A 42,912-nucleotide genomic window follows, 5' to 3' on the forward strand; every position below is an offset into this window, starting at 1 on the left:
TGAGCATGTTGTTGGTTGCCTATATTCCCGGGCGGTTCGTCGCAGGGTCGCTTGCAGAGCGGTTCGGTTACATTCCACTGACCTTTGGCCTGGGAAACCTTTGTTTGCTCTCTGCCGTATATACGTTCGTAGTGGCGTCAGGGCTCACCGTACTGGGCGGCGTCTTCTGTCTCGGACTCTCACTCTCTGGGCTGTATCCCACATTAATGGCGTACGCGACGGAGAGCACACCTGAACATAGTGCCCCAGTCAACGCCATCGGTCTCGTCGTCTCCTCGTGTGGCATCGCCGGCGTTCCCGCGGCGATGGGGTTCGTTATGGGCGACATCGGTGTCGCTTGGACCATGCGACTCCTGTTCATCCCCCTCACTGGCTTACTGGTCGTCACCGCCATAGCGTGGTTGCATAGTGGAGAGATCGTTCACGTGCATGCGTAACCGAAAATCACTACTACTCGAAATCGCGTTCGATCCTTAGAACGCTGACTAGCGGAAAATATAAATTTAATTAACTTATGTAAGATAGACTAGTATAATAAAAATTGATAATAAGTTAGTATAGTAGTTTGATTAATCGGAAACAAAATAGTTACACAGTTAGTAGCACCGGAACGGTCGGCTTGTCCGGATTTGTCGCCTCATTCATATTCTATCAATTATTTGTTTAGTCTGGGAATGAAAAAGGGGAAATCGAGTTAGTCTTTCCAGCATTGGTCGGCGGAACACTCTTTAGTGTGGCTCTCAGCGACTCTGTATGCGTCAGAACGTTCTTTCCATCCTGTTCGCACTCGACTCCACACTCTTGGTACTCTTACTCATCTCCTTTCAGTTCGTTCAAACCGGAACGAGCGAGTACGCGATTCTACAGGTGTCACTCGCTGTTATTTTCATCACGTTCGTTGGCCTTATCATCGCGGCTCGCCGCGGATTGACGCTGTTCGAACCCTGACTCCACGGATTCGTGACTCGTTCCCGCAGGTGCAGTAAATCATTCTCACTGGTTGTATTATTTGTCATCCAAATTATTTATTGACCTCCTACACCATAATTATCATGAAAAATACATATGTATAGGGAGGGGCATTGACAATCCATGCCCAACCAAGACACGGGCCGCAGACAGAGAGACCGACGAAACACGCGCCGACGCTTCCTCCAATCGGTAGGAGCGGCGGGAACCGTCGCCGTCGCCGGTTGTGCGGGGTCGAACAAGGATGCCGCAAACGACGGACAGAATTCCGCGGACTCCGATGACGGAGCCACAGGCAAAGACGGTGATTCGAAACAGGTCGAGATGACCAACCGGACGTTCGTGACGTCGACGACGAACGTCCCAAAGGACATGCAGTTCAACCCGTACGGCCAGAAGTACCCCGACCGGGCGGCGCTTGCACTGTTCGAGAACCTCATCTACGTCAACGAGGCGACGAGTAAGTTCATGCCGGGCGTCCTCGAGTCGTGGGACATCGCCGACAAGTCAGTGACGCTCTCCGTGCGCGATGGATTTCACTGGCACAGCGGCGACGCCGTCACCGCCGAGGACGTCTCGTTCAAACTCAAACTCGAGATTCACAACGGGGCCGCGGTCGGCAACATCGTCGCTCCCGAGGACGTCAACGTCGTCGACGACTTGACGGTCGAACTTGGACTCCAACGACCCGTCGCAAACGAGGTGTTCCTCTACTCGTTGAAACCTATCGCCCTCGACACGCCGCGCGCGGAGTTCCAGGAGTTCCTTGACGCGTACGAGGCTGATGGTGAGGCCCCTGGGCTCGCAGAGAAGACGCTCAATGAACCGAACGGAACGGGACCGTTCAAGTTCGTCCACGCGCGGAACCAGGAACTCGTCGCGGAACGGTTCGCGGATCATCCCGACGCGGATAAAATCAACTTCCAGCAATTTCGGTGGGACTACCTCCAATCGAATCAGAAGCAGTGGCAGGCACTGAGTACCGACAGCGTCGATGGCCTCGACAACATCTTCACACCGAAGAACATCTCCCAGTCCTACGGTGACCACATTCGCGAGATTCAGATGCCCGCCAACTGGGGGATGGGCATCATGTTCAACCACGAGCACGAACACTACGGCCAGCAGAAAGTCAAACAGGCCATCCAGTACGTCATCGACCGCGAGCAACTTGCTCAAACCGCAGGCGAAAAAATGCACGTCCCGGTCGAGATACCGTGTGGCCTCCCGGGCAACTTCGACGGCAGTTACAAGGAGTGGCTCGGTGACTCGCTGTCGGGGTTCAACGCCTACGAAACGAACACTAACAAAGCCGCCAAACTCCTCAAAGAAGCGGGCTTTTCGAAACAGGGAGGAACATGGGTCGACGGCAGTGGCAAGACGCTGAAGTTCCCGTACAAGATCCCGGCCGGATGGAACGACTGGACGGCGGGCGGGCAGTCCATCGTGCAGGATCTGAACGACTTCGGTATCAAGGCGTCGCTCAATCCGAGCCAGTCCTACTGGGACGACATCTACGGCAATCAAAAGTATACCGTCGCCGGGCTCGGCTGGGCCGACGGGAAACTCTACCCGTATTTCTCGCTCAACAAGCTGCTCAACGGCACCCGCTCGCGGGACATCCTGAAGTTTCCGCGCTCCGCCGACGTACCGCCGATCGGTAAGCCGAACGGCGAGACCCGAACTGTCGACTTCGAAGCCGAATTGCAGGAACTCGCCGGATTGACCGGTGAGGAGGCGAAACAGAAGACCCAGGAACTCGCGTGGGTCGTCAACCAACATCTCCCGATGGCGCCGCTGATGGAGAAGATCGACCAATCGTGGGTCACGACCGACGACTGGAACACCGTCACGCAGGACGACGAGGACGCTATCGTCGACTACCCGCAGTACTACTTGCCCCGAGAGGGCAAGCTGACAGCCAAGTCGGAGTAATCGTCCATGTACGAGTATTTCGTCAAGCGAACGGGGCAGGCACTCTTTACGGCGTTCGTCGTGGTGACGCTCTCGTTTGCACTGGTCAGACTGATGCCGGGAAACCCTGCTGACCAGCTTCGTGGCCAGCTCATCCGTAACAACCCGGACCTCTCCCAGCAGGAGATCAACCGCCGGGTTGCCAACTATATCAACATCGACCTCACCAAACCGCTTCACGAGCAGTATTTCTCGTACATCACGGGTATCCTGCATGGCGACCTCGGTCGATCTATCAGTCAGAACGCACCGGTCTCGAAGATTCTAGGCGAGGCACTGCCGTGGACGGTCTTTGCGTTCTCGGTCGCCATCCTGCTCATGTTCGTCGCCGGTATCGCCCTCGGGTCGCTCATGGCCTACTGGGAGGGGAGCCGCTTCGACGTGGGAACGACGGGAATCGGCATTCTGCTCAACTCGACGCCGAACTACGTGACTGCGCTGTTGTTCCTCTACGTATTCGGGTTCACGCTGGGTTGGTTCCCAACGAGCGGTCACATCTCGTCGGACATCATTCCCATCATCGACCCCCTACGGCCGGTCGCAACCTTCCAGTTCGTCGCTGATGCGGTCTACCATGCTAGCCTGCTCATCGCCGCTGTCGTCATCACCGGCTTCGGTGGGGTTGCACTTGCGATGCGTGGAAACAGCATCCAAGTGCTGGGTGAGGACTACCTCCGTGTCGCTCGCCTCCGTGGGCTCTCCGATTCCCGAATCGCACTTCGATACGTGGCCCGTAACGCGATTCTTCCGATGTACACGGGGCTCTTGCTCGCGTTCGGCGGCGTCATCGGGGGTTCGGCCATCCTCGAACAGGTATTCACCTACCCTGGACTGGGATACTACATCGTCGCCGCTGTCGAGTCGCGCGACTATCCGTTGATGATGGGTGGATTCGTCCTCATCACGCTCGCGGTGGTCCTCGGTGCATTCATCGCTGATCTGACCTACGGACTCGTCGACCCACGGGTCTCCACAGGAGGCGATTCCTCATGAGCCGTGAGAACCCGGTCAACAGTTTCCCTGATGACTACGGCGGATTCGACACCGTTGCGAATTCATCGCTCACCCGCACCGAGCGAACCCATCGGTTACTCGACCTCTGGCTCATAGCCCCCATGCGGGTCGTCTGGAACGACGTGCGCGCCCGTATCGGTGCAACGCTCGTCATCGGCTTCGTCCTCATGGGCGTTGTCGGGCCAACGTTCGTGGCAGCGCCCCGAGTCGGCCAAGCACCGCTACTCGTCGGCCCCTTCCAAGGCGGCATCATCGGTGGAAGCTGGTACGAACTCGCGAACACGTCGCTGTTCGGCGTCTCGGTTCCGTGGGTGGTGTTCCACTGGCCGCTCGGCACCGATAACGTCGGTCGTGGTATCTTAGAGCAAGTCGTCCACGCGACTCCCCGAATGCTCACGATGATTACGAGCGCGGGCGTGTTCGTCACGGTCCTCGGAACGAGCGTGGGCGCGCTCGCTGGCTACAGCGGTGGGCGCGTCGACCAGGTGCTCTCGACGGCCGTCGACATCGTGATGACGCTGCCCGGGCTTCCCCTCTTGCTCATCCTCGTCGCACTGCTCGAACCGAAGAATCCCATCGTACTCGGTCTCGTTCTCTCACTGCAGGCCTGGGCCGGCATGGCCCGTGCCATTCGCTCACAGGTGCTGACAATTCGATCGACCTCATACGTCGAGGCGGCCCGAGCGATGGGACTGTCGACGCCGACCATCGTGGCGAAAGAAGTCGTCCCCAACATCATGCCGTTCGTGATGATCAACATGGTCAACGCGATGCGTGGGGTCATCTTCGCCTCCGTCGGTCTGTACTTCCTCGGTCTGCTCCCGTTCTCGGAGGTCGTTAACTGGGGCGTCATGCTCCAGCTCGCCTACTCGAACGGCGGAATGCTCACGCTGGACGCTGCTCACTGGCTTCTCGTTCCGATGGTTGCTATCGTTCTCCTGTCGATGGCGCTCATCCTCTTCGCACAGGGGATGGACCGCGTGTTCAACCCGCGTGTTAGGGCACGACACGCGGAGACGACGTTGGGGGCCGATGACTTGGAAACCACCGAGACGGCAAAGCGGATTGCACCGGTCGGAGGTGACCCATGAACGAGTCAGCGCAGACAACCCCTGTTGTGTCTGATGCGACAGGGTCCGGTGACGAGGATATCGTCCTCGAATGCCGGAACCTCTCGGTTGCGTTCGACATGGACCGCGGGACCTCCCGCGTTCTTCACGACGTCGACATCGACATCCGTCGCGGCGAGATTATCGGAATCGTCGGTGAGAGTGGCTCTGGCAAGTCGATGTTCGCTTCGGCGCTCCTGAACGCGGTGGTCGATCCCGGCCGAACCGATGGCCGAATCACGTACCACCCACGCGAAGGTAATCCGGTCGACGTACTTGGTCTGGAAAAGGGTCCGCTACGGAGCCTCCGCTGGGAGGACGTCTCGATGGTGTTCCAGGGAGCAATGAGTTCGTTCAATCCGACGATGGACTTCCGCGAGCATTTCGTCGAGACGCTCGATGCCCACGACTACGACGTCCCAACGGGCATTGAACGGGCCGAAGAACTCCTCGCTGACCTCTATCTCGACCCCGAACGCGTGCTGGATTCGTATCCCCATGAACTCTCGGGTGGAATGAAACAGCGAGCGCTCATCGCGCTCGCGCTCGTGCTCGAACCGGAAGTACTCGTCATGGACGAACCGACGGCAGCACTGGACCTGCTCATGCAGCGCTCCATCATCAGCCTGCTGTCCGACCTTCGCGATAAGTACGACCTCACGATGGTCTTCATCACGCACGACCTCCCACTCGTGACGAAACTCGCGGACCGCATCGGCGTACTCTACGCATTCGAGTTCGCAGAGGTCGGAGACACGGCGGAGATGGTCCGTAATCCACGACATCCGTACACCCGTGCCCTGCTCAATGCGACACCGAATCTCGACGCACCGCTCACCGAGATGCGCCCCATCGCGGGTTCGGCACCCGACCCGGTCGCTGTCCCGGCGGGGTGTCCCTACCACGGACGGTGTCCGATGGCGACCGAGGAGTGCACGGACGTGAAGCCACCGATGGAAGCGGTGTCGGCTACCCACGAGGTGGCCTGTCATCACTGGCTCCGGACCGACGAGGAGATTCCGCTCTCAACGGGGGTGGAACGATGAGTACCGATCAACCGGTCCTCTCGCTCTCGGACGTCGACGTCCACTTCGAGAAAGACGGTGGAGGGCTGAATCCCTTCGCCGACCGGCCAACGGTTCGGGCCGTCGACGGCGTCAGCCTCGACGTCGGCAGCAACGACGTCGTCGCCATCGTCGGCGAATCAGGGAGTGGGAAGACGACGCTCGGGAAGACCGCGATCGGCCTGCAACAGCCCACCGGAGGCACCATCGAGTATCGCGGCCAGGATATCTGGCAGGCAAAAAAATGGCGGTCGGATCCATCGATTCCCTTCGACGAGATTCGACGCTCACTTCAGATCATCCATCAGGACCCCGGTGCGTCGCTGAACCCGAACCGAACGGTCCTGTCGTCGCTCGCGGCACCGTTGAAACGCTGGCAACCCGAACTCGGTCCGGAGGACCGTGAGGCTCGTATTCTCCACTTCATTGAACGGGTCGGGATGTCGCCGCCGGAGGATTACGCCCATCGCTACCCGCACCAGCTTTCCGGTGGCGAGAAACAGCGCGTCGCCCTCGTGCGGGCGCTCCTCATGAACCCGGACGTCATCCTCGCCGACGAAGCGGTGAGTGCGCTCGACGTGAGCCTCCGCGTCGAGATGATGGACCTGATGCTCGAACTGCAGTCGCAGTTCGACACATCGTTCCTCTTCATCAGCCACGACCTCTCGAACGCCCGGTACATCGCCGAACACGCCGGCGGCCGGCTCGGAGTGATGTATCTCGGCGAACTGGTCGAACTCGGTCCCGCTGACGAGGTCCTCCAGAACCCACAGCACCCCTACACGAAGGTGCTGAAGTGGGCGACGCCGGAACTCGGCGTCGAAGAGGAAGCAACCGAACCTCCAGTCCGCGATATCGACATCCCGGACCCCGTGAATCCGCCGTCCGGCTGCCGGTTCCACACCCGCTGTCCGAACGCGACCGAGCAGTGTCGCACTGCCGCACCGCGAGCAGCAGTTGTCGACAGACGACACCACGTCGCCTGCTACCGTTCGACCAACGATACCGCCTACTGGGACAGTGACCCGCTCGACGGAGCAACACTCGCAACTGACGAGAGGACGCAGAATGACTGACGAACACTCGACGGACGACACGAACCGTATCCTTTCCCGCCGCCGATACCTCACCGGGGTCTGTATGCTCGGGACCGCCGGACTCGGCGGCTGCACGGGCAATACCCGCACGAATGGAGTGCGAGCCAGTCGACCATCAGATGACGCCGAAAGCCAAGCCGTACAGGCCACCTCGGGCGTAGTCAACGTCGGCGCTGGCAGTTACACTACCACGCTCCCCACCGGAGAAGAGACGCCGCCCAAGCAAGTCTACGCCACGACCGACCTCTCTGCGCCGTATCCAACGAACGACTGGTGGAGTAGCATTCTCTTTGACCAGTATGGCTCACCCCTGTGGGCACACCCACTCGTTGGGACGCCGACGAGCGAGGGGCTCGACCTCTCACACCCCACCGAGTGGACGTTCTCGAACGTCGCGGGTGACAAAAACCGCGACAACATCGCGGAGATGGACGACACGACCGACCTCACACTGTCGACGACGGGCGGATCGTTTCTCGACACGCGGTGTGCGGGCTACGGTGACTGGCACACCGACGTCCGCTGGGGTGCAGGTGACACTTCCACCCCCACACTCGACGTGACGCTTACACAGGGGTCGCCCTTCGTCTTCGCTGAGATTGCAGATGCGGACGCCGAACTCTCGTTCGCGTCGACGCCGACAGTGTGGGCCAACCACGGAAACGTTCTCGGTCTCACGGTTAACGGCCACCACTACGGTCTCTTCGCGCCGAGCGGGGGCACATGGAGCGGTCTCGGGTCGGCCACGTTCACGAGTGCTCTCAACGGGAGCAATTACCTGACGGTCGCTATCCTTCCGGAACCGACGACAACGGCGCTCTCGCGCTACGAGTCGTACGCCTACAACCCCATCACCGGGACGACCGTCTCGTGGACCTACGACGAGACAGCCAGCGAGGTGCGGACGACCTTCACGTTCGAGACGACCGCTCGCGCCGAGTCGACGGCGACTGGGACCATCACCGCACTCTACCCCCACCAGCACAAACACACCACCGCCACACTGGACGGCGACACATTCGTCTCCCCACGTGGAACGATGCAGACAACGACGGGCACGTCGTTCGAGTCGGTGCTTGACCTGCCGCCGATATTGCCGTACATGCCCGATGTCGGCAGTGTCGACCAGACCCGACTCGCCGGCTACGTCGATAACGTGGAGGCCGAGTCACCACTGGTTCGCACCGGGCCGGACGCTCCGGGCGACGGCACCTACTGGACGGGGAAGAACTACGAGCGGCTCGCCCAGTTGCGACCGATAGCCGAACAGGTCGGGGACGCAGTCGCTGCCGACTCGTTCCTCGCGGCACTCCGCGACGACTTGGAGACATGGCTCGACGCAACTGTCTCCGGCGCTAGCGACTCCGAGGACGTCTTTTACTACGACGATATGTGGGGGACGCTCATCGGTTACAACGACTCCTTTGGCTCCGGTGCGGACCTCAACGACCACCATTTCCACTATGGTTACTACGTCAAGGGGGCCGCTGAAATCGCACGGACCGACCCGACGTGGGCTGACGGGATCAACTGGGGAGGGATGGTAGACCACGTCATTCGGGACTTCGCCAACCCGTCGCACTCCGATTCGATGTACCCGTTCTTACGCAACTTCAGTCCCTATGCGGGTCACTCGTGGGCCTCCGGGAATGCGGGGTTCGACCTCGGTAACAACCAAGAGTCCTCGTCGGAAGCCGTCAACGCATATGCCGCTATTCTGCTCTACGGCGAATACACCGACAAAACCGAACTCCGTGACCTCGGGGCATATCTCGTTGCCCACGAGACGGCGGCCGTAGATGAGTACTGGTACGATGTCGACGAGGAAAATCATCCCGCGTCGTGGGACTACAGCTACGCCGCGATGGTCTGGGGTGCTGGCTACAAATACGACACCTGGTGGACCGACGACGTGGAGGCGATCCACGGCATCAACGTCCTCCCGGTCGGCGGCCACTCACTCTCGCTTGGGCGCAATCGCACAGCCGCGGCGTCGACCTACGACGAACTCGTCACCGCCAACGGTGGCGACTACTTCGACTACTGGCCCGACGTCCTCTGGATGTACCGCTCGTTCAGCGACCCGGTCGACGCTCTCAGCCTGTTCGAGGGTAGAGCGTCGAGTTACGCCGTCGAGTTCGGCGAGTCGAAGGCCCACACCTACCGCTGGCTGACGGCGATGGACGGTCTCGGTACAGTCGACGCTAATGTCTCGGCCGACACGCCGCTCGCCGCCGTCTTCGACGACGGGACCGCAAAGACCTACATCGCCTACAACGCCGGCGACGCCGAGACGACCGTGAACTTCTCGGACGGAACGTCGCTCTCGGTCCCCGCGAACTCGCTGGCGACGACGGGCGGGAGCGACTCCGGGTCAGGTGGTTCCGACGGGTCGAGTGCACCCACCATCGACTCGATGTCGGCGACGGCTTACTCCAGCGGAGCGTGGAACAACGCCACCGTCGACTGGGCTGTCTCCGACGCTGACGCTGACCTCCAGTCCGTGACCATCGAACTGTTCGACGGTTCTGGCACAGTGCTAGACACGCGGACAATCTCCGTCTCCGGCGGTTCCGCTTCGGGGTCGACAAACGTTCGGTCAAAGAGCAGTCCGTCGTCAGTCTCCCTGACCGTGACCGACGACGCGAACAACGCGACCACCAAAACTACAACGCTATGACTATTCAGAAAAAACAGATGACGCAGATAGAAGACGATATAGAGACCCTCCTCGAGGAGATGACGCTCCATGAGAAGGCCGCCCAACTCGCCGGCACCTACGTCGGGACGATGGACGAAACCCGGACTGTCGACGACGCCGAAGAGATGGTCCGCGAGCACGGTATCGGGTTCGTCACCCCGTTCGGGTATGGTGCATCACCACATCGAGACTCAGCGCGAGTCGTTGAAATCGCAAACGAACTCCAACGAGTCGCCCGCGAGGAGACCCGGCTGGGAATCCCGATTCTCATTCCTGTCGATGCCATCCACGGCCACGCCTACGTCGAGGACACCACCGTATTCCCGCATAATATGGCCATCGCGGCCGCCCGTGACCGTGGTCTCGCAGAACAGGTCGGAACCGTCACCGCGACCGAAGTCGCGGCCACCGGGTCGAGTCTCACCTACGGCCCTACCTGCGACGTCGCCCGCGACCCTCGTTGGGGACGGACGTTCGAGACCTTCGGTGAGTCACCGTATCTCACCGGCGAACTCGCGTCGGCGAAAGCCCGTGGTATCCACGACGCACCAGTGGATGTCGCCGCCATGGCGAAGCACTTCCCGGCCTACGGCGAACCGGAACGCGGCGAGGACGCGTCCCCGGTTGATAAATCGGTCTCATCGCTGTACCGCGACTTCCTCCCCCCGTTCGAGCGGGTGCTTTCCGAAGGCGTCGAAGGGGTCATGCCGAGCTACAACTCCATCAACGGCGAGCCCTCACACGGGTCTCACTACTGGCTCTCGGAGGTTCTCCGCGACGAACTCGGTTTCGAGGGCTACGTCGCTTCCGACTGGAACGGCATCAACATGCTCCACCAGAACCACGGCGTCGCCGAAAACCAGAAGGGCTCCGTCGAACGGTCGTTCACCGCCGGCGTCGACGTCCACTCACTCGGCGAGGTCGGCCATATCGACCACCTCGTCTCGCTCGTAGAGTCAGGTGCAGTCGACGAGTCAGCCGTTGACGAGTCCGTCCGGCGCGTCCTCCAACTCAAGTCCGACCTCGGACTGTTCGAGGACCCCTTCGTCGACACCGAAGCGTCCGCAGAGACGCTCAACAGCGATACTCACCGCAGAGTCGCCCTCGATGCGGCTCAGAAGTCGATGACGCTTCTGAAGAACGACGGTGACTGCTTGCCGTTCGACCCGGATATCGATGAGGTACTCATCACCGGTCCGAACGCCGACAGCCTCGTCAATCAGGTCGGTGGCTGGAGCCTCAAGGAGGAGCACGAACTCGACGGCACGACCGTCCGTGAGGGAATCGAAGGATTCGTCTCTGCCGGGACGACTGTGACCTACGAGCGTGGGTCGGGTATCGACGAACCCGACGACATCGACGCGGCGGTCGCCGCCGCTAGGGACGCCGACGGAGCCGTAGTTGTCCTCGGCGAAAACTGGTATCTCCACGAGTTCGGCCCGCAGGACGTGAACGGCCCGACCGAGCGGTTTCCCAACCGAGCGCAACTCTCCCTGCCAGACGCCCAGCGCGAGTTGCTCGAAGCCGTCTTGGAAACTGGGACGCCGACAGCGCTCGTGCTCGTCACCGGCCGCCCGCTCGCGATTTCGTGGGCAGCCGAACACGTCGATGCCATCCTCCAGGCATACTATCCCGGTGCTGAGGGCGGAAAAGCCGTCGCCGAGACGCTTTTCGGCGAGCACAACCCCAGTGGGAAACTCCCCATTTCGGTTCCGCGTTCGGAGGGCCAACTGCCAGTCCGTCACAACTACCTCCCGCACCCGTATCCCATCGGCCCCGACGAACACCTGCCGTCGTACGACCCGCTGTTCGCGTTCGGCCACGGGCTGAGTTATACCGGCTTCGAGTATCGTGACCTCTCGGTCGCCAACGAAACGCTCCGCGAAGACTCCTCGGTGCGCGTCTCGGTGACGCTCGCCAACACCGGTGGTCGTGCAGGAGAGGAGGTCGTCCAACTGTTCGGCGGTCGAGATTACTCCTCGGTGGTCACGCCGGTCGAGGAACTCGTCGGGTTCCAGCGCGTCGCGCTCGACGAAGGCGAGGAGACGACCGTAGAGTTCGAGGTCTCGGCTGACGTCTTCGACGTCGTCCATCCGGACGGGACCAGTCGCTTCGAGGCGGGCGCGATTTCGCTTCGGTGTGAGTCGCTGGAGACGTCGCTTGTTGCGGTCAACGGCGACTGAGCACTCCGTACACTTTTTTCGAGCGGTCACTCGATGGGCGGCGTCTCCCCCGTCTGGAGACCGACCAATGAGGCCGTTCGTAACTCGACATCCTCGAAGACGGCACCCCAGCCACCGACGACGACGGTTTCCTCGCCCGTATCGAGCGTGACGGTTGCGTGCGACCCGAGGTCAGAGAGCGTTAGTCGCGTCGGCTGTCGCTCGTCACCGAGAAACGAGATATCCGTCACGGTTCCTTCGAGCGTCGTCTCTAACTCCGTCCCGAGATCGACTCCCTCGACGACCACCTGCAGGTCGTAGCCGTCCTCGTACAGCCGATAACAGTCGCGAATGAACTCTTCGATGGTGACGTAGGTGAACTGCTCCGATTCGTCGATGTAGACCCGGTGATAGGGATTCCAGAGACAGGTGAGGTAATACCAGTGAAAGACGAACGGGAGAATACGATCGTTGACGAGGACGCCATACGCCTCGTCGGACCGCGTATTTGGCGCGAAACAAGTTCGGTGGCGGTCGATGACGACGAGAAACGGTCCGGGGATAGAACAAACCCGAAGTTCAGAGAGCGCGTCGGTCGGGTCGAAATTCTCCGGTGGCGTCTGTCCATCGTGGACGTAGGCGACAGCACGGACGACAACGCCGCGGTCGCGAGCCGCTTGAAATGTCGGAAGGAGTTGCTGTAGTTGTTCGTAGGTTCCCGCGACTTCAACGACAGTGTCGGCATCGTCGATAAGTATCTGGGCGTTCTCGACGGCAGTCTCCACGCGTTTCGTGACACCGATTCGAGCATCGACGCGTTCAGGCTGACGATATCGCTCACGTATCCCTTCGGCAGCATCGTGAAGGAGTTCGCCTCTGGCCTCCAAATCCGTCATCGACACGTCGGGGTCACAGGGGCGGATATAGAGCTTCTCACGTTCGATCGTTTCGACGTACCCCTTCGACTCGAGGTCACGGAGGACTTCGTAGACCTGAGAGACAGGAACGCTACTCTCACGGCCGATTTCGATAGCCGGTGAGACACCCATCTCGAGTAGTGTGAGATAGGCATCCGCCTGGTAGGAGGTCAAATCCGCATACTCAAGTGCCTGGGTGAGTGTCTCACGGTCCATAGCCAGAAACAGAGGGTACAATTATTTGAATGTGTATGTGGCGCGGTCGTGTATGGAAAGCAGCACGTGCTGGTGAAAATTCCCATCATCATGTATTGTCACAGAAAGTAGTTTCACTCCAAAAAGACAGATTGCGACAACAGAATTTTTCATACTCTGTCTGCTTCCGATTCTGCTTTCCAAAAATCAGCACCTCCACCATCGAAACCACTGACCGAAGTAGCTAGAAGACAGGCGATGTGAAAAAATCGGTCGGAGTGCGGGGTATGCGTTCACAGGCAGTCGGTATGGAAGGTTGTCTGCGTGATGGCGCTAGACAGTGTGTTTCTGTGGGAGGCCGTGCGAACGCATATAGACCGATGGGCGGAAGGATAAAACGAGTACCGGAAGCACAAAAATTGATTTTAGTATTCGATCGATGCTCTCCTGGGTATCCAATTTTGGGCGATGAACCGGTCTCAAGCGGTTTTGGAGGTAAGCAGGTGTTACTCAAATAGATCGAGTACATACAGAAAGTATGTCGAGTAACCCAGCCTCCGTCGAAACGACACACTGGTTCGAAAACGAAAGTACATCCGCGGACCCAACTAATCCACCACAATACGTGTTGATCGCGACTTGGTCGGTCGATCCAGATCAATCGTTGACAGTGAGTTTGATCGAAACGATTGTTGATACGCTGAAGCCACCCGACGGCCAGACCTCACTCAGTCTGTACCAGCACGTGAACCCGGATGCGCTCGAAGAGATTATCGAGGCAAGTACAACAAAAGAAAGTGGTGTCGAGGTCCGATTCACCATCGAAGACTATCTCGTTACCGTTCGCAGCAACGATACCGTCCTCATTTACGAACCACTTGGACCACACCGCAGCAGTAGTCGAAACCCCATCCACAACTAGAGCGAAGGCTATATCGTGTTCACTCTTCCCCGTAATCGGTGAGTCGGAGTTTTCCCTCGACTTCGTAGAGATGGCCCTTACTGTACAGCCGTTCGATGATATCTTCGGCAGCAGGCCGCTCGAGGTCTTCTTTCTCGGCTAGAACGGCATACGCTCGCTCGGAGGTGGGTTCATCAACGGGTGGGATCGCGCTCTCGAGTGCCTCAAGCGCTTCTTGCACAAGTGGGGTGAGTGGCGACGTCTCGTTTGAACCCATTCGTACTATCAAATTCGGGACGCGATAGGTAAGACCGAGATTTCACGCGATGTTCTGTATCATTCAGTGAATCTCATCCGGTCGTGGGCGCTTGATTTGCCCACCTATTTTATCCGATAGACTTGAGACCTCCGTATGGACGAGAAGAAACAGGCCACGTTCGGATCAGATGGGGAGTTGCGAACCGACGACGAAGCGACAAACGAGACTGGCGACGGGAAGGGAGCGACGACGAACGATTTCGGCGATGAGTGCGGCGAGAACGAGACCAAGTCCGGGGTGAACCGATATACCGTTTCCAGCTTGCTTCAAAAGGCGGTCAGACGTTCTGACGAGGAGACCGCAGCGTGGGCTGCCTGGGAGCTTGTGCGGTCCGGCTACGCATGGAATTTTTGGGATCGTATCAACTTGTACGTAGTCGAGGACCTACGCGCCGGTCACGAAGTGGCACTCACGATAGACCGGTACGAGGAATTGGCGCGTGAGCGCTGGACGGAAGACTCTTGGCGGGGGCGACTGTGTGCGGTGCACGCTGCGCTAGCGGCGGCCAGGGCGACCTCTTCGCGCGAGTCCGCACATGCGGACGATTACTTTAGTGAGTTATCGGCCGAACGAGCCACCGCGGATGAAGAGGGACGCGAACCGCGCTTTGACCATCCAGCGGATAATCTCGAAATAGATGGGAAGTACGACGTCGCGTTCGACCAGCACACGTACGAAGGAAAGAAGCGGGGCCGCGGCGGTGCCTACTTCAGAACGCATGGAGCCCGGGTCGGCCCTGAAGTGGAACCAGAACTCAGTCGCCGATGGCGTCTTCGGAGTATGAAGTTGGAGGACCATGACTATACTGATGAGCAACTGGCCCGTGCTATTGCTCCGGTCAAGGCCGAGGACAGGTGGTCGGACGGCGAATCTTGCAACGAGTAAGGGGCCTACAGGGACGTCAGCGAAGGATGAACAAGGCAAAGATAGAATCGCCATGGATATCAAAAAGTGCAGCGAGTGGCTGATCGGCAGTCTACACGGTGCGAGAAGTTGTGAGCGAGTATCTTTAGTTCACTGGCACTGTCTAGTTTAGCTCCTCCTCGACAGGTGTTCGGTTGTTGAGCGATTGATGCGGTCGCTGATGGTTATAGTAATGCACAAACTGTTCAAGCCACTGCTGAACGCTCGGCCGACTGCCCACCCACGAGGTATGAAAGCGGTCGATACGCTGTTTGAGCGTGTGAAACCACTTTTCGATAAGGTTTCGCTCGGTATAGTCAAGGTGACCGCTCAATCCAATTCGAAAGAGGGCAGTCCGATAGCCGTAGCCATCAACGAGAAACACAGTGTCAGAGAGATCGTGTTTCTCGGCCAATCCAGACAGAAACGCAGCCGCTTGATCGGTCCCATGCCGATCAAACACTTTGACATCGAGCAGTAACTTTGTTTCTATGTCTATTGCAGCGTACACCCAAGACCACTCGCCGTTAATTTTGACAGCGGTTTCGTCAACCGCGACCCGCGTCGGCGTCGCCGACGGCGGGTCGGAGACGCTGTCAGATACCCGATGAACCCATTGGAAAATTGCTTGATGCGACCGTTTTACGCCGAGGAGTGCGAGAATCCCTTTTGTTTCCCTGAGCGAACAACCGGTCGCGTGGAGCCGGACGGCGAACGCCCTGACGGGCGTCGCCGTCCGCTCACGCTCCCAACATTCAAGCGTAGCCGTCTCTAAACTCTTTTTGAGCAGGTTTGAGAGTAGCATGAATCACTAGCTCTTCAACCTGCTCGTCCTTATCTAGACAGTGCCAGTCAATGCATTAACCTTCCTTGATTCAATAACGACCGTTCTCCCGTTCAATTTTCGGCTCGTAGTTGAGTTCTCCAACCAACCATCCTAAAATTAATTCGACATTTCTAAATCAGTGGCACATAGTTCGGCGTGATGTAGGGATCCAGAATATTCGGAATCACTGTAATATAACCCATACAGGATCAGTGGGCTAAACTGTCAAAAGTGTAGCCCAGTAACGTGAATTACTTGTTCTCTCCTTAAGAGATGGTACCAACCTACAATGTACGAAACGAAGCACGCATCAATCACTTGTCAATCGAACTCCTGTCGAGGAGCTAAACTAGACAGTGCCCACCAATCAAGAACTCTGATTCAAGAGAATATTGCTGCTATTGCTTACAGGTTCCCCGATCGATTATGAGCTCATCATCCGGGTTTAAAGTAGGAATTAAGCCAAAACAAGCTGCGTCAATTTTCTTTTTCTCTGTAGAAAACTCTGTCCAGTTGGTGTTTCTGTCAATTCTGACATAGAGGGTGAATGACTCCAATTTCTCCGGCCATTTTCCTTGTATAGTTTTCTGATCAATTCCATCAACTTCGTCAGTTCCCTTTAACGAATATGTGTTCCAATGCATTATTTTACCATTAGAAATCATAAGTAAATCAAACGAACGTAGTTTAGGATCATGATTTTCAAGTTGAATATATTGCAGTTCCATTTTCTGTCCGAAAGATTCTAAACTAGAACACCCAGAGAGACTGGTGATCCCTCCAATTGCCAGCAGTGACAGACAATCTCGTCGATTCATAGTACGTAGAACTAATTAAAACATAGTAAAGTTACTGATCACGTAACTTCTGGGTTAATTACTCATCGAATTCTACCGTTACGGACATTGGCGGATTGAAGGAGACCCGTGTCATATTATCCTCATCAACCGGTACTTTGTCTACGTCAATTCCGCTTTCCTCTAACGCAGAGAGGGGAACCTTTCGTAGACCGTACTTCCGTTTGTCTTTTTTGGGTAGTGCATCAAGTTGTTCTATCTGCCTGCTCCCATCAACTTGCTCTATCTCCCCGCCCCCACCACCGCCACCAGTTGGTGAAGCCACGTCGATAATCCATTGGAGTGTGAGGTTTCCTGCACCACCATCGCCCGGGATTCCTGCTTGGCTTGTAAACGTGTGTCTGTAATAATTTCCATCCTCCGGCACTTCATATTCCCACTTGGCATAGTGAGAAGCATCAGACTGTGGGTTTCCTATAAAATCCCCGTCCTGATAGTCCCAATGGAGCCTGTATTCATCATTTAGATCTTCCATGTTGATCAAACACTTTGACATCGAGCAGCAGTTTTGTTTCGATGTCTATTGCAGCGTACACCCAAGACCAGTCGCCGTTGATCTTGACAGCGGTTTCGTCCACTGCGACTCGCGTCGGAGAGGCTAACGGCGGGTCTAAACGCTGTCAGATTTCCGATGAACCCATTGAAAAATCGCTTGATGCAACCGCTTTACGTCGAGGAGTGCAAGAATTTCTTATGTTTCTCTGAGTGAACACGCGGTCGCGTGGAGCCGGACGGCGAACGCCCGTTCGGGCGTTCGCCGTCCGTTCACGCTCTCAATATTCAAGATTTGCCGTCTCTAAACCCTCTTTGAGTAGGTCTAAGAGGAGCATGAATCACTAGCTCTTTGACCTACTCGTCCTTATCTAGACAGTTCCATGCTCGTGGGTATGTCACTGCCAGTGCACACTGCTTAGTCAAGGAGATTCACAACGAAGACCTCTCGGTTCCCGAAGTCCGGCTACTGGAGGAAGTCAAGCAGTCATCAGAGGAGACTACTGACTCAGCAGAGGGTGCTACCGAATTTTCTGACGAAGATATCTACCGGACAACTCGTCTCGCTCGTGAGCATGGCTTCGGACCGTTCGACTCTGGCGAGCCCAGAACGCGACATATGAAGACACGCGATTTTTCGAACTTCAGACGTTCATCGGAATGGTCGGATGTGGTACTCCACAAGGCGCAGCACGGTTCGAATTCCATCGGGGCAAAGAATATGGCCCTCACGGAGACGCCCACCTCCGCGCAGTCAAGCAATTTGATCCTGAGGACCTGCTCGATGGGTTTCAGCAGGCGACAGAACGACTCCTCTCAGCAATTCAATCGGAGTCTTCGTTTCGCCGTCCAGTCACCGTCGCGATTGATATCACGACCATTCGATACTTTGGTAACGTAGAGGGAATGCCGATGGTTAGCGGGACGAAGGACGGCGAAGGTCAAGCATTCAAGTTCGCTACACTCTCGGTTGTCGGATGGAATATCCCGTTGATTCTCGCTGTCGAACCCGTCCGTGAGAGTTCCTCGTGGGACGAGAATCCGCCGAATCGAATTCATCGTGTCGTCCGACGACTTGTTCGGCGCGCACAGAAGCACGTTCCTATCGAAATGGTGCTATGCGACCGGGAGTTTGACTCCAAAGCAGTGTATCAAACGCTCTCGAACCTCGACGTGAACTATCTCATCCCGAAACGAATCCACAGCACCGAGCGTAAAGTCATCGAGACGATGGATGAGGATCGGCAGGAGGTTGCCGTTGAATCAGCGACTGTCCACGTCGAGCAGGGCTCGCACGCGATGCAGTTTCTGTACGTCCCTTCGACGAAAGGAGAGGGTACAGCGGTCTTTGCGACGAACCTCTCAGTCGGCCCCAAGGAAGCTGAGACGTTCTGCCGCCGCTACAGCCGTCGCTGGCAGATCGAGAGCGAGTACAAGAGCATCAAGAACGATTTCCTGGCGAAGACGTCCTCAAAGGATTACCGAGTACGACTGTTCTACTTCGTGTTCGCGGTGCTGCTGCACAACATCTGGCGGCTCACCGATTTCTTGTTGAAGGCTGGTGTCGGCGGTGAGATGAACTACGCCCCGGTTCTGACGGCTGGTGAGTGTATCGAGTTAGTTTGTTCAGCACTGGTCCCGCCGGATTAACGCTTAACGCCGACTCGGGCCACCCATTGTGAGTGGCGACGCTCTGCGGGATCTCGAATTCTGACGTGTTTTCGCTTACTTGCTAAGATTAATCCGAGAGGTATAGCTGAGACCTCACTAACGTGGCCCATTCGAGCCACGATTGGCCCGAAAAACACGTGAAGATAGCCTATCCTCCGAAACTCTGCATCTTCCAAGTGAACGAGTTTAATATTGCAGTATGTGGTTTATGAGTGGTTGTGATGCTCTTAATGGTGGACAGAGAGATTCTACCGCGTGGTTACACTGGAAGAGAGGGTGTGTCGTCCACTTCCACTTAACATAGTAAGCGGAAGTGGACTACCCCCGGGGACCCTCGTCTCGATCTATGCGCAGTTCATGGTGCATATCATCTATTTTCCCTTTCGCAGTCACAAATTCGCTCGCTGCCTCAATTACTACCTTGTCGGAGAGCGTGTTCAGGGTATGAGTGTTATCGTTGAGTTCACCATCGAGAAGGAAGACTTTGCATTGGGCCAGGCATTTACCGGGGCTGGTGATGTCCCCATTGAGCTTGAGGAGGTCGTCCCCATCGGAAACACCGTCCTCCCGTTCTTCTGGATCGTCAATCCAGATCAAGAAGGGTTAGAAGCGAGCGTCGCTGAAAGTGGATACGTCGAAAATCTTGTTCAACTCGATACGCTCGACGGTCAGTCGCTCTATAAAGCTACGTGGACGGGTGAACACGAAGACCTCCTGGTGGGTATCGTCGAAACTGAGGGAACAATTCTTGAAGCGACGGCGACCGAGAACTGGCATTTCATTCTCCGATTCACGGACCACGATCACGTTGGCCAGTTCTACAACTTCTGCACCGACCACGAGATTCCGCTTCATATCGAACGTGTATACACCTTGACCGAGGAGGGGTTGCGAGGGCGGATGTTCGGATTGACAAACGAACAGCGCGAGGCGATCGTCCTGGCACTCAAGCGAGGGTATTTCGAAATCCCACGAGAGGTGGAAATGGAGGCATTGGCAGGTGAACTCGATATTAGCCAGCAAGCGTTTTCCGAACGCCTCTGGCGCGGCCTGGCGAAAGTGCTTGAAAATCTCTTTCAATGACTTCCCCCGCTGTTCCCTTGGGGTAATAAATGTCCTGTGCACACAGTCAAGTTTCCTTTCCTCCCCCGTCCCCACCGGTAGCATACAATGGATGAGACAGAATGGGGAAGAATAACCCAGGCAGTAGCCAACAAGCATCGACGGCGCTTATTGGTTGCGCTTCGAGAACAGAATCCGCAGCGTACCGACGGGGCCGTCCCGCAAAAGCTGTATGAGAGAGACGGGGAGGCAGACGGACTCCAGATCGAGTTCCGTCACAATCACCTTCCACGACTCGAAGATGCGGAGTTCATCACATGGGACCGCGACACCAACGAAATCACCAAGGGTCCCAACTTCGATGACCTTCAGCCACTGTTAGAATTGATTGAGAACGACGACGAGCCTCGTCAGTGTTGGATGAAAGCGCTGGTCTGACGACTCGACTGTCCGATGTTGTTCTCTTTGATACTGCTCAATTCACACTCTGTAGTCAGCGGAAATTTTCGGGTGTATATGAAGTGGACCGTTCGGTTTCGATCCCGCCGAGCCTACTAATCGATTCTCGGTCGGTAGTGTTCAGAGCACACACTGTACCGTCATCGAAGATACGTCTCAAGTGAATCAACGACGTGATCGACAAAGTCCTTCGTGACTCGACCCTGTCACGCCACCAGATCTTCGATACGAGGGGAATGGACTGCCCATGGAGAAATGAACGATTCGTACGGTACACCACCTGTTTTCCAGACAGCTGACTCTAGGGGAATCGAATCACCGTACTCTTTCGTTGAGATAGCGACAGCCACGTACTGCTCGTCGCCGAACGGATGCGATTCGTTGTTGACGATGAGCCACGGTCGTTGGCTATCTTCGCCCAGTTTGAACGGGTCCGAACTTCGAACCACATCGCCACGTTCCGGTTGCATTTATTCGTCTCGCTCGCTCGGATGCGGTTCGTCCGGAGCGACTGCGTCCCACTCGTCAGGTTCGATCGCTCCTTCGTCTTGATTGAGCCGTTCCGTGATCGTGTGGAGAGCATACGCGTCTGCAACTCGATCAAGATCGTTCGTTATCGCCCAGTACTCTCCTCTGTGTCGGACGAGTTCACGCTGTTTCAACCGCGAGAGGGCTGTCCCAACTGTGTTCGGATTCTCGTCGAGACTGGTCGCGATTTCCGACCGGGTGAACGCTTTGTCCCGGTTTGTATAGAGATAGCCAAGTACCTGTTGAGGCACGCTTGGGCCACTTGGGAGGTCTCCGGCTTCGAACTCCTCGATGTGTACGGGCATACGCTGTACTTGGTGTGCTGACGTAATCAATGTACGGGTGTACTGAAGCTGTGAGCCAGTAGATGGTCGCTATCAGCAGGTGCTCCTCGCTCGTTGGCTGAAACCGATCACCGCGTGAGGGATTCAAGACGGCCGAATAACTCGGATCAGGGATTCGACCGGCCAATTACACAGGTAATTTGAGAGATGGGCAACCGTTCTTCATGGGCCCCGTCGTCGCGCGATCAGTGACATAGAATCCGCGGTCGTATATCAGGTATTAATCAAGACTGTAGGGAAAATAGTCTATGTTTTGGGATTTCGACGCGTTTCTAAATGCACGATTGATTTGATAACCGAAGTAGAACGTGCGACGGCAGCGAGGTCGCATCTCCTAGTTTGGCCGATTTTGGTGATTGACTTCCTGTGGGCAGTATAAGCGGCAGTGGATCGACTCCAATTAATCTTTAGTATGGTTCAATTCGTTTATGGATATATGTCCAGTGTGATTCCAGACCGAGTGCGCAGGATGTATAGTCCAGATATTCGTATATTGGCGGTTATTTTAATGGGTGCTCTATACTATTTGATGGTTCTACTTTCTAATCAGGATTTCACAAATCCATATTATAATTTTGGATTTGTAGTGAATGTTCTCACGATCATATATTCAGTAGCTACCATCGGGTACGAACGAAGAGCTAATCGATAAATATACGTTCTGCATCCAGTGATATCGGCAATCAAGGAAACTGTTTTGCTTCATCAGCGACCGCCGTAACTCGGTTGTAGACTAGTACTGCGTATCCAGCATTTAATACGCCACCCTTCGACAGTCCAATAGAACATGAGCCCAGACAGGACCGTCGCAACATGGTTCAGGAACCATGAGACGGGAGTGGTTATCACCAGTGCGATGGTGTTGGCTTTGATTCAAATACTCTCATTCGAGCAGTTCTCTGTGCTTGCGATAGCTGTTGGTGTCATCGTATTTATAATCATCTGGATGCTCTCTCGAACACCCCCCGGCGCGAAGATACCGGGGTTGGGAGAGCCATTAACAGGAATGACCTCCGTAGTTGTTTTTATGATTTTTTTCGTGGGGTTCGTGGCACTCAGCACGGCTGCTCTGATGAGTCAACTGCCGATCTCCGCCTCCCAGTACTATGGAACACTGTTCGGGATACTCGTCGGGATGTTCTGTGTCATTGTAGTATTGCCCGCGCTTCGAGCATCTCTCTGAGTTAGCGACTGTTAGACTCGCGCTCTGTAGTAAGTAACCGCGTTTCAGTTGTAATCTTTCACTCGAGATTGGGTGCGTCCACGTCTGCTAGGTATAACATTGTGGACATTTTATCTATTTCGATAACGAGAAACTACTTCGAGAAAAGCAATACCGATTGTTGCGCCAATCCCGATTGCCAGTCCGAGTGCTACTCCGCCCCCAATTGAGCCAAATTTGAGAATACCAATAATGACCGCTAATCCGGTAGCGGCAGCAATATAGAGTAAGGCACGGCGAAGATCAAATGCGACTTGGCTACTCATGCCTACCTAGTCTCGTAGTGAACAATTAAAAATACCGTTATCTTTCCATAAATAATACCCCATTTCACCCTTACGAAGATTATATGATGACTCTCGACCATATCTAGAGACGAATGTCTCTGCTGTCCCTCCGGGCTGTCCCATCGGCATGGCGATTCGCGCTTATTGGCGCACTCGCTTCACTCCCAGTCACCGTTCTCGTGAACTGGCTCCCGAATTCTAAGGCAGACATCGGGGGTGGCATCATGATTTTCGGAGCGTTCATCGCAGGAGTGATAGCCGCACTCCGTTCGACAGACCCAGATGCCGCTGGATTCCGCGCTGGACTTCTCGGTGGCATCGTAGGGATACTCACACCTATTGTGGCGGCGGTCAGTTCCACTATCGAGACAACTGTGATTGCATCACCATCACCGTCCAGTATAGCATTTTTCGTCGTATTTAGTGTTGTAATACTTGTTCTCACTCCACTATTCGGTTTAGTGTGCGGTCGAATCGGTGGCTGGGTGGCGACTACCGTTATCACTCGGTGGACAGCGACTCCAGCGTAGCAACACTGCAGTCTGAACCACTTAGGAGTCCGTCCACACCCGCTTAGTGCAACATGAGGCAGTGAAACAATTGGGTCCCCACCAATCTACTCTTCATATGCAAATGGACCAAATTTACTGTCCCCTGAATCTCTAACCGGCAGTCGATTCGGCCAGATTGCCGCCCTCGCGAAAGTACGAAACCAGACTTCCTAAGAGGATAGTAATGTTCAGCAGTCGTCTTTTTCACGGTAGATGACATATATGCCATCATGGGCGACGCAGATAAGGACGAATCAATGGTCGGGCGGATGGATGAGTCCCGAATTCGATTTTGGTTTCTCCTCAATGGGGATCGGTGGGTGATTACTGGCATGCTCACGCTCGGTTTGTTCGTAATTCTCGTTGTTGCTGGGACAGTCGGCCCCTCATCGTTTCGCTCGGTCATGAGCAACACAAATCAAGTTGGTATCGCATTCCAGGCATTCATTGCGTCGCTTATCACCGGTGTGACGCTCGTCGTCACCATCGGTCAGCTAGTCCTCTCACAGGAACTCGGGTCGCTAAAAAATCAACGGGAACGAATGAAGGCCACCGTAGAGTTTCGCCAAGATGTCGATAGTTTGATCGGGGCCATCGGGCTGCCCGATCCCGCGGCATTTCTCCGCCAACTTATTCTGACAAGCAAAGATCGTGCCGAGGTGCTCGAAGACGTTCTTGCAGAGAACAGCGATGACGAATTACGCGACCAGGTCGATCAATTTGTTGTCGCTCTCATCGAAAACGCTAACGAGGTCGAAGAGCAGCTAGACGACGCCGAGTTCGGTGAATTCAATCTCTTACGCACAGCGATGAACTATAACCATTCGTGGAAGCTGTACGGTGCCCTATGGCTCCGATCGGAGTATGAAGACAGTCTCGACGATAAGGAACGAAATGCGTTCGATGAATTGATCGACGTGCTCATGTTTTTCGGCCCGACACGCGAGCATTTCAAAGCACTCTACTTTCAGTGGGAACTCGTCCGCCTCATCCGGTCGATTCTGATTACCGCATTCCCCGCATTGGCCGTCGCGATTGCGACACTACTCTATCTGGCACCAACCTCGTTTCCGGGCGTGACCCTCGGCGTCGCAAATATCATCTGGATCGTTAGTGCGTCCTCAGCTATCTCTATCATCCCATTTTTTGTGCTGACCTCGATCGTCCTGCGAATCGCGACAATTGCGAAGCGGACGAGTGCGATCGGGCCGTTCATTCTGCACGAATCGGACCGTGGCGATGATATCGACCTCGAGAATTAAACACTCATTTTAACGAATCCGCGGAAATGGAGCTTTATACGATTCATTCAGGTCATATGGTGGTACGCTCCCTGAATGTGAATCCACACCACGAACTTCGGTTGACTACTTTGGGATGATACGGCCTGTATGTTCTGATTTATCCGTTGATAGCGACCTGCGGTGGGCCAACTGCTCCACGAATTGGGATTCACCGAAAGAAAACGGTTTGCGTGCGATTGCACTACGGTGAGCTATGGTGACTTCGTGGGCGAACTGGGAACACGTGACCAAAATCGACCCAGACAAAGCACTCCACGACGGGGATACCTACGCTGGCATCGCGGACACAGGAACAGATGCAATTATACTTGGTGGCACCACGAACGTCACAGAAGTACGCGTTCAACCAATACTCGATGCACTTTCTTCTACCGAGATTCCTATCTTAGTCGAGCCGACCTACCGTCCATCGTCGTCTCACACTGAGACACTTTCGGGCTATCTGCTTCCGATTGTTCTGAATGCCGATGACCCACTGTGGATCACAGGAGCCCACCACGAATGGGTTCGTTCATCTAATCTTGAATGGGAATCCGTCCATCCAGAAGCCTATATCGTCCTCAATCCAACGTCAGCGGTCGCGACGTACACGCAGGCGGACTGTGACCTCGACGTCGATGACGTCATTGCCTATGCTGAACTCGCCGAGCAGATCCTCGGCCAGCAGATCGTCTATCTCGAGTATTCTGGTATGCTTGGTGATCCAGCTGTAGTGGCTGCTACACGAGATACACTCTCGTCAGCGCAGCTCTTCTATGGCGGCGGCATTCACGACTATGATTCGGCCTACGAGATGGCAAGTGTCGCTGATACGGTTATTGTCGGAGATGTGCTTCATGACGCTGGTATCGAAGCGGTTGAGGCAACCGTTCATGGAGCAAAGGACGCGCATCAGGATAAGTAATTGTGCCTTCTACACGCGATACACGAGTTATCGTTTGTGAGTAGCATTTCTGGGAGTTAGGTCATGAGATGTTGGCAGTTCTATTGGAGTAATGAGGTCGTGACAAGTGAGACACCATATGTATTTACTACACTTCAGGATAACTAAATGTATATGGAACTTACTCAATCGATACGACGTGACCCAACCCTTCGACGTCCAGTAGTTGCCCTTGGTGCCTTGTTCGCTACTGTTCTAATTGGTGAATATTTGTTGATGAAATTTGTGGCCGGTATTTCAGAGGGTGTCACTACTCTTCCAACGTGGATTCCCCATTTTGCGATGGTTGGAAAGACAGTCGTATACTACGCCCTGTTTTTCGACTTTCTAAAGTTCATTGTGATACCCTTGGCTCTCGTTTGGCTTGGATACGCCTTTGGATGCTATCGGACAGCTAACTCGACTTCGCGAGACTAAGAGAGCCTTCAGTTTACACGTTTACTGCTAGTTAGCATCTTATACTAACCTGCACAGCCAGCCAATTTAACGCCGTTCAGAAACTACCATTCGATATGAGCGAGAATGCCGCAATCGTAGCTCGGATTATCAAGTATAATACGGGTGGGAACAACCGTGCGACGATCGATCGCGACCACATCGGTGTGATTGCAACCCAGCATGGTCGCTTTGACGGCGATATTGATGATTCATTAGCCGAGGCTCGTGCCGAGGGATACATCGAAGAGCAGGATGGTGAGTACATTGCGACGGAGAAGGTTTGGGATCTCGTTCCTGGTACTACTCGCTAACTAGTCGTTCGGTCTGACTGCGTTTTGAGCTCTTCTTGCCTCTCACTCTTTCTTCAGTCTCTCATTAGTATACGATGCTAACAAAGGCATCTGAAATTATAAAAACCCACTTCAATCTACTTAGTAACGTACGTAAAACTTATTTAGATTTGTGTAATAACGTATTCTAGAAACAACGCCTGCACTGAAACGCCAGTGATTCTTCCTATGACACCACCAACCGCTAACACAGATGGCCACGAATCGCACAGTCGACGGGCGTTTCTCGCGACAACCGCTAGTCTCGGTCTTGCGTCACTGTCCGGGTGTGTGTATGGCAGTGGAATTGGTGCGGTAGATACTGGATCGAACAGCACCAATAGCACGAACTCAACTGGCGGTATGCCGTCGGGACTCGATCCAACAACGTACGCCGACCAGTTCAAACACCGAATCAACATCGAGAAAAAGGGTGCAGACAACACGGGGAAGCAAGCGATCGATGATGTCCTCGAGCAGGTAATCGACGACGATACACTCGTCTACTTCCCACCTGGTCGGTACAAGCTCAATACGAGCCATCGCCACGTTGGACTCCGTAATCTCGGGATTATCGGGCAGAATGCGGTCCTCACGCACGGCCGTGTGGACGCGATCGAGGGATTCGATGTGACCGAGGGGGAATATCACGGCCCTGCTCAGCATTTCAAAATCGGAGTGCCTGACACACCACACAAGGGACGCTTTGTATTCGGTGGGTTCACAGCTGATTGGCGCGGGAAGAACGAAGGGATGCAGATTTTGAATCATCACACAGCCGGGAAATCGATGATTCAGAACATTCGGCAAGTCGGGATGCACTCGCTAGGGTGTCAGGGACCATTCCGACTGAACCCAGCGACTGAGAATGCGTTCATTCGGGCCCGGAATATCGACATCCGACATGGTGGCCTCACCTACCAAAAGACGATCAACACACGAGATACGTACGACGGTGGGCCGTATGCGGGCCGCTCGTGGGCCACGTCGGGGATTACGATGCATCCACGCACGCAAGGGAAACTCCGCTTAGAACGGATCATCTGTGGCGGGTGGCCTGATAACGGAATCTACGTGATCGGCGGCCATCCAGGTACAGGAGACGGCACTGTCGAAGTGATAAACTGCATTGCAGGCAATTCACAAGCATCGAACATCCGAATTGGCGGGACAAACTCGAAGATCATCGGGTGCAAGGTCATCATCGACCAGTCGTTCGGGAACAAGTTCTACTACGAACAGCGTCCCATCCGGCTAGATGATGGTTCCTGTACGGTCAAGAATACACAGATTATTCAGAAGAAGCCGACTGGTTGGAGTCTCACTGTCCTTCATGCGGTGCAGAAAGCGTTGATTGAGAACGTCTCGATAACAATCCACGAGTCGCCGACGAAAGCACTCGTGATCGATGATGCAGCAAACAACGTCACGATTCGGAATATGCAGGTTCAGACGCCCGGCTGGCAGGCGACGAAGAATATGCTCTTTCGCGGGTCGGGTGACGTAATGGAGAATATCACTGTAGATGGGAAGCCGGTTTGATCCCGACGATTATACGGTTCTGAGTTTTCGGAGGACGAGCAAAACACAGGTAAGCGAAACAAGAAAGGCTACTCGCTTTGCCCACACACCCGGAAGGTACATCGAAAGATAGTACCAGAACCCGATGAAGGAGAGACCGAACGCAAGGAACGGAGCTCCAAACGCGAAGAGAATTGCGGATGCACCTCTTCCGATAGCTCCCATTGTCACGCCCTCCATTTCGCGATGAGGAAGGTACCAAGGATAATGACGATAGCACCAGATCCCTCGATACCAAACACATAGGTAACGATAACAGCGGCGAGAATTGCGCCCCAGAAGCGCACTTTTCGACTGTGCTTGATCGCGTCGATGAGTGTGGTTTTGAGTGCGGTCATGAGCTTGTGTCTTGATCGTCTTCGGTGTTTTCGCGTGGGTCAGTAAGGAGGTGGTACAGTGCGGATTTGGCGTGGATGTTTTCGATGTAGCCCGCTGCTTCTAGCACTTCTAATCGCTGATGGATGTATTGCCGTGTATAGCCTGTTTCGTCGACCAGATATGATTGCGTTCGATCGCCTTCGTGAAACAGGTCGAGGATTTGCTTGTCAACATCCTTTAGTCGGACCATCGGCTGCAATTCGTAGCGTATCATACGTAAGTGTTGTCTGTCATTGACCTTTTGTAGTTTACGGACAGTAAAATACGAAAAGACACTACTGTCCGTAAACTATTTATTTCTATTTCTAGTTGAGTAGGATGGAATATGGTTCCCTCAAGAAACCACGAACAGAGCGACAGGAACGAGTCAGAAACAGCATCTAGTAACTCTATTTCACAGGCAATTGCAGGGACGGTTGACGCTGGTGTAGTGTTGGTAGACACAGTGGCCGTGCGTGCTGGTCAAGCACTCGGCGTCACGAATGAGACGGTTGCAAAAGCCATTCCGAAGGCATACAGTATCGCGCTTACGTCGGGGCTCGTTGTTGGCCGTGTCGTCGCCCAATCGAGTGGGAGCGTGAACGTCTGTGACCAATCGAAGTTCATTGGACAGGCACTCCCGTTCTTCCTCACCGCTGGCGGAACGTTCCTCGTCGGTGCGTACGCGCTGAGCCAACTCATCGGTGGAGGTGGACAAGCACTCTCGATGTCGAGTGGCAAGCAAGGGACGTTTAAAAGCATGCAGATGGATGGGCACAAGGGCTTCATTAGCGCCCTTGTCGGCCTCTCGTTGCTCGGCATCATGATGGGCTGGATGGCTTTTCCGGTCGATACCAGCTGTCTGCCCGGTGTCTAAGGAGGAATGCATGCACGCCAACACCCGACGAGTGTTGGTTGTCAGTCTTGCTGTGCTCCTCCTCGCACCGATGCTGATTACCCCAGTAGTCGCCGTTGACTCGCACTCGTCACACTCAATGTCTCAAACCACTCCGCCCAACGGGTCTATGTCCAATAATTCGACGACAACGACGCCAGCCAACGGCTCGCATGCACCGGGCAGTGGCTCGTCCGGGAGTGGTGGCTTCGGTGGGTTCATGCCCGACATTCCGGGGCCGAAAGAGACCGCGAAGATCGCAGTCAATTATCTAGCTGGAACGTGGCTTGCCAATCAGCTCACTCACGCGTTCGAGGACTTCATCAACGCGTTCACCGGCTTCATCGTCGGGACACCATACCCGACGAACGATGGCTACCTCGGTATCCTTGGCTATCCAGTGGAGAACCAGAGTCCCAATTGGAACGCTGTCTTCTGGCAGCTCTATGTTCCATACGTCGGCTCAACGTCGATGATACTGCTAGTGTTGAACCACTGGTTTTCCGCGATCAAGGTCACGACGCCTGGCATCGGACAGCATCTTGACGGGAGTGATCTGCTGGTTAAGACAACGGCTGGTGGGATGTTCATCGGCCTCTGGTGGCAGATTGGGACGGCAATTGCCCGGCTGAACAATGCACTTGCGACCACACTCGCCCCGAGTGGGGCAGAGATGGTCACGACGCTGAATGGGCTCATGAAAGTGGCCTCCGGTGCGATTCTCACAGTCGTTTTGACACATGGTGCGGGCGTCTCGGAAGTTGCTGCCTTAGCACTCATGTATGGCACGCGGCACGCACTGCTCATCCTCTATCAGGTGTGCATGCCACTCCTAGTAGTCATGGCACTCACGGCACCGGCTGACTGGATGCGTGGATTCTTCGCGAGACTGGCGTGGCACTACGTCACGCTGCTCATCCTCGTCTTCCCAGCGGCCTTCCTCCTCCGACTTGGACTGATCATTGACTTCGATTTCGGATTCGGTCCGCTTGGGGACGTGCTCGCCGGAATGGGTTTCCTTGGTGGTGCGATCCTGTCGGTCGCGATCCTCGGCTGGACGTCGATCGCAACGCGGCGCTATGCGGGAAAGATGAGCAAAGCGGCCGGGAACAGTCGTCCTACGAAGGAGGGCATGGAGAAATCCTATGAGCGTGCCAAAGAGCGCAAAGAATCTGCCACCAATTGGCTTCACAGTCGACGCCAAAATCTTCGAGCCATTCGGTCAGATGGCGGCACAGACGAATCCTCGCCTTCGCCTGAACCTAAGAAATCACCCATCACACGGCAGGGATCGAAGCCGGAGATGGCTCCCTCGCGTCCAGATGAAAGCATGCGTAAGCGTCGGAACGAAGGCGGATGGCGGTTGTCCGGAAAGAAGGGCTATACCGATGACTGACACCACGTACCGACTTTCAACCACGGAGGACGGGACCTGTCCTTCCACTTGCAGTCAAACAGTGTCGTGTTCGAGCGGCACTGTGCTGCGGTGATTCACTACACACCCAGATTACCCATGTCAGATTCACCCGGAGCAGAAGTCCTCGATCAAATGGCCAGTGGGCGGGACGTCTTCGGCCGGTGGGACATGAACGAACTCGTTCGTGCCATCTATCCGGCACTCGGGATCTTGGTCCTCACACCATTCCTCCCGAAGCGACTCCAAATCGCGGGCATTCTCCTAACACTCACTGCGCTAGCGGGTGCAGGAGTTGTGCTCGCTGTTGAACCGGAATACCTCACAGCAGGCGAGTTCGTGGCCCAACGAACGAAATGGCTCACCCGGCAGTCGGTGAAGCTCCATTCCCGTCACAAACGCCGCTAACCCACAGTATCACCCGCAAACCAACACCTGAAATCCAAACCAATGAGTCAGAACGCCCAACCCCCAAACGAGTATCCGACCGCACAGAAACTCTTCCAAACAGTCCCCCTAGTCCGTCGATTCGTGACGAGTACCAGTGGCCAATCGACCCAAGAGTGGGTGCCCGTGAATCGGCCACTTCCGGGACACAACGCCGTGGAATTGGTAGACCGATCGGTCGTTGCCGCCATCCGCGTCGACCCCGCGAACATGAGTACGAAGACGGCATCGCAGTGGGAAGACCGCATCAAACAGCTAGACGAAGCCCTCTCAACGACCGTCGATTTCGAGATTGAGCAGTACAGTACGCTTCGCTCGCTCGATAAGCAAAGCTATCGCGAGGATTATCACGAAATGGCGGCTGAGCGGCCTGACGAAAAAGATCTCACGGGGATGGATCGCCTGCAACGTCGCCTGCTCGATGAACGAGTGGAAATTATCGACGATGACCACGAGAGTGTGCTTGTTCGCGAGCACTACATCCTCGTGAAGGTCATGCCGGTCGAACTCTCCGAATCGTGGGACGACGCGGCCGGACTCTTCGGGAGTGCGACCAACCTCCCGCTGATCGGCGATCAGATCAAGGCCCGCCGGATGAACAACTACGGCGATGACCTCGAGCAGCTTCGCACTGATCTGACTGCTCGCCTGAACAAGCGCGTCGACAGCGTCATTCAAGCTCTCGGAAGTGTCGATGGGATCACTGGGACGCCCATTTCCCTTGTCGAGTTCACTCGGCTCCTCCGCTCCTACTACCGAGCAGATAACGCTGCGACAATTCCTGATGAGACGATTCGGGCACTAATCCATGATTCGCCGGTTGTGGGCGGGGACGCCGATGTAGACGCAGATTACGAGGTTGATGTACAAGCGAAGGACACCGATCCACTCGCCGAAAACTATCGGTCGTTTTTGGCCCCCGAGTCGATTCGGTATGATGATCAGCGCTATCTCGTCCTGGACGAGGAGACCTACGTCCTTGGGATGTGGGTTGAGAATTGGCCGGAGAACCCTGATATCGGCATGTTTCGTGACGTGCTGAACACACCCAGCGTGCATATTACGCTCTCCACACACGCGCTTGGAGTTTCAAAATCCGACGCCCGCCAACAGTCCCAGAAGAACAAGATCAAACACAAGAGCGACTACGAGAAGAAAGAACAGGAGGGTCACTGGGGAGCCGAATCGGCCTATCGTAAGTGGCAGGCCGCCTCGGATATTGAGGATTCTCTGACCGAATCAGGGTCGGGACTGTTCATGACATCAACCTACGTGAGCCTTCGCGCCAACTCCGAAGAGCAGCTGCTGGATGCGGCGAAGACAATAAAACAGCGATTCAAAGAGCAACCCGCTCGGTGCGAGGTTGTGCCAGCACACTTCCAGCAGGAAGAGATGACCCACTCGGCCGCCCCGCTCGTCTACGATTCGATGAATAAGGCCACACCGATGCTTGGGCGTGCACTGGCAAAGCAGATGCCTTACACGTCGAACAACATCTACGAGCCATCGGGAATCGAGGTTGGCATCCACCACGATCGAGACGAACCCACGATTGTCGATCCATATCTGCGAGGAATGGGCTACAATATGATGGTCTTCGGCAAAATCGGGAGTGGTAAATCCACTACGTCGAAGAAAATTCTCACCCAACTCAAAGAACGGAATCCCGAGATGAACGTTGTGCTCATCGACCCACTCGAAGGGCTTGCAGGTCCGTCGAAGCTTTTCGATGCCGAGCAGATCGTCGTGGGCGGAGAAACAGGCCTCAATCCGCTGGAAATCAAGGAAACACCCGAGGAGAAGCTATCGGTCGTCGGGCGAACCACGCCGTTCAGCGAGGCGATGGAACGCTTCATCAGTTTCGTCGAGACGTTCTACGACCTCGAGGGCCGAGAACTCGAAGCCGAGAAAAAGAACGTCTGGGAGAAAGCCGGACGGCGTGCCTACAACGAGAAGGGAATCACGAAGGACCCGGGCACGCACGGCAACGAATCACCGACACTCCGTGACGTGATTCAGGAGATTGCGCACATTGCTGGAGTAGGTGACAACCCCGAAATTCACCAGATGGGCGATCTCCTCGACGCTGATTTGAGTGAAACGGACGTGCCGCTGCGAACACGCGAAGCGGCCGAGCGGGTTCTCTCAGAGGATATTGAAGCGTTCCGGACGCGCTATCGCCACTTCACGAAGGAGACCGGCTTCGATTTGAACGCCGATGGCGGGAGTTTCTACCTGGATTTGCAACTCAAGGAGGGGAAAGGTGAGACGGGGCTGATGCTTGGATTGCTCCTCACATCGGTTTACGAGATGGCCAAAGAGAGCGACGACCCAACGATGATCCTGATTGACGAAGCGCAGTATCTCACCAAGCACGCGGATAACCTCACGTTCTTGGAGCAGGTTGTCCGTCACTCTCGGCACTACGACCTCTCGTTGCTGTTCAGCACCCAGTCGATCAGCGAGTTCTACGCGAAAGACGACGAGGGGACGAGTGCGCTCAAATCGCAAGCAGAGGTCATCTTCAACAACTCCTCGATGATGTGTTTCCACCACTTGGACGATATGACGCCCGAGTTCGGGAGTGAAATCGGGCTCAACGCCGAGGAAGCAACCTTCGTCAATAGTGCCCTCCCCGGCGACAAAGACCGTGGCTATTCGGAAATGCTGCTTGCTGTAGACGAAGACGGAACGCGAGAGTGCTACCCGCAGCGGGTTGAAATGAGCATGGATGTGAATCCGATCGAGTTCTCGATCGTCGATTATGAGCCGAGTGATCACGGGAATTGGCACGAGTACTTAGAGCGCCAACTTGGCGACCGTTTCGATGATAAGCAGCACTCCAGTGATGAGCTGGACAGTGAGACAGAGGCGCACCGTTCGGTAGTGGCGGCTGACGGTGGTGAGCACCAATGAGCCTCCTATTCCAGGCTGTTGAGATGGTAGTGACCGCGTTTCACACACTCGCGAGTGTTCCACTCATCCAGCCGTTCTCAACGTTCCTCGCCGAGCGGCTGTTCGCGGTCTTCTTCACGAACAGTCTTGTGCCGACGTTCCTGGGCTATTCGGCACCGGAATTCAACGCGCTGCTCGGGGACATCGTTGCGTCGTATCTCGCTATCATCGGTGTACTGATCGGAGCCTCGAAACTCATTCCGGGGGCAGGTCGATGAGCCGCTTCAGTCGGTCAGCCGAGTACAGTGCCGCACAACTCGGTGCAGAGTCTAACAACCAAGCTACTGATGAACTCATTCGCGTTCGCCCGTTCAAAGACGATGGTGGGATAGATACCGCGATCGAGTGGTTCGAATCTGTCCATCCGTCTCACTCGGATCTGAGTGGCAAGCGAAGCGTGCCCCGTGCAGCGGAGATCGTCTACGATGGCCAACAGATCAGCTTCCGCTACCTGCCGTGTAGCGACGATTTCCATTGGTTCCTCACCCGCCTTCGGCACAAGTATCCTGATTCAGACGTTCGGCGGGAAGAGGCCGACCTCATACACATCGATGAGGGGGATTACGTTGCCGGTGGCGAATGGACGCTCCGAAAACACCGATGGTGGCCAATTCGTCGCCGTGACCTCGAAGGGTTCCGCGAAGACGACCCATACGAGACCGTCCTCGGCGATATCGTGGATGATGCGGTGAAAGCCGGTGGTGCGACCGGTCGGGAGCCAGTACGGAGCGTCATCCAAGTCATGTTCCGCCCGACAACACGGAACTGGCAGACGGGACGCCTTCTGACGACGAATCTCACCGAACTCTACTATCATTTGAACGGCGTCTACACGATCCACGACCTCGCCGAGACCAAACGCGAGAAAGAAACAGCCGATGCAACGGAGATCGGAAACGTCCTCGATCGGCGTGCGAAAGAGAAGGCGTTTGATGTGATGATTCGCCACCTCTCGGTCGGTGACGATGAGGAAGCAGTCAAGCACCACGCCGAGGCGGTCGGTGCCTCCTTCGCGAGCTACTACAACTCAAAGACCGAGCAGGCGTTCATCGTCGAGCCGAGTGGTTCGCCGAATACGCTCGCCGAAACGATGGCCCGCCGGGAGTGGTCGGGCGAGAAAATGGTGCTCACGTCACTCGAGATCGCTCCCATTGTGCATCTACCACCCGCGGATATCTCGATTGCCCAGCTCGATCGCCGCCAGACCAAACGCGGCGAAGAGGTACCAGTCGGGTCCCACGAGCACAGCGGGTACATCACGGGGGAGAAAGATGTTTAACCGGCTCTTCGGAAGTGGAGAAGACGATTCAACGGATGAATCACCGGAGAATGAAGCCGAGGAGAGCGCTTCCGTTCCGACGACGATCACAAACGAACCGTACGGGTTCACGCAAACAGGCACGGTGTATGCGGCGGACGGCATGACCGAAACGATCACTGAAACCGAAGAGCAGGGACCGGTGGCAGGCCCAGAGATCCGCGAACTGCTCGAACGTGCCCGTGATCACCCGGATATGCCACTGTGGCTTGGGTACAACGACAGCGCCCAGCAGGGCTTTGATCCGGCCCCTGTCGAATTCAACCAGCTCTTCCAGCATCTCTGGGTTGTCGGCACCACTGGTGCGGGGAAGACGACTGAGATGCTGAACTGGATGGTGCAGCTCGCCTGGGCAGGCTACGGGTTCATTTACTTCGACCCCAAGGCCGAGGACAGCAAAGAGCTTCTCCAGAAACTCCCTGAGTACCGGCATGACGACGTGATCTGGATCGAGCCGGGTGACGACGACCACGATCGAAGTATCGGGATCAACTTTCTCGAAGTGCCGGACTGTGAGAGCGAGATGGAGCTTGAACAGCACGTCACAGACCGCATACAGGTGCTCAAGGCCGTTCTGTCGGGCGACGACTACTGGGGCCCACGGATGAACGCCATTGTTGAGTCGATGGCACGGGCGATGATGCAGGCGAATCACGAGATCGAGGACCGAGACGAGCAGTACTGTGTGCTCGATATGTATTTCGTCCTCCTGAACGCCCAACGGCGAGAAGATTTTGCCGACGAGATTGACGATCCGTGGGTTGGCGAGTTCGTCTCCGAAATCGCCGAGATGGATGACGATGCTGTGCGACCCGTGATTACCCGGCTGAAACCGTGGGTCGAGAGTCCTGTCACTCGTCGCATCGCGGGCTGTCGTGCGAGTACGATCGACTTTCGGGATATCCTCGATGATGAGAAGATCGTCATCGTTCGCACGGCGGTTTCCGACGATGATATCAAGCAACTCGTGACGCTGGGTACGCTCCGCCCGCTGTGGAATGCGATTCAAAACCGCTCGATCGAAGGTGCGGAGAAAACGCCGTTCTTCGCGATCCTCGACGAGGCCGACCGCGTCCTTCACAAGAACCTCGACGTCGACGACATGCTAGCACGTGCTCGCTCGATGCGCCTCTCAGTGACGCTGGCGTGTCAGTACCCGACGCAACTCAAAGAGTCGGGTGTACTCAAGCCAGTCAAGAACAACTGCAACACAGGTGTGTTCTTTCGCGTACTGGACGACGAGGACGCCCGGCCACTTACACGGCGGTTGAGTGACTGTGATATTGAGGATTTCACCGAACTCGAGAACCATCGAATCTGGTCTCGGATTCCGTTAGACGGCGGTACTCGTTTCTCTGGTGCGCTCAAGCTCAAGACATTCGCGCCGTATCCGAACATTCGCGACGAAAACGAAGCGGAGGAGATTATCACTGAAAGTCTGGAGCGGTTCGCAGTCCCGCCGCTCACGGACGACGAGATGATGCGCCAGCTCAAGTTTGGCGGGATGAACGAGAGTGTCACGCCGGAGAAAGCGAGCGCCAAGACACTCGATACGGCTAACGACAACCGGTCGCGTGACGCGGCACTGAAAGCCATCTACGATGAAAGTATTCGGCAGGGGCAACCAGGTGAGTTCATGCCGATTGAGGCGTGTCTCGATCGGCTCACCGACTATCTACCTGCACGGGGTGGCGTTGAAACCGCCGAACGTGCGTGGCGACACGTACTCAAAGACATCCCAGAGGCCTATCTTGAGTACCGCGAAGAAAGCGGCCAAAGCCAAGTGAAGGTCCGTTCTCGAAGCTTCATGAACGTCGGCGATAGCGAGAATGATGGCGGGGCGGAACACTGGGCACCGATGGCCGATGCCTATGTCCCGATGACACAGCTCGGCTTCATCTTCGAGATCCCTGATCAGACGGGTGATGCAATGCCGGACGGTCTCGCACGGGTTGACGAGATGCTTGCAATCGACGACACTGATGATCCCGAAGCGATCACCGCCAAAGTGACCACCTATCGGGATAATCACGCTCTCCTGAATCGTCTTGCGGGAGCGAAAGACGCCTATATCGAGAGTGAACACACGACTGGCAGCACGCAACCGTCACAGACGGTGAAAAATCTCGCCCAAGCTCACAACGCCGGACATCGGTGTCTGTTCTTCGCCCGGGAAGACGTCGCCGAAAATGTGTATGAGACGGTCGCACACGACCCGTTTTGTTGTCGGAGCAATCACCCGGTGGTCGACGAGCGGCGATTCTATACCGGCACCCAGATGCTCACGATCGACGGAGAGACGATGACCCGGCCTGGAAGTCGAGAGAACGTCTGGATACATGACGAGCATGCTGACGAATACGTGCTGCGCGACAGTGAGGGCACCATTCATGCGCGCTTCGAGACAGCAGCCGACATCTTCACCGACGCAAGTGCCTACCCGAGTGGTGGCGAGCGGAATATCAAGCCGCCGGTGATCCCCGAGTACGAAATGGATGGCGACCTCGACGCGGTGGAATGGGATGTGATCGTGGTGCCGCCGGAGACGCAAACACCGATGGATATCCGACTGTATGAAGGCGAGACCAGACGCCGCTGACCGATCTAGTGAACGTGCATCGATGGTCTACTGAATCGAATGGTGCAAGTACCGATGAATCAGTCACAGACGGTGAGAGAGACGAGCATGAGATGGACAACGAAGACGGCGTGGACACCGAGCGAAAGGAAGGTACAGCACCGACTACCGAGAACGTGAGCAGTGAACGCGATACGACCAGGGACGAGGAGGAGAATACCGAGTCGGACAGTGGATTTGGGGTATTACGATAGCTTTGTGTCGGCCTCTGCGAGGATCTGTTGTACTTGCTTTTGCGTTTCGTCGTCTTGTGCTCCGGAGATGACTTCGAGGATGTCGATGATAACTTGCCGCCGCTGGCGGGTTTCCGCTTCGAGGTCTTTGATACGATTTTCAAGCGCTGTTACCCGTGTGGCAGTCTGTGCGGTTTCTGGTGGTGAGAGCACGTCGTCATGCTCTTCGATGAATGCCACTCCGTCGTCGGTGAGCTGCCACACGCGAGCACGTGAGCCACCTTGCCCAGTGTATGTGCGATCCGGCTGTTGCTCAATGAGATTCCAGCGGGTGAGCAGCTTCAGATGATGGTCGATACTTCCGGTGGGAACGTCGGCCCGCTGTCGAAGTGTTGACGTATTCAATGTGGCCTCGTCGGCCCGGTTGAGTGTGACGAGCATTTTCCGGCGTTGGTCACCTAGCTTGTCTCGCATTTCTTCAGGGGTTGGTGTGGAGGTGTCAGAGTTCATAGTATGGCTACACCCAGCACTATTGAGGTAGTACACCTTCAATATTAGGGCACTATACAGCTGTATCAAGAACTCCCGATAGCTGTGCATGAAGCGGTAAACAACACCAAAAAATAACGGCAAGGGGGCACCCCCTCAATTCTATCAGAAACTGGAAAGGAGTGTGCGCGACACAACGCGGGGGCTGACACCCCCGAATACAGAGTAAACAGACCCACGACGAAAGTAGGCAAATCCAGGACAGCGAGAGCCAGTGGGCACCCCCAATCTATCACAAAACAGATGATGCAAGTACAGACGAAACGAGAGCACCCCAATAGACTTCCAGCAGAGGTATCTGGGGTAATGCGACAGAGCAGCCAGCTGGGGGGCAATAGCACCCGGACAGTCTGCCAGAACGAAGCGTCGACGACGAGGACACGAAGAATGGGACAGTCCACACTGCAGGACAGCCGAGAAAGAAGAACAACGAGAGGGTGGACAGTCAGGCCGAGCCGGACAAAGGAGAACAACAGAGTGACGAAAGGGACAGTCCAGCAGCGCGACCAGCGGGTACATAGAGAACAACGTGGTCCGACAGGACCAGCGATACAGCACTGGCGGCAAGCCGCCATGAGTAGCACCAAGCAGTGTACCGCACAGCAAGAAACCGTACAGCGGGGAGACTGCAACAGCATAGCGACAGCAGAAGTGAAATGACGACCAACACAAGTGAGTATGGCGTGACATCCCTGGAATAGCAATAGACGAGAAAAGTGGACAGTCTATACTGCCAAGACATAATGAGAAACCCGCGAGCGACTATGTGGGGTGCCAGTATCCGCACTGGAATGGGGTGCCGACGAGCGACACGCAGTCAACCAGTCTTGGTACACTAGCTGGGGTGCCAGTAGCACGTACCCATGGAATACCCATGTGACGGCAAAGGTGGGGTGCCACATGGGCGCCATACTGGGGTGCCAATATGAGAGTGGCCGTCTTCCGCAGAACGCACGAGGAGGCGGCAGTGAACAGCACTGCCAGACTGTCCACAGGAAGTCAAGGCACCGTGCCTGGGAGGGAAGAGTACAGTACGTTGGACTGTCCAAGCTGAGCAGCACGGGAGAGATGAGCCGGCTAGAGCCCGGTGGACTGTCCTCTGCGTACTAACAGGAGAGTGTTAGGTGTAGTGATAGTGGGACTGTCGAGTGAGCGCTATTACAACGGAACTCTGGTGTATCACCAGCGGGACTGTCAGGGGCAGGGTTGACTGTTTATCCAGTGAAAAGCAGATGAAAACCGCTGTGTTTCAGTTGGGAGGGCACCCGTGTGTTTCTGCCGACCGACTGTCCAGTGGTCACGAGGAGCGGTTATTCGCTCGGCGTCGAGCGTTCGTCACTAGCACTGGTAGTGGTCGATGTGTTGTTGAGCTATGGCTTGAGCTCGTTCATGGTGCATCTACAGTCGGCGTCTATTGACTGTAGCAACAAGAACTCGAATTACACATAGATTTATCCATAACTAAAGTAATTACTCTACATGGAAGTATTTGAAGATCAACGTCACAAAGAACAGACCGCCGGATTCATCGGTTTACTGGTTGCAGGCTTGTTTCTCTGGCGAACACTCTCTGCATACGCGATGCAATGGCAAGGGTTGTTTCGCATGCCGTCGGGACTTTGGTTTGTCATTACGACCACGACCTGCCTTGCGCTCTTGATCTGGTCCGTCGGGCATCTTACTGGTGACTATCGGCACAACCAGCTCTACTCCCGCCTGATCGGCATTCTCTCCAGTCTCGCCGTCGGAAGTATCCTCGTCTTCATCGGCTATATTTTCGCGCAATAGCTAGCACTGCCGTCTCTAGCAGAGATTTTCGGATTGCTTCACGGGTGTGCAGTCAGATTGGCTGTGCCGGTCATCATTCGCCACCCCCAACGTTGAACTTTTGGCTGGATATAGACGCTATCAATAGCAATAGATTTGTTTAATGTTGTTTTCGTTATTGATATGGTTTCCCGCAAAACTCGTCTGCGATATATCCCATACGGGCTGATTGTTATCGGTCTCGTTGCTGTGTGGTATGGTTATTTTGAACGCCTCACTGTGCTTCTAGTCGGTGCGACAGCCATTCTCGGAGGAGGATATACTATTGCTCGTGGATACTCTGCAACTAGTCTTGTGCTGATGTTTGGGGGACTGGCCCTCAGCGGTGTGCTTGGATTTGTCTACACACTTTTGAGTGACGGAGTCACGATCTCGGCTATCGCATTTCTCTTACTCGGCATTGCAGCAGGCATTCGAGCCAGGCAATATTGGCAGGTTCGTCCATGGAAGCCAGAAGATAGTGGTTGGTAGATTCATTACTCCTGCTCACTGTTTTACAACCGGTCGTGTCTGACCAATAGGAATACAGCAAACACATTTGTCAGCAGTGACGGTTGTATGTGTCTGCACTGTCTCGAGGATGATCTACGCATTGTATCGAACAGGGTTAATAGAGATCAGCGCAATCAAAGGGAATGATATAGACTGCCAACGGACGCTGCCTTTTCACTAGTATCACGGAAAAGAGCATAAAGCATCACAATCATTCGACATCCCCAATGTTGAACTAAACAGAGCAACCATCTCCAGTATGCAGCGATCCCTCCCTCTTTTCGGACTTGTCCTGATTATCATCCTCGCAGGCTGTCTCGGTGGGCTTGGATTCGGTGGTAGTAGTAACGCCACAACAACGACGAGAATAGAAACACAGACGACCTCGATCGCTAGCACGACAATAGCCTCGGCGGAACCAACTATTGCGACAACGACAACCGCAGAACCCCAGTCGGAGGCACGGACGCAGACGACGTATCTACGGCAACCAACGACCGCGAATATTGATACTCCAGAGAATAGCGAGCGCTTCCAAGCACGTGTAACCAAAGTCGTCGATCCAACAACACTCAAGATCAAACACGATGGGAAGAACCGCACTGTTGATTTGATCGGTGTGAGCGTCCCTGAGAGCAGTTCCATCCATAAGAAGGCAGTTCGCTATACGAAGTCGCAATTGGATCATCAGGTGGTGACAGTCGTCTCTGATCCACAGGTGGAAACAGACGACGGCCACATGCAAGCGTACGTCTACATCGGGAATTTTATGTTCAACACGGATTTGGTTCGTATCGGTTATGCTCGTGTGCCAGACATACAGTTCAGCAAACGCCAGGAATTCATGCGCAAACAACAGCTGGCCAAACAACGCAACTATGGCCGCTGGAACACGACCGCGACAGCAGCTTAATCACCCTCAGTCGACGAACATTTTGTATTGAACATTTATTGCTGGGAGGTTCACTAAGCAGGTGTAGGGACACCTGATCTCGAGTGATTAGGTGAGAAACGCCGTTGCTACCGACAGAGCACCAACTATGGTCGCCGAACTGTTACTGACTTCGCAGATGAGCCAGTTTGCTTGACTCTGACCGTTGTCGGCAGTTGCTCTTTCATTGTCACCACTAATCGATAGGCATCAGCACTCTCATCACCAGTACAACTCCCACTAAACCAGGATGATGTATCGGTACTCCCAACTTTCACAGTGAGTGTCTGGGATGTTTCGGAGTATGAAACATCCTTGAGATCTGCCTTGTTGCACGTACTTGACCCAACAAAGAGTGCTCCACGAACGATCACCTGCTTCGACTCCGGTTTGAAAGAGACAATTGGTTGTTCGGTTGGCCCAGGGAAGTTGGTGGTCCTATCAAAGCTTGATTCATAGATGGTGAATTCATAATCCGCAATGGAGTCAAATCCCTCAGCAGTACCTCCGATATTGAGACAGCCACTACCGAGTGCGAGGGCAGTCACAGAGAGGAATACACGGCGTTTCATAGCGAGATATCTGTGTAGTCAAGAATAAGCTTCGTGATGAGTGAAATACTCATTTAACACTATTCTCTCACTTGTCGTCGCATCGGCATTCAGAACACCGCCACTCGATGTCGTGTCTGCCAAGG

At 55.3% G+C, this 42,912-nt stretch carries 41 protein-coding genes and 3 pseudogenes (1 of these 44 cut by a window edge); 30 read left to right on the top strand and 14 right to left on the bottom strand.

The annotated features are described in order from the left end of the window. From BG842_RS15820 to BG842_RS15860, 9 genes are all read left to right on the top strand, one after another. Positions 1-437 carry the end of a sugar MFS transporter gene (locus BG842_RS15820; protein ID WP_069451496.1) on the top strand. The gene continues 763 nt to the left of window position 1, outside the view, so the window shows 437 of its 1,200 coding nt (coding positions 764-1,200); its start codon lies off the left edge, out of view; its stop codon occupies positions 435-437. A gap of 316 nt (positions 438-753) precedes the next feature. Beyond that, positions 754-948, top strand: coding sequence for a hypothetical protein (locus BG842_RS15825; protein ID WP_069451497.1), 195 nt, complete (start codon positions 754-756; stop codon positions 946-948). 144 nt (positions 949-1,092) lie between these two features. After that, positions 1,093-2,904 carry an ABC transporter substrate-binding protein gene (locus BG842_RS15830; RefSeq protein ID WP_069451498.1) on the top strand — a complete coding sequence of 604 codons (1,812 nt, stop codon included), beginning with the start codon at positions 1,093-1,095 and terminating at the stop codon, positions 2,902-2,904. Between the two features lie 6 nt (positions 2,905-2,910). Then, entirely contained in the window at positions 2,911-3,936 is a 1,026-nt protein-coding gene (locus BG842_RS15835; RefSeq protein WP_069451499.1) for an ABC transporter permease, read from the top strand. Then, on the top strand, positions 3,933-5,048 hold the full coding sequence (locus BG842_RS15840) for an ABC transporter permease (RefSeq protein ID WP_069451500.1): 1,116 nt from the start codon (positions 3,933-3,935) through the stop codon (positions 5,046-5,048). The genes BG842_RS15835 and BG842_RS15840 overlap by 4 nt, the downstream gene beginning before the upstream one ends. Beyond that, the gene (locus tag BG842_RS29960; RefSeq protein ID WP_175424176.1) at positions 5,045-6,112 is read left to right on the top strand and encodes an ABC transporter ATP-binding protein; all 1,068 of its coding nucleotides are present in this window, start codon (positions 5,045-5,047) and stop codon (positions 6,110-6,112) included. The genes BG842_RS15840 and BG842_RS29960 overlap by 4 nt, the downstream gene beginning before the upstream one ends. Beyond that, positions 6,109-7,206, top strand: coding sequence for an ABC transporter ATP-binding protein (locus tag BG842_RS29965; protein ID WP_069451502.1), 1,098 nt, complete (start codon positions 6,109-6,111; stop codon positions 7,204-7,206). Before BG842_RS29960 ends, BG842_RS29965 begins: the two co-directional genes overlap by 4 nt. Beyond that, positions 7,199-9,907, top strand: a complete 2,709-nt coding sequence (locus tag BG842_RS15855) for a glycosyl hydrolase (protein WP_069451503.1) — start codon at positions 7,199-7,201, stop codon at positions 9,905-9,907. The genes BG842_RS29965 and BG842_RS15855 overlap by 8 nt, the downstream gene beginning before the upstream one ends. Positions 9,908-9,924: 17 nt before the next feature. After that, a complete protein-coding gene (locus tag BG842_RS15860; RefSeq protein WP_069451533.1) occupies positions 9,925-12,111 on the top strand; it encodes a glycoside hydrolase family 3 N-terminal domain-containing protein in 2,187 nt (728 codons plus the stop codon). Positions 12,112-12,137: 26 nt separating this feature from the next. Here the strand turns inward: BG842_RS15860 and BG842_RS15865 are convergent, their stop codons facing one another. Beyond that, positions 12,138-13,223, bottom strand: coding sequence for a TrmB family transcriptional regulator (locus tag BG842_RS15865; RefSeq protein ID WP_069451504.1), 1,086 nt, complete (start codon positions 13,221-13,223; stop codon positions 12,138-12,140). Between the two features lie 517 nt (positions 13,224-13,740). On the opposite strand from BG842_RS15865, the gene BG842_RS29970 reads away from it, so the two are divergent. After that, complete coding sequence (locus BG842_RS29970) at positions 13,741-14,124, top strand: HalOD1 output domain-containing protein (protein WP_069451505.1); 384 nt, start codon at positions 13,741-13,743, stop codon at positions 14,122-14,124. Positions 14,125-14,143: 19 nt separating this feature from the next. On the opposite strand, the gene BG842_RS29975 is transcribed toward BG842_RS29970, so the two are convergent. Then, positions 14,144-14,380 (bottom strand): hypothetical protein, encoded by a 237-nt coding sequence (locus BG842_RS29975; RefSeq protein WP_069450061.1) that lies wholly within the window; start codon positions 14,378-14,380, stop codon positions 14,144-14,146. 135 nt (positions 14,381-14,515) lie between these two features. On the opposite strand from BG842_RS29975, the gene BG842_RS15880 reads away from it, so the two are divergent. After that, on the top strand, positions 14,516-15,307 hold the full coding sequence (locus BG842_RS15880; protein ID WP_069451506.1) for a hypothetical protein: 792 nt from the start codon (positions 14,516-14,518) through the stop codon (positions 15,305-15,307). A 142-nt stretch (positions 15,308-15,449) separates the two neighbouring features. On the opposite strand, the gene BG842_RS15885 is transcribed toward BG842_RS15880, so the two are convergent. The 4 genes and pseudogenes from BG842_RS15885 to BG842_RS27755 form a co-directional block, all read right to left on the bottom strand. Continuing rightward, positions 15,450-16,130 (bottom strand): IS6 family transposase, encoded by a 681-nt coding sequence (locus tag BG842_RS15885; protein ID WP_069451507.1) that lies wholly within the window; start codon positions 16,128-16,130, stop codon positions 15,450-15,452. Between the two features lie 419 nt (positions 16,131-16,549). Continuing rightward, a complete protein-coding gene (locus tag BG842_RS15890) occupies positions 16,550-16,969 on the bottom strand; it encodes a hypothetical protein (protein WP_139136145.1) in 420 nt (139 codons plus the stop codon). 58 nt (positions 16,970-17,027) lie between these two features. Further along, positions 17,028-17,483, bottom strand: coding sequence for a hypothetical protein (locus BG842_RS15895; RefSeq protein ID WP_083252572.1), 456 nt, complete (start codon positions 17,481-17,483; stop codon positions 17,028-17,030). Continuing rightward, positions 17,479-17,838, bottom strand: a pseudogene (locus tag BG842_RS27755) (IS6 family transposase); the annotation flags it as partial. The pseudogene BG842_RS27755 and the gene BG842_RS15895, both read right to left, overlap by 5 nt. 14 nt (positions 17,839-17,852) lie before the next feature. Between BG842_RS27755 and BG842_RS33190 the strand changes: the two are divergent. The 3 genes and pseudogenes from BG842_RS33190 to BG842_RS15910 all read left to right on the top strand — a co-directional run bounded on the left by BG842_RS33190 (position 17,853) and on the right by BG842_RS15910 (position 20,671). Beyond that, positions 17,853-19,150: pseudogene (locus BG842_RS33190) on the top strand (transposase). A 465-nt stretch (positions 19,151-19,615) separates the two neighbouring features. Next, complete coding sequence (locus tag BG842_RS15905) at positions 19,616-20,254, top strand: helix-turn-helix domain-containing protein (protein WP_069451534.1); 639 nt, start codon at positions 19,616-19,618, stop codon at positions 20,252-20,254. Positions 20,255-20,341: 87 nt separating this feature from the next. Further along, positions 20,342-20,671, top strand: a complete 330-nt coding sequence (locus tag BG842_RS15910; protein WP_069451510.1) for a hypothetical protein — start codon at positions 20,342-20,344, stop codon at positions 20,669-20,671. A gap of 161 nt (positions 20,672-20,832) precedes the next feature. On the opposite strand, the pseudogene BG842_RS30650 reads toward BG842_RS15910, so the two are convergent. Further along, positions 20,833-21,162, bottom strand: a pseudogene (locus tag BG842_RS30650) (hypothetical protein). Next, positions 21,163-21,525, bottom strand: coding sequence for a hypothetical protein (locus tag BG842_RS15920; RefSeq protein WP_069451512.1), 363 nt, complete (start codon positions 21,523-21,525; stop codon positions 21,163-21,165). Positions 21,526-22,351: 826 nt separating this feature from the next. Between BG842_RS15920 and BG842_RS15925 the strand changes: the two genes are divergently transcribed. Continuing rightward, on the top strand, positions 22,352-22,747 hold the full coding sequence (locus BG842_RS15925) for a hypothetical protein (protein WP_069451513.1): 396 nt from the start codon (positions 22,352-22,354) through the stop codon (positions 22,745-22,747). Between the two features lie 110 nt (positions 22,748-22,857). Here BG842_RS15925 and BG842_RS28975 read toward each other — a convergent pair whose 3' ends face one another. Then, positions 22,858-23,052: a hypothetical protein gene (locus tag BG842_RS28975; RefSeq protein WP_139136146.1), complete on the bottom strand. Its 195-nt coding sequence runs from the start codon at positions 23,050-23,052 to the stop codon at positions 22,858-22,860. A 113-nt stretch (positions 23,053-23,165) separates the two neighbouring features. Here BG842_RS28975 and BG842_RS27760 point away from each other — a divergent pair, with 113 nt between their 5' ends. From BG842_RS27760 to BG842_RS15945, 5 genes are all read left to right on the top strand, one after another. Continuing rightward, positions 23,166-23,603, top strand: a complete 438-nt coding sequence (locus BG842_RS27760; protein ID WP_083252573.1) for a DUF5518 domain-containing protein — start codon at positions 23,166-23,168, stop codon at positions 23,601-23,603. A gap of 251 nt (positions 23,604-23,854) precedes the next feature. Continuing rightward, the gene (locus tag BG842_RS15930) at positions 23,855-24,886 is read left to right on the top strand and encodes a hypothetical protein (RefSeq protein ID WP_069451514.1); all 1,032 of its coding nucleotides are present in this window, start codon (positions 23,855-23,857) and stop codon (positions 24,884-24,886) included. Positions 24,887-25,121: 235 nt separating this feature from the next. Then, entirely contained in the window at positions 25,122-25,832 is a 711-nt protein-coding gene (locus tag BG842_RS15935; RefSeq protein ID WP_069451515.1) for a phosphoglycerol geranylgeranyltransferase, read from the top strand. 551 nt (positions 25,833-26,383) lie between these two features. Continuing rightward, positions 26,384-26,620 carry a hypothetical protein gene (locus BG842_RS15940; RefSeq protein WP_069451516.1) on the top strand — a complete coding sequence of 79 codons (237 nt, stop codon included), beginning with the start codon at positions 26,384-26,386 and terminating at the stop codon, positions 26,618-26,620. A gap of 381 nt (positions 26,621-27,001) precedes the next feature. Beyond that, complete coding sequence (locus BG842_RS15945; RefSeq protein ID WP_254663237.1) at positions 27,002-28,180, top strand: hypothetical protein; 1,179 nt, start codon at positions 27,002-27,004, stop codon at positions 28,178-28,180. A gap of 206 nt (positions 28,181-28,386) precedes the next feature. On the opposite strand, the gene BG842_RS29980 is transcribed toward BG842_RS15945, so the two are convergent. Together BG842_RS29980 and BG842_RS15955 are read right to left on the bottom strand one after the other, a co-directional pair. Continuing rightward, positions 28,387-28,557 (bottom strand): hypothetical protein, encoded by a 171-nt coding sequence (locus tag BG842_RS29980; RefSeq protein ID WP_175424177.1) that lies wholly within the window; start codon positions 28,555-28,557, stop codon positions 28,387-28,389. Beyond that, positions 28,554-28,811, bottom strand: coding sequence for a winged helix-turn-helix domain-containing protein (locus tag BG842_RS15955; protein WP_217493335.1), 258 nt, complete (start codon positions 28,809-28,811; stop codon positions 28,554-28,556). Before BG842_RS15955 ends, BG842_RS29980 begins: the two co-directional genes overlap by 4 nt. 219 nt (positions 28,812-29,030) lie before the next feature. Between BG842_RS15955 and BG842_RS15960 the strand changes: the two genes are divergently transcribed. The 3 genes from BG842_RS15960 to BG842_RS15970 all read left to right on the top strand — a co-directional run bounded on the left by BG842_RS15960 (position 29,031) and on the right by BG842_RS15970 (position 31,293). Beyond that, entirely contained in the window at positions 29,031-29,453 is a 423-nt protein-coding gene (locus tag BG842_RS15960; protein ID WP_139136147.1) for a hypothetical protein, read from the top strand. A gap of 238 nt (positions 29,454-29,691) precedes the next feature. Continuing rightward, the gene (locus tag BG842_RS15965) at positions 29,692-30,867 is read left to right on the top strand and encodes a hypothetical protein (protein ID WP_069451520.1); all 1,176 of its coding nucleotides are present in this window, start codon (positions 29,692-29,694) and stop codon (positions 30,865-30,867) included. A 189-nt stretch (positions 30,868-31,056) separates the two neighbouring features. Next, entirely contained in the window at positions 31,057-31,293 is a 237-nt protein-coding gene (locus tag BG842_RS15970) for a hypothetical protein (RefSeq protein ID WP_139136148.1), read from the top strand. A gap of 309 nt (positions 31,294-31,602) precedes the next feature. Here BG842_RS15970 and BG842_RS28980 read toward each other — a convergent pair whose 3' ends face one another. Beyond that, entirely contained in the window at positions 31,603-31,809 is a 207-nt protein-coding gene (locus BG842_RS28980) for a hypothetical protein (RefSeq protein WP_139136149.1), read from the bottom strand. A gap of 117 nt (positions 31,810-31,926) precedes the next feature. Here BG842_RS28980 and BG842_RS15975 point away from each other — a divergent pair, with 117 nt between their 5' ends. From BG842_RS15975 to BG842_RS15990, 4 genes are all read left to right on the top strand, one after another. Continuing rightward, positions 31,927-34,248, top strand: a complete 2,322-nt coding sequence (locus tag BG842_RS15975; RefSeq protein WP_139136150.1) for a VirB4 family type IV secretion system protein — start codon at positions 31,927-31,929, stop codon at positions 34,246-34,248. Next, positions 34,245-34,505: a hypothetical protein gene (locus BG842_RS15980; RefSeq protein ID WP_069451523.1), complete on the top strand. Its 261-nt coding sequence runs from the start codon at positions 34,245-34,247 to the stop codon at positions 34,503-34,505. Before BG842_RS15975 ends, BG842_RS15980 begins: the two co-directional genes overlap by 4 nt. A 179-nt stretch (positions 34,506-34,684) precedes the next feature. After that, positions 34,685-35,566 carry a hypothetical protein gene (locus BG842_RS29985; protein WP_175424178.1) on the top strand — a complete coding sequence of 294 codons (882 nt, stop codon included), beginning with the start codon at positions 34,685-34,687 and terminating at the stop codon, positions 35,564-35,566. Further along, entirely contained in the window at positions 35,559-38,204 is a 2,646-nt protein-coding gene (locus tag BG842_RS15990) for a type IV secretory system conjugative DNA transfer family protein (RefSeq protein ID WP_069451525.1), read from the top strand. The genes BG842_RS29985 and BG842_RS15990 overlap by 8 nt, the downstream gene beginning before the upstream one ends. Before the next feature lie 224 nt (positions 38,205-38,428). Here the strand turns inward: BG842_RS15990 and BG842_RS15995 are convergent, their stop codons facing one another. After that, a complete protein-coding gene (locus tag BG842_RS15995) occupies positions 38,429-38,926 on the bottom strand; it encodes a hypothetical protein (protein ID WP_139136151.1) in 498 nt (165 codons plus the stop codon). A 1,518-nt stretch (positions 38,927-40,444) separates the two neighbouring features. Between BG842_RS15995 and BG842_RS16000 the strand changes: the two genes are divergently transcribed. The 3 genes from BG842_RS16000 (at position 40,445) to BG842_RS27775 (ending at position 42,197) form a co-directional block, all read left to right on the top strand. After that, entirely contained in the window at positions 40,445-40,753 is a 309-nt protein-coding gene (locus BG842_RS16000) for a hypothetical protein (protein WP_069451527.1), read from the top strand. Between the two features lie 162 nt (positions 40,754-40,915). Beyond that, positions 40,916-41,263: a hypothetical protein gene (locus tag BG842_RS28985; protein WP_139136152.1), complete on the top strand. Its 348-nt coding sequence runs from the start codon at positions 40,916-40,918 to the stop codon at positions 41,261-41,263. A gap of 280 nt (positions 41,264-41,543) precedes the next feature. Then, positions 41,544-42,197 (top strand): thermonuclease family protein, encoded by a 654-nt coding sequence (locus tag BG842_RS27775; RefSeq protein ID WP_083252577.1) that lies wholly within the window; start codon positions 41,544-41,546, stop codon positions 42,195-42,197. Positions 42,198-42,322: 125 nt separating this feature from the next. Here the strand turns inward: BG842_RS27775 and BG842_RS28990 are convergent, their stop codons facing one another. Then, positions 42,323-42,787 (bottom strand): hypothetical protein, encoded by a 465-nt coding sequence (locus tag BG842_RS28990; RefSeq protein ID WP_139136084.1) that lies wholly within the window; start codon positions 42,785-42,787, stop codon positions 42,323-42,325. Positions 42,788-42,912 lie beyond the last annotated feature (125 nt).

The sequence above is a fragment of the Haladaptatus sp. W1 genome, assembly GCF_001723155.1.
Taxonomy (GTDB): Archaea; Halobacteriota; Halobacteria; order Halobacteriales; family Haladaptataceae; genus Haladaptatus; species Haladaptatus paucihalophilus.

Bases quoted from the DNA above. Each gene is read 5' to 3' on its own strand.
- BG842_RS15980 (WP_069451523.1), top strand. From the start codon at position 34,245: ATGAGCCTCCTATTCCAGGCTGTTGAGATGGTAGTGACCGCGTTTCAC.
- BG842_RS15910 (WP_069451510.1), top strand. From the start codon at position 20,342: ATGGATGAGACAGAATGGGGAAGAATAACCCAGGCAGTAGCCAACAAG.
- BG842_RS15880 (WP_069451506.1), top strand. From the start codon at position 14,516: ATGGACGAGAAGAAACAGGCCACGTTCGGATCAGATGGGGAGTTGCGA.
- BG842_RS15860 (WP_069451533.1), top strand. From the start codon at position 9,925: ATGACGCAGATAGAAGACGATATAGAGACCCTCCTCGAGGAGATGACG.
- BG842_RS15890 (WP_139136145.1), bottom strand. From the start codon at position 16,969: ATGAATCGACGAGATTGTCTGTCACTGCTGGCAATTGGAGGGATCACC.
- BG842_RS15935 (WP_069451515.1), top strand. From the start codon at position 25,122: ATGGTGACTTCGTGGGCGAACTGGGAACACGTGACCAAAATCGACCCA.
- BG842_RS15970 (WP_139136148.1), top strand. From the start codon at position 31,057: ATGAACGAACTCGTTCGTGCCATCTATCCGGCACTCGGGATCTTGGTC.
- BG842_RS15925 (WP_069451513.1), top strand. From the start codon at position 22,352: ATGAGCCCAGACAGGACCGTCGCAACATGGTTCAGGAACCATGAGACG.
- BG842_RS15995 (WP_139136151.1), bottom strand. From the start codon at position 38,926: ATGAACTCTGACACCTCCACACCAACCCCTGAAGAAATGCGAGACAAG.
- BG842_RS15855 (WP_069451503.1), top strand. From the start codon at position 7,199: ATGACTGACGAACACTCGACGGACGACACGAACCGTATCCTTTCCCGC.
- BG842_RS28990 (WP_139136084.1), bottom strand. From the start codon at position 42,787: ATGAAACGCCGTGTATTCCTCTCTGTGACTGCCCTCGCACTCGGTAGT.
- BG842_RS15840 (WP_069451500.1), top strand. From the start codon at position 3,933: ATGAGCCGTGAGAACCCGGTCAACAGTTTCCCTGATGACTACGGCGGA.
- BG842_RS15955 (WP_217493335.1), bottom strand. From the start codon at position 28,811: ATGATACGCTACGAATTGCAGCCGATGGTCCGACTAAAGGATGTTGAC.
- BG842_RS28985 (WP_139136152.1), top strand. From the start codon at position 40,916: ATGGTTTCCCGCAAAACTCGTCTGCGATATATCCCATACGGGCTGATT.
- BG842_RS29980 (WP_175424177.1), bottom strand. From the start codon at position 28,557: ATGACCGCACTCAAAACCACACTCATCGACGCGATCAAGCACAGTCGA.
- BG842_RS15905 (WP_069451534.1), top strand. From the start codon at position 19,616: ATGAGTGTTATCGTTGAGTTCACCATCGAGAAGGAAGACTTTGCATTG.
- BG842_RS15920 (WP_069451512.1), bottom strand. From the start codon at position 21,525: ATGCCCGTACACATCGAGGAGTTCGAAGCCGGAGACCTCCCAAGTGGC.
- BG842_RS29975 (WP_069450061.1), bottom strand. From the start codon at position 14,380: ATGGGTTCAAACGAGACGTCGCCACTCACCCCACTTGTGCAAGAAGCG.
- BG842_RS15965 (WP_069451520.1), top strand. From the start codon at position 29,692: ATGCCCGACATTCCGGGGCCGAAAGAGACCGCGAAGATCGCAGTCAAT.
- BG842_RS15835 (WP_069451499.1), top strand. From the start codon at position 2,911: ATGTACGAGTATTTCGTCAAGCGAACGGGGCAGGCACTCTTTACGGCG.
- BG842_RS15940 (WP_069451516.1), top strand. From the start codon at position 26,384: ATGAGCGAGAATGCCGCAATCGTAGCTCGGATTATCAAGTATAATACG.
- BG842_RS15825 (WP_069451497.1), top strand. From the start codon at position 754: ATGCGTCAGAACGTTCTTTCCATCCTGTTCGCACTCGACTCCACACTC.
- BG842_RS15930 (WP_069451514.1), top strand. From the start codon at position 23,855: ATGGGCGACGCAGATAAGGACGAATCAATGGTCGGGCGGATGGATGAG.
- BG842_RS15895 (WP_083252572.1), bottom strand. From the start codon at position 17,483: ATGGAAGATCTAAATGATGAATACAGGCTCCATTGGGACTATCAGGAC.
- BG842_RS15945 (WP_254663237.1), top strand. From the start codon at position 27,002: ATGCCGTCGGGACTCGATCCAACAACGTACGCCGACCAGTTCAAACAC.
- BG842_RS29965 (WP_069451502.1), top strand. From the start codon at position 6,109: ATGAGTACCGATCAACCGGTCCTCTCGCTCTCGGACGTCGACGTCCAC.
- BG842_RS15865 (WP_069451504.1), bottom strand. From the start codon at position 13,223: ATGGACCGTGAGACACTCACCCAGGCACTTGAGTATGCGGATTTGACC.
- BG842_RS27775 (WP_083252577.1), top strand. From the start codon at position 41,544: ATGCAGCGATCCCTCCCTCTTTTCGGACTTGTCCTGATTATCATCCTC.
- BG842_RS29960 (WP_175424176.1), top strand. From the start codon at position 5,045: ATGAACGAGTCAGCGCAGACAACCCCTGTTGTGTCTGATGCGACAGGG.
- BG842_RS15885 (WP_069451507.1), bottom strand. From the start codon at position 16,130: ATGCTACTCTCAAACCTGCTCAAAAAGAGTTTAGAGACGGCTACGCTT.
- BG842_RS28975 (WP_139136146.1), bottom strand. From the start codon at position 23,052: ATGAGTAGCCAAGTCGCATTTGATCTTCGCCGTGCCTTACTCTATATT.
- BG842_RS16000 (WP_069451527.1), top strand. From the start codon at position 40,445: ATGGAAGTATTTGAAGATCAACGTCACAAAGAACAGACCGCCGGATTC.
- BG842_RS15975 (WP_139136150.1), top strand. From the start codon at position 31,927: ATGAACAACTACGGCGATGACCTCGAGCAGCTTCGCACTGATCTGACT.
- BG842_RS27760 (WP_083252573.1), top strand. From the start codon at position 23,166: ATGTCTCTGCTGTCCCTCCGGGCTGTCCCATCGGCATGGCGATTCGCG.
- BG842_RS15830 (WP_069451498.1), top strand. From the start codon at position 1,093: ATGCCCAACCAAGACACGGGCCGCAGACAGAGAGACCGACGAAACACG.
- BG842_RS29970 (WP_069451505.1), top strand. From the start codon at position 13,741: ATGTCGAGTAACCCAGCCTCCGTCGAAACGACACACTGGTTCGAAAAC.
- BG842_RS15990 (WP_069451525.1), top strand. From the start codon at position 35,559: ATGTTTAACCGGCTCTTCGGAAGTGGAGAAGACGATTCAACGGATGAA.